This window comes from Achromobacter sp. 01N37, from assembly GCF_056399725.1.
On sequence record NZ_JBFTRX010000003.1, the window covers coordinates 1 to 52,396 of the forward strand.

The 52,396-nt window shown below is 60.0% G+C and carries 65 protein-coding genes, 1 tRNA gene, 1 pseudogene and 1 riboswitch (1 of these 68 cut by a window edge); of the genes and pseudogenes, 52 read left to right on the forward strand and 15 right to left on the reverse strand.

The annotated features are described in order from the left end of the window. From AC1DSJ_RS06045 to AC1DSJ_RS06055, 3 genes and pseudogenes are all read left to right on the forward strand, one after another. Positions 1–1,299, forward strand: a pseudogene (locus AC1DSJ_RS06045) (DNA cytosine methyltransferase); the annotation flags it as partial. After that, the gene (locus AC1DSJ_RS06050; RefSeq protein ID WP_441371083.1) at positions 1,296–1,643 is read left to right on the forward strand and encodes a hypothetical protein; all 348 of its coding nucleotides are present in this window, start codon (positions 1,296–1,298) and stop codon (positions 1,641–1,643) included. The pseudogene AC1DSJ_RS06045 and the gene AC1DSJ_RS06050, both read left to right, overlap by 4 nt. Next, on the forward strand, positions 1,640–2,248 hold the full coding sequence (locus AC1DSJ_RS06055) for a hypothetical protein (protein ID WP_441371084.1): 609 nt from the start codon (positions 1,640–1,642) through the stop codon (positions 2,246–2,248). The genes AC1DSJ_RS06050 and AC1DSJ_RS06055 overlap by 4 nt, the downstream gene beginning before the upstream one ends. Before the next feature lie 80 nt (positions 2,249–2,328). Here the strand turns inward: AC1DSJ_RS06055 and AC1DSJ_RS06060 are convergent, their stop codons facing one another. Continuing rightward, entirely contained in the window at positions 2,329–3,054 is a 726-nt protein-coding gene (locus tag AC1DSJ_RS06060; RefSeq protein WP_441371085.1) for a hypothetical protein, read from the reverse strand. Between the two features lie 97 nt (positions 3,055–3,151). Between AC1DSJ_RS06060 and AC1DSJ_RS06065 the strand changes: the two genes are divergently transcribed. The 8 genes from AC1DSJ_RS06065 to AC1DSJ_RS06100 all read left to right on the forward strand — a co-directional run bounded on the left by AC1DSJ_RS06065 (position 3,152) and on the right by AC1DSJ_RS06100 (position 10,038). After that, entirely contained in the window at positions 3,152–4,321 is a 1,170-nt protein-coding gene (locus AC1DSJ_RS06065; RefSeq protein ID WP_441371086.1) for a DUF1376 domain-containing protein, read from the forward strand. Further along, positions 4,318–4,551, forward strand: a complete 234-nt coding sequence (locus tag AC1DSJ_RS06070; protein ID WP_441371087.1) for a hypothetical protein — start codon at positions 4,318–4,320, stop codon at positions 4,549–4,551. The genes AC1DSJ_RS06065 and AC1DSJ_RS06070 overlap by 4 nt, the downstream gene beginning before the upstream one ends. Then, on the forward strand, positions 4,548–5,042 hold the full coding sequence (locus tag AC1DSJ_RS06075; RefSeq protein WP_441371088.1) for a RusA family crossover junction endodeoxyribonuclease: 495 nt from the start codon (positions 4,548–4,550) through the stop codon (positions 5,040–5,042). The genes AC1DSJ_RS06070 and AC1DSJ_RS06075 overlap by 4 nt, the downstream gene beginning before the upstream one ends. Next, positions 5,032–5,577 carry a hypothetical protein gene (locus AC1DSJ_RS06080; RefSeq protein ID WP_441371089.1) on the forward strand — a complete coding sequence of 182 codons (546 nt, stop codon included), beginning with the start codon at positions 5,032–5,034 and terminating at the stop codon, positions 5,575–5,577. Before AC1DSJ_RS06075 ends, AC1DSJ_RS06080 begins: the two co-directional genes overlap by 11 nt. A 117-nt stretch (positions 5,578–5,694) precedes the next feature. Continuing rightward, complete coding sequence (locus AC1DSJ_RS06085; RefSeq protein ID WP_441371090.1) at positions 5,695–7,212, forward strand: hypothetical protein; 1,518 nt, start codon at positions 5,695–5,697, stop codon at positions 7,210–7,212. Positions 7,213–7,345: 133 nt separating this feature from the next. Then, positions 7,346–8,041, forward strand: coding sequence for a hypothetical protein (locus AC1DSJ_RS06090; protein WP_441371091.1), 696 nt, complete (start codon positions 7,346–7,348; stop codon positions 8,039–8,041). A 961-nt stretch (positions 8,042–9,002) separates the two neighbouring features. Next, complete coding sequence (locus AC1DSJ_RS06095; protein ID WP_441371092.1) at positions 9,003–9,221, forward strand: Com family DNA-binding transcriptional regulator; 219 nt, start codon at positions 9,003–9,005, stop codon at positions 9,219–9,221. Beyond that, complete coding sequence (locus AC1DSJ_RS06100) at positions 9,184–10,038, forward strand: DNA cytosine methyltransferase (protein ID WP_441371093.1); 855 nt, start codon at positions 9,184–9,186, stop codon at positions 10,036–10,038. Before AC1DSJ_RS06095 ends, AC1DSJ_RS06100 begins: the two co-directional genes overlap by 38 nt. A gap of 256 nt (positions 10,039–10,294) precedes the next feature. On the opposite strand, the gene AC1DSJ_RS06105 is transcribed toward AC1DSJ_RS06100, so the two are convergent. Next, complete coding sequence (locus AC1DSJ_RS06105; protein WP_441371094.1) at positions 10,295–11,272, reverse strand: putative phage abortive infection protein; 978 nt, start codon at positions 11,270–11,272, stop codon at positions 10,295–10,297. 108 nt (positions 11,273–11,380) lie between these two features. Between AC1DSJ_RS06105 and AC1DSJ_RS06110 the strand changes: the two genes are divergently transcribed. From AC1DSJ_RS06110 to AC1DSJ_RS06240, 27 genes are all read left to right on the forward strand, one after another. Further along, positions 11,381–11,854, forward strand: coding sequence for a DUF2280 domain-containing protein (locus tag AC1DSJ_RS06110; protein ID WP_441371095.1), 474 nt, complete (start codon positions 11,381–11,383; stop codon positions 11,852–11,854). Continuing rightward, positions 11,808–13,136, forward strand: coding sequence for a phage terminase large subunit family protein (locus AC1DSJ_RS06115; RefSeq protein ID WP_441371096.1), 1,329 nt, complete (start codon positions 11,808–11,810; stop codon positions 13,134–13,136). Before AC1DSJ_RS06110 ends, AC1DSJ_RS06115 begins: the two co-directional genes overlap by 47 nt. Before the next feature lie 5 nt (positions 13,137–13,141). Further along, complete coding sequence (locus tag AC1DSJ_RS06120; RefSeq protein ID WP_441371097.1) at positions 13,142–14,512, forward strand: DUF4055 domain-containing protein; 1,371 nt, start codon at positions 13,142–13,144, stop codon at positions 14,510–14,512. 9 nt (positions 14,513–14,521) lie between these two features. Beyond that, on the forward strand, positions 14,522–15,532 hold the full coding sequence (locus AC1DSJ_RS06125) for a phage minor head protein (RefSeq protein WP_441371098.1): 1,011 nt from the start codon (positions 14,522–14,524) through the stop codon (positions 15,530–15,532). Between the two features lie 116 nt (positions 15,533–15,648). Continuing rightward, positions 15,649–16,398, forward strand: a complete 750-nt coding sequence (locus tag AC1DSJ_RS06130; protein WP_441371099.1) for a DUF6651 domain-containing protein — start codon at positions 15,649–15,651, stop codon at positions 16,396–16,398. Between the two features lie 11 nt (positions 16,399–16,409). Next, on the forward strand, positions 16,410–17,375 hold the full coding sequence (locus AC1DSJ_RS06135) for a major capsid protein (protein WP_441371100.1): 966 nt from the start codon (positions 16,410–16,412) through the stop codon (positions 17,373–17,375). Between the two features lie 49 nt (positions 17,376–17,424). After that, a complete protein-coding gene (locus AC1DSJ_RS06140; RefSeq protein ID WP_441371101.1) occupies positions 17,425–17,949 on the forward strand; it encodes a HeH/LEM domain-containing protein in 525 nt (174 codons plus the stop codon). A 52-nt stretch (positions 17,950–18,001) separates the two neighbouring features. After that, a complete protein-coding gene (locus tag AC1DSJ_RS06145; protein ID WP_441371102.1) occupies positions 18,002–18,382 on the forward strand; it encodes a DUF4054 domain-containing protein in 381 nt (126 codons plus the stop codon). Next, positions 18,379–18,828, forward strand: a complete 450-nt coding sequence (locus AC1DSJ_RS06150) for a hypothetical protein (protein WP_441371103.1) — start codon at positions 18,379–18,381, stop codon at positions 18,826–18,828. Before AC1DSJ_RS06145 ends, AC1DSJ_RS06150 begins: the two co-directional genes overlap by 4 nt. Further along, positions 18,825–19,193 (forward strand): hypothetical protein, encoded by a 369-nt coding sequence (locus tag AC1DSJ_RS06155; RefSeq protein ID WP_427965466.1) that lies wholly within the window; start codon positions 18,825–18,827, stop codon positions 19,191–19,193. Before AC1DSJ_RS06150 ends, AC1DSJ_RS06155 begins: the two co-directional genes overlap by 4 nt. 179 nt (positions 19,194–19,372) lie before the next feature. After that, positions 19,373–19,894, forward strand: a complete 522-nt coding sequence (locus AC1DSJ_RS06160) for a phage neck terminator protein (protein ID WP_441371308.1) — start codon at positions 19,373–19,375, stop codon at positions 19,892–19,894. Positions 19,895–20,073: 179 nt separating this feature from the next. Beyond that, entirely contained in the window at positions 20,074–20,577 is a 504-nt protein-coding gene (locus AC1DSJ_RS06165) for a Rha family transcriptional regulator (protein ID WP_441371104.1), read from the forward strand. Positions 20,578–20,655: 78 nt separating this feature from the next. Next, a complete protein-coding gene (locus AC1DSJ_RS06170; RefSeq protein ID WP_441371105.1) occupies positions 20,656–22,014 on the forward strand; it encodes a DUF3383 family protein in 1,359 nt (452 codons plus the stop codon). Positions 22,015–22,029: 15 nt separating this feature from the next. Further along, the gene (locus AC1DSJ_RS06175; RefSeq protein ID WP_427965475.1) at positions 22,030–22,458 is read left to right on the forward strand and encodes a phage structural protein; all 429 of its coding nucleotides are present in this window, start codon (positions 22,030–22,032) and stop codon (positions 22,456–22,458) included. After that, on the forward strand, positions 22,458–22,943 hold the full coding sequence (locus AC1DSJ_RS06180) for a phage tail assembly chaperone (RefSeq protein ID WP_441371106.1): 486 nt from the start codon (positions 22,458–22,460) through the stop codon (positions 22,941–22,943). The genes AC1DSJ_RS06175 and AC1DSJ_RS06180 overlap by 1 nt, the downstream gene beginning before the upstream one ends. Positions 22,944–23,093: 150 nt before the next feature. Then, positions 23,094–25,577: a tape measure protein gene (locus AC1DSJ_RS06185; protein ID WP_441371107.1), complete on the forward strand. Its 2,484-nt coding sequence runs from the start codon at positions 23,094–23,096 to the stop codon at positions 25,575–25,577. A gap of 17 nt (positions 25,578–25,594) precedes the next feature. Next, a complete protein-coding gene (locus AC1DSJ_RS06190) occupies positions 25,595–26,224 on the forward strand; it encodes a phage baseplate protein (RefSeq protein WP_441371108.1) in 630 nt (209 codons plus the stop codon). Further along, positions 26,221–26,553 (forward strand): phage baseplate plug family protein, encoded by a 333-nt coding sequence (locus tag AC1DSJ_RS06195; RefSeq protein WP_441371109.1) that lies wholly within the window; start codon positions 26,221–26,223, stop codon positions 26,551–26,553. Before AC1DSJ_RS06190 ends, AC1DSJ_RS06195 begins: the two co-directional genes overlap by 4 nt. Further along, positions 26,540–27,457, forward strand: coding sequence for a phage protein (locus tag AC1DSJ_RS06200; protein WP_441371110.1), 918 nt, complete (start codon positions 26,540–26,542; stop codon positions 27,455–27,457). The genes AC1DSJ_RS06195 and AC1DSJ_RS06200 overlap by 14 nt, the downstream gene beginning before the upstream one ends. Further along, positions 27,454–28,149 carry a Gp138 family membrane-puncturing spike protein gene (locus AC1DSJ_RS06205; protein ID WP_441371111.1) on the forward strand — a complete coding sequence of 232 codons (696 nt, stop codon included), beginning with the start codon at positions 27,454–27,456 and terminating at the stop codon, positions 28,147–28,149. Before AC1DSJ_RS06200 ends, AC1DSJ_RS06205 begins: the two co-directional genes overlap by 4 nt. Further along, positions 28,149–28,517 (forward strand): contractile injection system sheath initiator, encoded by a 369-nt coding sequence (locus AC1DSJ_RS06210; RefSeq protein ID WP_441371112.1) that lies wholly within the window; start codon positions 28,149–28,151, stop codon positions 28,515–28,517. The genes AC1DSJ_RS06205 and AC1DSJ_RS06210 overlap by 1 nt, the downstream gene beginning before the upstream one ends. 23 nt (positions 28,518–28,540) lie before the next feature. After that, positions 28,541–29,992 carry a hypothetical protein gene (locus AC1DSJ_RS06215; RefSeq protein WP_441371113.1) on the forward strand — a complete coding sequence of 484 codons (1,452 nt, stop codon included), beginning with the start codon at positions 28,541–28,543 and terminating at the stop codon, positions 29,990–29,992. Further along, a complete protein-coding gene (locus AC1DSJ_RS06220; protein WP_441371114.1) occupies positions 29,992–30,657 on the forward strand; it encodes a baseplate wedge 1 family protein in 666 nt (221 codons plus the stop codon). The genes AC1DSJ_RS06215 and AC1DSJ_RS06220 overlap by 1 nt, the downstream gene beginning before the upstream one ends. Position 30,658: 1 nt before the next feature. Further along, positions 30,659–32,590, forward strand: a complete 1,932-nt coding sequence (locus tag AC1DSJ_RS06225; protein ID WP_441371115.1) for a hypothetical protein — start codon at positions 30,659–30,661, stop codon at positions 32,588–32,590. 9 nt (positions 32,591–32,599) lie between these two features. Continuing rightward, positions 32,600–33,097, forward strand: a complete 498-nt coding sequence (locus AC1DSJ_RS06230; protein WP_441371116.1) for a tail fiber assembly protein — start codon at positions 32,600–32,602, stop codon at positions 33,095–33,097. Positions 33,098–33,170: 73 nt separating this feature from the next. After that, the gene (locus AC1DSJ_RS06235; protein ID WP_427965509.1) at positions 33,171–33,461 is read left to right on the forward strand and encodes a phage holin family protein; all 291 of its coding nucleotides are present in this window, start codon (positions 33,171–33,173) and stop codon (positions 33,459–33,461) included. Beyond that, positions 33,458–33,904 carry a M15 family metallopeptidase gene (locus AC1DSJ_RS06240; protein WP_441371117.1) on the forward strand — a complete coding sequence of 149 codons (447 nt, stop codon included), beginning with the start codon at positions 33,458–33,460 and terminating at the stop codon, positions 33,902–33,904. Before AC1DSJ_RS06235 ends, AC1DSJ_RS06240 begins: the two co-directional genes overlap by 4 nt. Here AC1DSJ_RS06240 and AC1DSJ_RS06245 read toward each other — a convergent pair. Then, positions 33,888–34,391, reverse strand: coding sequence for a hypothetical protein (locus AC1DSJ_RS06245; protein ID WP_441371118.1), 504 nt, complete (start codon positions 34,389–34,391; stop codon positions 33,888–33,890). The two genes, AC1DSJ_RS06240 and AC1DSJ_RS06245, sit on opposite strands and share 17 nt — an antisense overlap. 246 nt (positions 34,392–34,637) lie before the next feature. Between AC1DSJ_RS06245 and AC1DSJ_RS06250 the strand changes: the two genes are divergently transcribed. The 3 genes from AC1DSJ_RS06250 to AC1DSJ_RS06260 are packed head-to-tail and all read left to right on the forward strand — an operon-like array spanning position 34,638 to position 36,025. Then, complete coding sequence (locus tag AC1DSJ_RS06250) at positions 34,638–35,105, forward strand: hypothetical protein (RefSeq protein WP_441371119.1); 468 nt, start codon at positions 34,638–34,640, stop codon at positions 35,103–35,105. 25 nt (positions 35,106–35,130) lie between these two features. Then, positions 35,131–35,715 (forward strand): hypothetical protein, encoded by a 585-nt coding sequence (locus AC1DSJ_RS06255; protein ID WP_476760280.1) that lies wholly within the window; start codon positions 35,131–35,133, stop codon positions 35,713–35,715. A 46-nt stretch (positions 35,716–35,761) separates the two neighbouring features. After that, positions 35,762–36,025: a DUF2514 family protein gene (locus AC1DSJ_RS06260; protein ID WP_441371309.1), complete on the forward strand. Its 264-nt coding sequence runs from the start codon at positions 35,762–35,764 to the stop codon at positions 36,023–36,025. 9 nt (positions 36,026–36,034) lie between these two features. On the opposite strand, the gene AC1DSJ_RS06265 is transcribed toward AC1DSJ_RS06260, so the two are convergent. From AC1DSJ_RS06265 to AC1DSJ_RS06300, 8 genes are all read right to left on the reverse strand, one after another. Further along, positions 36,035–36,328 (reverse strand): addiction module antidote protein, encoded by a 294-nt coding sequence (locus AC1DSJ_RS06265; protein ID WP_441371121.1) that lies wholly within the window; start codon positions 36,326–36,328, stop codon positions 36,035–36,037. 85 nt (positions 36,329–36,413) lie between these two features. Next, positions 36,414–36,710, reverse strand: a complete 297-nt coding sequence (locus AC1DSJ_RS06270) for a type II toxin-antitoxin system RelE/ParE family toxin (RefSeq protein WP_441371122.1) — start codon at positions 36,708–36,710, stop codon at positions 36,414–36,416. 188 nt (positions 36,711–36,898) lie between these two features. After that, the gene (locus AC1DSJ_RS06275) at positions 36,899–37,261 is read right to left on the reverse strand and encodes a hypothetical protein (protein WP_441371123.1); all 363 of its coding nucleotides are present in this window, start codon (positions 37,259–37,261) and stop codon (positions 36,899–36,901) included. Next, on the reverse strand, positions 37,258–37,920 hold the full coding sequence (locus AC1DSJ_RS06280; RefSeq protein ID WP_441371124.1) for an SOS response-associated peptidase: 663 nt from the start codon (positions 37,918–37,920) through the stop codon (positions 37,258–37,260). Before AC1DSJ_RS06280 ends, AC1DSJ_RS06275 begins: the two co-directional genes overlap by 4 nt. A 189-nt stretch (positions 37,921–38,109) precedes the next feature. Further along, positions 38,110–38,547 carry a hypothetical protein gene (locus AC1DSJ_RS06285; RefSeq protein WP_441371125.1) on the reverse strand — a complete coding sequence of 146 codons (438 nt, stop codon included), beginning with the start codon at positions 38,545–38,547 and terminating at the stop codon, positions 38,110–38,112. A 7-nt stretch (positions 38,548–38,554) separates the two neighbouring features. Next, complete coding sequence (locus AC1DSJ_RS06290; protein ID WP_441371126.1) at positions 38,555–38,995, reverse strand: hypothetical protein; 441 nt, start codon at positions 38,993–38,995, stop codon at positions 38,555–38,557. 4 nt (positions 38,996–38,999) lie between these two features. Further along, the gene (locus AC1DSJ_RS06295) at positions 39,000–39,482 is read right to left on the reverse strand and encodes a hypothetical protein (protein ID WP_441371127.1); all 483 of its coding nucleotides are present in this window, start codon (positions 39,480–39,482) and stop codon (positions 39,000–39,002) included. A gap of 290 nt (positions 39,483–39,772) precedes the next feature. Then, a tRNA-Met gene (locus AC1DSJ_RS06300) sits at positions 39,773–39,849 on the reverse strand. A 348-nt stretch (positions 39,850–40,197) separates the two neighbouring features. On the opposite strand from AC1DSJ_RS06300, the gene AC1DSJ_RS06305 reads away from it, so the two are divergent. Continuing rightward, positions 40,198–40,860, forward strand: a complete 663-nt coding sequence (locus AC1DSJ_RS06305; protein WP_441371128.1) for a DUF4145 domain-containing protein — start codon at positions 40,198–40,200, stop codon at positions 40,858–40,860. Between the two features lie 352 nt (positions 40,861–41,212). Continuing rightward, positions 41,213–41,959 carry a PIG-L deacetylase family protein gene (locus AC1DSJ_RS06310; RefSeq protein WP_441371129.1) on the forward strand — a complete coding sequence of 249 codons (747 nt, stop codon included), beginning with the start codon at positions 41,213–41,215 and terminating at the stop codon, positions 41,957–41,959. Between the two features lie 192 nt (positions 41,960–42,151). Here the strand turns inward: AC1DSJ_RS06310 and AC1DSJ_RS06315 are convergent, their stop codons facing one another. Beyond that, the gene (locus AC1DSJ_RS06315; RefSeq protein ID WP_054422317.1) at positions 42,152–42,373 is read right to left on the reverse strand and encodes a hypothetical protein; all 222 of its coding nucleotides are present in this window, start codon (positions 42,371–42,373) and stop codon (positions 42,152–42,154) included. Positions 42,374–42,634: 261 nt separating this feature from the next. Between AC1DSJ_RS06315 and AC1DSJ_RS06320 the strand changes: the two genes are divergently transcribed. Further along, positions 42,635–43,387 carry a hypothetical protein gene (locus AC1DSJ_RS06320; RefSeq protein WP_441371130.1) on the forward strand — a complete coding sequence of 251 codons (753 nt, stop codon included), beginning with the start codon at positions 42,635–42,637 and terminating at the stop codon, positions 43,385–43,387. A 108-nt stretch (positions 43,388–43,495) separates the two neighbouring features. Next, positions 43,496–44,332 carry an alpha/beta fold hydrolase gene (locus tag AC1DSJ_RS06325; RefSeq protein ID WP_441371131.1) on the forward strand — a complete coding sequence of 279 codons (837 nt, stop codon included), beginning with the start codon at positions 43,496–43,498 and terminating at the stop codon, positions 44,330–44,332. Positions 44,333–44,491: 159 nt separating this feature from the next. Here the strand turns inward: AC1DSJ_RS06325 and AC1DSJ_RS06330 are convergent, their stop codons facing one another. Then, the gene (locus tag AC1DSJ_RS06330; protein ID WP_054422314.1) at positions 44,492–44,881 is read right to left on the reverse strand and encodes a hypothetical protein; all 390 of its coding nucleotides are present in this window, start codon (positions 44,879–44,881) and stop codon (positions 44,492–44,494) included. 98 nt (positions 44,882–44,979) lie between these two features. Then, a riboswitch (yybP-ykoY riboswitch) is annotated at positions 44,980–45,149 on the forward strand. Positions 45,150–45,158: 9 nt separating this feature from the next. Here AC1DSJ_RS06330 and mntP point away from each other — a divergent pair. The 4 genes from mntP to AC1DSJ_RS06350 all read left to right on the forward strand — a co-directional run bounded on the left by mntP (position 45,159) and on the right by AC1DSJ_RS06350 (position 48,727). After that, complete coding sequence (gene mntP / locus AC1DSJ_RS06335) at positions 45,159–45,722, forward strand: manganese efflux pump MntP (protein ID WP_054422313.1); 564 nt, start codon at positions 45,159–45,161, stop codon at positions 45,720–45,722. A 151-nt stretch (positions 45,723–45,873) separates the two neighbouring features. Continuing rightward, a complete protein-coding gene (locus AC1DSJ_RS06340; protein ID WP_346552694.1) occupies positions 45,874–46,788 on the forward strand; it encodes a PhzF family phenazine biosynthesis protein in 915 nt (304 codons plus the stop codon). Positions 46,789–47,106: 318 nt separating this feature from the next. After that, positions 47,107–47,541 carry a GNAT family acetyltransferase gene (locus tag AC1DSJ_RS06345; RefSeq protein ID WP_054422311.1) on the forward strand — a complete coding sequence of 145 codons (435 nt, stop codon included), beginning with the start codon at positions 47,107–47,109 and terminating at the stop codon, positions 47,539–47,541. A 166-nt stretch (positions 47,542–47,707) separates the two neighbouring features. After that, the gene (locus tag AC1DSJ_RS06350) at positions 47,708–48,727 is read left to right on the forward strand and encodes a TRAP transporter substrate-binding protein (RefSeq protein ID WP_175169852.1); all 1,020 of its coding nucleotides are present in this window, start codon (positions 47,708–47,710) and stop codon (positions 48,725–48,727) included. A 4-nt stretch (positions 48,728–48,731) separates the two neighbouring features. Here AC1DSJ_RS06350 and AC1DSJ_RS06355 read toward each other — a convergent pair whose 3' ends face one another. Together AC1DSJ_RS06355 and AC1DSJ_RS06360 are read right to left on the reverse strand one after the other, a co-directional pair. Continuing rightward, positions 48,732–49,685 carry a M14 family metallopeptidase gene (locus tag AC1DSJ_RS06355; RefSeq protein WP_346552697.1) on the reverse strand — a complete coding sequence of 318 codons (954 nt, stop codon included), beginning with the start codon at positions 49,683–49,685 and terminating at the stop codon, positions 48,732–48,734. A gap of 10 nt (positions 49,686–49,695) precedes the next feature. Then, positions 49,696–50,694 carry a Bug family tripartite tricarboxylate transporter substrate binding protein gene (locus AC1DSJ_RS06360; protein WP_054422308.1) on the reverse strand — a complete coding sequence of 333 codons (999 nt, stop codon included), beginning with the start codon at positions 50,692–50,694 and terminating at the stop codon, positions 49,696–49,698. A gap of 146 nt (positions 50,695–50,840) precedes the next feature. Here AC1DSJ_RS06360 and AC1DSJ_RS06365 point away from each other — a divergent pair, with 146 nt between their 5' ends. The 3 genes from AC1DSJ_RS06365 to AC1DSJ_RS06375 form a co-directional block, all read left to right on the forward strand. Continuing rightward, positions 50,841–51,716 (forward strand): MurR/RpiR family transcriptional regulator, encoded by an 876-nt coding sequence (locus AC1DSJ_RS06365; RefSeq protein WP_441371132.1) that lies wholly within the window; start codon positions 50,841–50,843, stop codon positions 51,714–51,716. 172 nt (positions 51,717–51,888) lie between these two features. Beyond that, positions 51,889–52,143: a hypothetical protein gene (locus tag AC1DSJ_RS06370; protein ID WP_054422307.1), complete on the forward strand. Its 255-nt coding sequence runs from the start codon at positions 51,889–51,891 to the stop codon at positions 52,141–52,143. A 227-nt stretch (positions 52,144–52,370) separates the two neighbouring features. Further along, a protein-coding gene (locus tag AC1DSJ_RS06375; RefSeq protein WP_054422306.1) for a BPSL1445 family SYLF domain-containing lipoprotein crosses the window boundary here: on the forward strand, positions 52,371–52,396 show its beginning. Its footprint extends 568 nt past the window's final position; only the first 26 of its 594 coding nucleotides appear in the window; it begins with the start codon at positions 52,371–52,373; the stop codon falls past the right edge of the window.

Sequence of the window (52,396 nt, forward strand, 5' to 3'; positions counted from 1 at the left end):
GGCCCGATGCATCGCATCCCGAATCTGAGCTGGAAAACCTGGGTGCGGTTGGCCTTCGTTGAGGCGGGCAGCGACTGGCGCAGCTTAAACCGGTTGGCGATCGAGGACGGCCATCTGCGGGACTACCTCATCGTGCCGGAAATGCACCGAGGTGCGCTGGGTGTGCACAGCATGACCGACACCGCGGGTGTCGTCGCCGGCCGGAGCTATCCGCTCAATGGCGCCTTTTCGGTGGCGGATCCGCGCTTTGACCCGTCGGCCGCGTGGAAAGATGGCCAGGCCTACGGCGTGCGCCGCTGGGATGCATCGACCGGCACAGTGGCTGGCCAGCAGGGGCCAGGCCAGGGCACATACAGCGTGGCCGATCCGCGGCACCATGGCCCCGCCAAGCACAGCAACGAATTCCGCATCGTGCCTTTCGATGTGGCCGCGCGCGCCATGACCAGCGCGCACGGTACCGGTCAATGCGTGGCCGACCCGCGCACGGGTTGGCCAGAAGCCGCCCACGGCATCAAGCTGGCCATCACCGGCTTTAATGACGCCGCCAAGACTGTGACAGGCGCGCGCTTCGGTAGCGGCGGGTTGTGCGTTGCAGATCCACGCGGCGGCCCGGACCCCACGCGGTTGCACGGCAAATACCACACGGCACGCTGGGGTGAGCATTCACACGCGGTTATCGCGGGGAACGCCAACGGCGCATTTTCCGTAGCAGACCCCCGGCCAGGATTGGCCCGCGAACACGGCGATCATTACCTGACGGCGGGGCACTACGGCGTAGCCAACTGGGATCGGAATATCGGCGCCGTGTCGGCGTCTGCTTGCCACGATAACGGCGCCTGGTCGGTGGCCGATCCCCGCTGTGTTCCAGACCATCTGGCACGGTTAGAGGCTGAATCATGCGGTGGAACACTTTTGGACCAGGTTGTTCCACTGGATGTTCCAGCGCTGCCGGCCGCCATCGACAAGCTGGTTTGCCGCATCCTGTCGCTTGATGGCACTTGGCATCGGCCGTTCACCACGTTAGAGCTGGCTGCCCTGCAGAGCCTCTACGACCCGGATGACTATGCCGAGGCCGAAGAGCGAGGCGAGGTGTTCCAGATGGCAGGCCGCTCGGACAGCGCGCACCGTGAACGCATCGGGAATGCGGTACCGCGCAAGGCGGCTAAGGCCATGGGCCAGGTTATTGGCCAAGCCATCCTGCTGGCGCGCGCCGGTGAATCCTTCCAGTTGTCCGCTTCGCCCATCTGGGTAAGGCCGATCGCCACGGCGTTGGCTGTGCACGGGGGAGAAGGGGCATGACAGCGCCACTCATCAGCAGCCAGCGTCACCTGGACCCGGATAAGGTACGGCACAAGGCCGGGCACTTCCAGGTGTTCATCGTGCGCACAGTCGAAATGCAGCTGCGCGGCCGCTCGTACCGGATCCTGCTGGACGGGCATCACAATCTGGCAGCCGCCAAGCTGCGTCGCGTGGAGCCCACCTGGCGCGGCCCCTCGAGCAAGCTTGTTCGGATCATGCGCGAGATGGAGGCCCAGGCCTTTGCACGCATGCTCATCAACAACCTGACCGATTCGGAGTGGTATTTCGTCGAGTCGGGTGAGGTCGTGCAAGAGCTGCTCGGCTTCGAGCGGGAGGCGGCGTGACGTGGTCTGAAACTTCTATCGCCCGCGCGCTGGCACGGCAGACCTTCAATCGGAAGTATCTGGTCGTGGTGCCGAACTGCAATTGGACCGGCCATGAATGCGACCTTCTGGTCGTGACGGAGAACCTGCGCATCATCGACGTCGAAATCAAGATCAGCCGGGCGGATTTGATAGCCGACGCCAAGAAGGAAAAGTGGTGGCACCGAGAATATCTCGGGCAATGGCCGTCAGTGACGGAATTGCGCCACAGCCCATATTGGAACGACCTGATGGTCGAAAGGGTCGACCGGCGTGGCCGATACAAGAGCACGCCGAAGGACTGGCCCACCAAGGTCTGGAAGCACTACTACGCGCTGCCCAAGGAAATATGGCACCAGGATCTATTCGCGGCGCTGCCGAGCGCCCAGAGCGGCGTTCTCTTGCTGGACCGTAGCGGCTACCCCCGTCCGGTCGGCGACGCCATGCGCGTGGACTGCGTGCGCCGCGCCACGCCGAATCGTGACGCCCTGGCGATCAGTTCGGCTGCCGCGGTGGACATCGCGCGCTTGGCCAGCCTTCGCATGTGGGATGCCTTCGCACGCCTTGAAGAAAAGGAGGCGGGATGAATTGCTTTCGGTATGGCAGCTTAGGATCGGCGTTGCTGGAGGCTTGCTCAATGACCTTCGGCTATTCGTTTGATATGCCTCTACGCGGCCGGAATCGCTGCCTCAAAAATTCCGAGAAGGTCGCGGACTTTGTTCAGACACTCAAGAAGATCAGAGGTGGTAGCTGCCATCTTTACGAGCCCTTCGCTACGCCGCAGGAGCGCCTTTGCTTTGACCACTGCGAGACCAACTGCAGGGTCGAAAGCAGCCATTTTCACGTGAGAAAGCGTTGCCGCTTGAGCTTGAAGCGACTCCACGTAGCCGGCGAACTCATGCATAGCTCTGGTCGAATCTTCATCCTTCTTATGTTCCAGTGCTGGCCGCTGGCTCTCCGCCCTTACCAATTTATCGAACGACGAAGCCGCGTCCGACGGACTCATGACATGAGCCGATTGAGATTCATTGACTATCTGATCACATCGCGCAATCTGGCTATTGATGTCAGCCAACTGCGCTATGAAGCGTGTCAGGCGACGATGGAACACACTTGCTTGGCCTTTGATTTGTCGCATCACGTACTCCGCTGCGACGATTTCGAAGGCTCCTTCCATCATCGTGTCGATCTTGTTACGGCGATGAGACCAGAAGGCAATCGCGACGGCGGTCAAGGCTGCAGCAAGAGTTGCAAGCGCGCCAACCCATTCACCCTTTGTGCCAAGCGTGGCTGGCTCCGGCCACTTTTTCCACAAAAACACCGCGACGCACGCCACTACGCACGCGACAGCTGCTCCTCCAAAGAACACTTCAGGACGGGTGGGTTTGGCCATGTTGGCTCCGTGAGGGTCGAGCGCGAATCGTATTCGATCGGGAAGGAGGTGTCAGCATGAATTGGCCTCTCATCGTCCGAAGCGCGGAGGACGCGGAATGACAGATCTTGTCCAGCTTCCCGCGCCTTTCACTCCCAAGGAATGCGACCTTCGCGATTTCGCATTTATGCCGCTGGACGTCCTGCGGCTGCGTGATAGCGACCTGGCCGTGAAGGCTGACGGCGAGGCCTTCCGTTGCGCTGTGCTCCTGTGGTGCGCGTCGTGGCACCAGGTCCCGGCCGCCAGCCTGCCGGACGATGACGATGTCCTGGCGCAGATGGCTGGCTTCGGCCGCGTCACGAAGGAATGGATGCGACACCGTGCAGGTGCTCTACGCGGATGGGTCAAATGCTCAGATGGCCGCCTCTATCACTCGGTCGTAGCAGAGAAGGCCAATGAGGCGTGGCGCGCAAAGGTAGTGCAGCGATGGAAGACGGAGTGCGCCCGCGTCAAAAAGCACAATCAGCGCCACGAGACAAATCATGCTGTCCCCGACTTCGAGGAGTGGGTGTCCCTTGGTTGTCCCCAGGGACAACAGCTAGCCGTCCAAGGGACAACGGCCCAATTCAACGAAGACAAAGGTGGATATAAGCCGGGACACCCACCGGGTGTCCCTCGGGAAACGCACTCCAAGGGACAGGGAGAGGGACAGGGACAGTATTTAAAAGAAAAAGAAGCAGCGGCGGCGTCTCTCGCGGACACACCCGCGCGCGAGGACGACCCCGCGCCGCCGCCGCTCGACGACGACAAAACGCCCGAAGAAAAAGCCCTTGCCGTGGCCGTCTGGCTCAGGCGCAAGGAAAAGGCACGCGGCAAACAGCCTCGCGGCGTGCAGAGCAGCGACCCGCGCATCGCGATGTGGGTCGAAGCCGAGGCGACCGGGCTGCAACTGGTCGAGGCCTACGACCTGGCCGTGCTCGACCGCGAAGCCTCCGGCGATGCAGGCCCGATCACGCCGGGCTTCCTGGACGTCTTCGTGGCGAAGGTGCTGCACCCGCCTGATGCGGCAAGCAGCGTCTCCGCCAGGCGCACGGCGGCTGCAAAGGCTGGCGACCCGCTGGCCTGGGCCACAACTGCGTCCGGCCTCACCGCCAAGGGAGCCGACCTGGGAATCGTGCAGGGGGAGTCGGAACCGTTTCCGTACTTCAAGGCTCGGGTGATTGAGGCCGCGAACCTGTCCGACGAAGATCGAGCCAGGCTGCTTGCTGACTTCGGGGTGCACGTATGACCGGCACCACCAGCACAGTCCAGTGCGTCAGCTGCGTGCTCTTCACGCTTCGCGACCACGCCGGCATGGCCCAGCAGGGTTTGGGGCGGTGCGCTGCGATGGCCGACCGACCGGGCACGTTCGTCAGCCCTGAATACCCTCGGCAGTGCTCGGACCACTCACCAACCACCGCGGCCAAGACGGCCGCTCGTATCGAATGGCTGCGCGATGTGCGCGGCGAGGGGGCATGATGCCGCAGCAAATTGTATTCACCGTGCCTGGCGTGCCGCGAGGGAAGGGGCGTGCCAGGTCGAGCTCGCGTATAGGTCGCGATGCCAAGACCGGCGCACCACGTGTGCTCACCCGGCACTACACGCCAGAGGCGACAGTGGCCTACGAAAGCTTGGTCAAGCTTGCCGCGGCCCTGGCTATGAAAGGGCGCCCAACCTATACCGGGCCTATACGGATCGACCTGGAAATCGTCATGCCGATCCCGGCGTCTTGGTCAAAGGTGCGCCAGGTCAGGGCTGCGGCGGGCGAGATCGCGCCGACTACGAAGCCAGATGCCGATAACGTGGAGAAGGCCGTCAAGGACGGCTTGAACGGTGTGGTCTACCGTGATGACGTTCAGGTCGTGGCGGACAGCAAGCGCAAGGTATACGGGCTCGTACCTGGCGTCACGGTGGTGGTGACGGTGTTGCGGGGCATTGAACCCGCGCAAGGGGTGAAGCATGCCCCGTGAAGCTGGAACCTTTGCGTGCGCGGAACACGCGATCGCGGTTGCCTACTTGATGCTGGCCATGCCCATCGAACCCAAGAACCCGACGCAGATGGTGTGTGAGGCGCTACGGGAGCGTTTCGACGCGACCTACGACCGCAAGGCGCTATCGGGGCTTTCGCCGCATGAGTGGCACGCGCAGGCGGTGTTCATCGTCAAGCTGACGGAGCGTACGCTGGGCAACAGCATCGGCTTCCACCTGCTGCGTGCGCAGCATGCGACCGGCCTTGAGGGCGCGGAGAGTGCGCGCAAGGTGTCTGAGTGGCTAAACCCGGTGGGTGAGGGCAGGGAGCGCCTGGTGACCGATATGCTGGTCTGCCGGATGCTGCGAGGGCGGCCGAGAATTCGCGATCTGTCGGATCGGTTCGATGTGCCGAAATCAACGTTGCATGACGTTTTGCAGGCATACCGGCGGCTAGTGCGGCCGGAGCGAGAAGGAGCCTTGTTGAGTTTGGCGCGCGCGATGAGCCGCGCGGGCGTTGTTACCGGAGTTGGGTAGCACGGCGATTCGAGGGCGCTTTTGCTGCTGGCTGGAACCAGGACCGCCGCAGCGTTACGGATACTGCCATTGGCGAGGTGCTGCTAGACTTCGGCAAAAAACCGTTAGGAAGAATGTATGAACTTTCCAGACAGTAAACGAACAGGCACGCTTGGCGAACTTGATATCGAAAGGCTCTTCGTTTCCTGGTCGTGGAATGTAGGAACGGATCGGATTGACACCGGATACGATCTATTTGTTGCGCCAGATTCAAAAAAATATTGTGGGGCGCGGTTTCTGATTCAGGCAAAGGGCACGGCTCGAACTAGCAGGAATGGCTGCATCACCGCCAAAGTTTCGAAGTCGAGATTGCGCGAGTACGCGGTGAATGTGCATCCAGTTTTTGTGGTCAGGGTAACCGGAGATGGCAAGTTGTTTTGGATCCATGCGCAGAAATGGGCGTCGGAAAATCCCGGGCATCTATGCGGTGATGGCTACAGCCAAATCAGATTTGAACTGAAAAATGATCTATCGGACCGAAGTGCGTTCGAAGCGTATCTAGATGCATTGTTGAAAGACCGATCTATATTTCCAATCGTGCATGAGTCGGACGACTTTCGTGCCCTCAACTCCTTGGATCCGAATGTCGGTGTAAAGATAAGTCAGGGGCCTCACGGTCTGCAGCATGAAATTTACGCTAAATCGGAACCTGTCCGCGCAACCTTCAATTTTAGGGCGCAGGGAAGTCGTGAAAATGTAGAGCGTGCTACTGAGGCTTTCGGGTTTGGTCTTCCTCGGACTTTCGACGTGGAAGAATTATCGGTCGTGGGTTCACCCGTCTTTTCAGCTATTGCAGGAAAAAAAATATCAAATGCGAAAATCTCTGTTCAACATATTCCGTCTGGTTATTCTACGATCCGCCTTTATCCTGGTAAAAAGTTCTCGATAAACTCCCCCGGTCTTAATATAAGGGCCAGAATGTTCCAAGGAACTCTTGGGCTGGCGATTTCAACGGAGAGCCTGGATTCCGTATTTAACGTAAAGCTGCTTCTTCCGCTACCCGGGGGTCCGCAGAAGCCAGAGTTTTCCTTTGGGATGAACACCGCAGCGATGACCGGGAAGGCGATTAGAGAATTCGACGAACTGGCGCCCGTTGCGAATTGGGTGGAAAAGGTCAATGTCGAGCGTGCACTGTATATAGAAGCTAGTCATAAAGATAAGACTGGAAGATTAAATCCCGATGAGGACGCATTTTTATCCTATGGGCCGTTGTTGCGTTGGTTTCTTCTAGTTGGAAGGCTGCACCTGGTAGCTAAGGCGCTCGATTCAGATTTTTCGCTGCCGCCAGATCCTATTTTCTCTCATCAAGATATTTCAGATATAGATCTTGCGTATTATATATTAAAGGGAGATGCCACGAAGATTAATCTGAAGCGATTGGTTTTTACGCCTGAGGAGGGGGCGGTGGTTCCGTCTGGGGAGCATGATGCGCACTTGAATACGAGCCTGAGATTTAGCCTGTTCGGTCAAGATGTTGGGGAAATTCCAGTGGCAATTCGACTAAACAAGTTCTGCGTGGAAATTGATCCGAATACTGGCGAAGTTTCGATGAGCAAAGCTGCGGATGGCAATGCTGAAATTTCACACGCCCCTTAATTTTAGTGTTTACATCTGCGCTGCCGGGAGCAAATAGTTGGTCATAGACCAATCGCCGCGCCCTCCCTTTGTTGCGCCTGTGGCTTGGATCTGGCCGGGCCTGCGTTGATGCATCCCTCTCGCATGAAAAAATATGACACTTAGTGAAGCGCTATCGCTACTCAGAGATATTCTAACTTTCGTCGCTGCACTTCTTGCTGTGATCGGAGTACGAGCGTGGCACCGGGATTTTCTCGGGAAGCGCGAGATTGAACTTGCGGAAGAAACTCTTCGTCTTTTCTACCAAGCACGAGATTCGATTAGGCGAATGCGTAGTCCCTTCGCCGTGGGGGCAGAGTCCAGTGAAGTCACTCAGGAGCCCGGCGAGAGCGACGAGCGATTTCACTGGCGGCGGACAGTCGCGCCTTTGTGGAAGCGATATTCGAATGATATGTCGCTTTTCGCTGAACTAGAATCCACGAAATATACCTTTATGGCCAGATTTGGGGTGGATACCAGAGAGTCGTTTGATGCAATGCGCATGTTAACGAACAAGCTTTTCACTGCAGCTAATATGCTGGTTCTCACCGCTAACATTAACGATGACTTTGATATCGCAGACCCCAATGACAATGCCAGAATGGCTAAGTCGCGTGCCCAACGCAGAAATTGGGAGGAGCAGATTTGGGAGATGGGCGAAGGCGATCTAGTCAATGAAGAGCTTAATCGTATTATCGAGAGTATGGAGCTCCGCTGTAGGACGGTGCTGGATCGTAGATCCTGGTTTCAGCGACGTTGGAGGCAACTAAAGGACTGGTGGGTTGCGCCAGTTGGAAAGACTGACTCATAAAATTCACCTGTCTGCGCCGTTCCGGGCAGATAACAGTAGGGTGGGTCGACCGGTCCCCTGCTTAGAGTGTTAGATCTGTCGCGTGGTGGAGATGCAGCAAGCTGCTTGACCTTTCCGGACAAAAAGATCAGAATTCGCCCAGACTCGTAGCAAGTACGACCTGAATAAACGCCCCGGCCAAAAACCGGGGCGTTTTGCATTTCGGCCGCCGGATCTATAAGACCGGGATTGTCTGAGATTGCTTCGCAGTCGACGGGGCCTCGCAGGGGGGATCGCTGTTCTGCAGGCCGCCCGCAACTTGGCGTGCGCAGAATGTCAGCGATTCACCATAGGGTAGATCCAGACGCCGCTCCTCGCCGTACTTCAACGTGGCTCGCCTCACGTACACACGGTGCATTGAGTCAGCTTGCGGCACTGAAATAGTGGTCTTCGAATAACTGGCGCCATTAGCGATGTCGCTGGTCTGTTCCGCCTCAACGGAGTAATCCACGTTGGCTTCGAAAGAGACCGTAGTCGGCGAACTGGTCGTTATCCGAATCTGTACCTGGGGCTTTGCAACGCCGATGGAGCATCGTCCAGTTTGATCGCACCGTTGGACTGGATAGATCGTGCTGTACGTGCGGCCAGGAAGCTCGCCCGCGAGGGTGTCAATCGGCAGAATTGGCCGCGGGTCTGGGCCAGGCCAGGGATCAAGCAGATACGCTCGAATGGCAGCAGCGGGCTGTGGGGTTAAAACTGGTGCTGCGCAGCCCGATGCCAAGGCGGCGAAAGCACCCACGATGAGGATGCGGGCCGGTTTCACTTATCGCAGTTCACGAAATCTTATTTGAAAAAAGACGGCGACGGCGGCGCAGCTGTAACTGCGCGACCGACAGCCGACCCACGGAACCAGCCGTGAGCGACCCAAGGCCGTCCCACCTGTACAGGTGCAGAGACGGTAACACAAATTACAAGTTGACTCATGGAAGAATTGCGTTGTGCCAATTGCGGGCGCAAGCTCGCTGAATCTGCCGGTTATCTCCGGCTCAGCATTAAATGTTCACGGTGCAAGACCGTGAACTCATTTTCGATGGCCTTGAGCGTCCAGAGCGCCGCGAGCCACTTCCGCGCATGCCTTGGAGCATCCACACAAGAGGATGCTCATGTATGCAGCAGGACAATCGCAACCGACCGTCGGTAGCCTCTTCGCAGGCATTGGCGGTTTCGATATTGGATTTGAACGCGCCGGATTCCGAACGGCCTGGCAAGTCGAAATCAACCCAATCGCCCGCGCAGTCCTGGCGGACCGATTCCCTCACGCAAAGCAATTCGAAGATGTGTGCGCCATTGGCGCTGCCCAGCTCGACCGCGTCGACGTCGTTGTCGGCGGATTTCCCTGCCAGGACGTCAGCTCGATGGGAAAGCGGCGGGGTCTCGCGGGGGAACGCACCGGATTATTCTTTGAAGCCGTCCGAATCCTCAACGAGCTTCGGCCCGAGTGGGTGGTGCTTGAGAATGTCACGGGGCTCCTCTCTAGCCATGATGGCCGCGACTTTCAAACAGTCGTCCAGACCCTTGCCGAGTGCGGGTATGTGGGATGCTGGAGGGTGCTTAATGCTCAATATTTCGGAGTCCCCACAAAACGCCGTCGCGTTTTCTTGGTCGGACGTCTGGGACAGCACCCCCCCATTGGGCTGCTGGCTGACGCCGCGCCAGTGGGAACTATTTCTGGCGCGACGCGCCCGGACGAAGGGAGCTGTGGCTTGGATGGATGGGCTTACCCTACCTTACTTGCCGGTAAATCTGGGTCTCAGATCTCCCTCGCTGGCTCAGGCCTGGTCTTTGCCGAAGGAAGCGGGCGTTCGATGGTTGAGCGGCGGCGAGCGTCTGAAGATCATGGGCTTTGCCTCGGATTGGATGCGGCCAACTTTGCGGAAGCTCATGGTGCCGGAAACGCCGTTGCCCCGCCGGTCGCGGAGTGGATTGCTCATCAGATTCGGAAGTCACTTCTTGCCTGAGTTCGTTGATTTCTGAGCAAGATGGGGGTTCCTGTCATTGAGCTATATCCCTGAGTGTCATCGGTTTCGCGGAAGGGTGATTTGTTGAGGGACGCCTGACGGTCTTTCGGACGAAGTGATGCGACGAACACGTCAGGTTAACGATAAAGTGAGGGCACTTTCGTACCAAATGCCGAGGGGCATTGCTTTCTGCAAATTAGCTAACACGTTAGGTTTTGGATGGCAAGCCCCGGGGAGAACTCAGCGGAGTGCTTAATCAAAATTCCAGTTCATACTGTCGTCGTTTGTCGGCGTAAAACTCCCTTAGCTTCGGAATGTTATCTTTTAAATCCTTCAGAACTTTTGGGTGAAAGCAGGATTGGGGAAGTTTGTGAGCATCATAGCGAAGAAGAGCTGCAATGAGCGGGCTGTATTCCCCGGTCGTGTATAGAAAGCGAAAAAGTTCATATTTTGCTGCCGCATCTCTCAGTGTCCCTTTCTCTTCGTTATGGCAAATTGTTCGGAAAAGCTGGTGGGCTTGCGCCTTGCTAATGCTTGCGCGAAGTACCTTCATATATCGCTCTTTTTCTTTCTCCAATAATACGGGGTGCGTTGTTACAAAGCGGATGAGTTCAACCAATAGCCGCGTTGGCGTAACTGCAGCGATCTCGAAGTCTTGCCCTCGATCATTCCAGTTTTTTGCTTCAAAGTCGCTTAGACGCTTTAGCTCGCTAGCTCGGGTGGTTTCGTCGCTGTTTAGAATGGCCGATTCAATTTCGTCGAGCTCGTGCTGATCTGCATCATCCCATCGGGTCTTGTGATCAAGTACTTTGTGGCCAAGATATTCGGTGATGCGGTGTCGCCCGTGCACTATTACGTGCATGTTTTTTATTGCCTCATTTATTGCATTAAGCCATGTAAAAAAGGTTTGCTCGGCGGATTGTTTTTCTAGCTGAGTCCGTTGTTCACGCAATTCCCTTTGTTGCGATCGAAGAGTCCAAACTAACAAGAAGATCGTCACGAGGCCGACGCTTGGATTGACTATTCCCCCGATGAAGTCTCCAAATTGTCCCCACTCTTCGTGTTCGACAGATAGTGTATCTACGTCAAAAATCAGCCAATAGTGGTGGAGACCAATCCAAACAATGCCTAGTGGAATGGCAGCTGCTATTGCATAAATGGATGCTGCCTTTAAATGGTTTGTCCAGTTCAAATTTGGAGAGGGCATTTCAATATATTTATCGGTTAGTAACATTTCATTGTATTAAATATTTGTGCTGAGCATTGCAGAGTTTGAACGTTATCCTCAGCTCCGCAATGAAAATTGCTTTATCGGCCAACGTTCCGCGGCATAGGTGCAGTTATGGCTAAGCTCACCGAAGTGCAGCAGCGCTTCATTGTCCAAGAGCTGGCCTGCTACGACTCACCCCAGCAGGTGTCCAATTCCCTGCACGAAGAATTTGGAATCGAGGTTCCAAGGACCCAGGTCGCACGGTACGACCCGACGAAGGTGGCGGGTAGGGATCTGGCAAAGCGTTGGCGCGAGCTATTTTTCGCCACTCGCGAAAACTTCAAGCGGGAAGCCGGTGAGATCGCAATTGCTCAGCGTTCATACCGTCTCCGGACGATGCAGCGCATCGCCGTCAAAGCTGAGGACAAGCTGAACTTGGCCATCGTGTTGCAGGTGCTTGAACAAGCAGCAAAAGAAGTCGGCGACGCTTATGTGAACCGGCGCATGGAACCGGTGAAGCCGGTGCCTGGCAGCAGCCAGATCCCGGAGCACGCCGAATATGTCCTTGCCCCTGACGAGCCGACGCCAGACAAGCCTGTTCTTTGAGGAGCCCGCCGCGCTCACGCCCAAGCAGGCGAACATTTACGTCTGGGGTTGGCAGCCAAACGCACGCTTTCGGGATGCTGTTTGCGGTCGCCGCTTTGGCAAGACTTTCCTCGGCAAAGCCGAGATGCGCCGGGCTGCGCGCCTCGCGGTGAAGTGGGGCGTGAGCATCGAAGACGAGATCTGGTACGCCGCCCCGACGCAGAAGCAAGCCCGCCGAGTGTTTTGGCGCCGGTTGAAGCAAGCGATCCCGGCCGGCTGGCGGGCGTCCAAGCCCAACGAAACGGACATGCTCATCTCGCTCACGACAGGGCACCTTATCCGCTGCGTGGGCTTGGAGAACTACGACGATCTGCGCGGCTCAGGCCTGTTCTTTGTCTTGGTCGATGAGTGGGCAGACTGCAAGTACGCCGCCTGGGAAGAAGTCCTGCGCCCGATGCTGTCGACCTGCAGGTACGTCGTTGACGGCGTGCCCTATGTTGGTGGGCACGCGCTACGCATCGGCACACCAAAGGGCTTCAATCACTGCTACGACACATATCTGGACGGCCAAGAGCAACGCCAGCCGGATCACAAGAGTTGGCTATACACGTCTCTCGAAGGCGGCAACGTGCCGCGGGACGAAATCGAAGCAGCGCGGCGCAAGATGGACCCGCGCACGTTCCGCCAGGAATACGAGGCCAGCTTCGAAAACTATGCAGGGGTCGTTTACTACTGCTTCGACCGACGCGCGAGCCACACCGACGCGGTTATCCGTGCCGGCGAGGTTCTGCACGTTGGCATGGACTTCAACGTCGGCAAGATGGCGGCTGTGACCTTCGTGGTGCGCGACGGCTTGCCGCTGGCAGTGGACGAGACGATGAAGGTCTTCGACACACCCGCCATGATCGAGAAGCTGCAAGATAAGTACCCGGGCTTCAGCATCGTGGTCTATCCGGACGCCTCCGGCGACAACCGCAAGACAAGCAAGGCCAGCGAATCCGATATCTCGCTACTGCGCAAGGCGGGCTTCACTGTCCGCGTGAACGCCGCGAACCCGGCTGTCCGGGACCGGGTGAACAGTGTGAATGCAATGCTCCACAACACCGTCGGCGAGCGCCGGCTGTTGGTCAACACCGACCGCTGCCCGCTCTTCACACAGGCGCTTGAGCGGCAGATATATGGCGATGATGGCGCACCCGATAAGAAGGCCGGGTATGACCATCCCAATGATGCCGGCGGCTATTTCATCGTGTCGCGGTATCCGATCCAGAGCCGTGTGGCGACCCAATCCGTTATGAGATGAGTGCTATGAGAGACGTTTCGACGCCGCTGTCTGCGTACAACGCCATGACGGATGATTGGGACCTGGTCGACGCGCTTCTGGGCGGGACCGTGGCAATGCGGGAGGCTGGTGCTACCTACATGCCGCGGTTCCCGCTGGAGTGTGATGCCAGCTACAAGGAGCGCTTGGCCACCGCCACGCTGTTTCCGGCGTTCTCCGAGACCGTAAGCAATCTCTCCGGACACGTCTTCGTTCGACCGGTTGTGGTGGGCGAGGACGTGCCAGCAGCGATTCAGGCACAAGCTCAGAACATCGACTTGCAGGGAAGCAACCTGACGGTCTTTGCCGCCACTTGGTTCCACCGCGCGTTGGCGTTTGGCATGGCCCATGTGCTGGTGGACTTTCCGAGAGTCGTGGGCGCGCGCACGGCAGCGGCCGAGAAGGCAATAGGTGCCAGGCCGTACTGCACCGTCTACGCCGCTCGGCAGTTGATTGGATGGCGCTTCGAGACGATCGGCGGCGTGCCGAGGCTGACGATGGCGCGCCTGGTCGAGTTTGTGGAGGAAGAGGACGGCGAATTCGGCACCAAGGAGGTCAAGCAGATCCGGGTGCTACGGCGGGGCAGCTACCAAGTCTGGCGCTGCTCCGGCAAGGACGGCGCCTGTTACGTGCATGACGAGGGCCCGATGTCGGTGGCCGAGATCCCGCTGGTGACGCTTTACACGGGTCGGACCGGGCTGTTGACCGCAAAGCCGCCGCTGCGCGAGGTTGCGCACTTGAACGTCAAACACTGGCAGGAGCAATCGGACCAGGACACGTCGGTGCGCTTCGCGCGGGTGCGGTTGCTTTGGACGGCGGGCGCCGACGTCGAGACAGGGCCTGATGGCAAGCCCAAACCGCTGCAGGCGTCGGCGGATTCCATTATCGGGCTACCCAATGGGGCACAGATGGGCGTGGTGCAGGGCTCGGCTGAGAGCGTCAAGGTTGGCCGCGATTCCTTGGACGCGCTGGAACGCCAGATGTCCGAGGCAGGTGCGAAGCTGCGCCGCAAGGATGCTCAGTTCACTAAGACCGTGCAGCAGGCGGCCGACGACTCGGTCACGGAGAAAAGCGCGTTGGGCAACATGGCGCAGGGGCTGGAAGATGCCATTGACCAGGTCCTGCAATTCATGGCCGATTGGCAGAAGCTGGGCGACGGTGGATCAGTCGAGATCAACAAGGATTTCGATTTGGATTCGACGCCTGACCAGTCCATGACCACGCTGATCACCATGAACGGCGCCGGCAACCTTTCCGACCAGACACTGTTCGAAGAGGCCAAGCGCCGCAGCCTGGTGGCGGATGGCGTGAATTGGGAAACGGAGCAGGAGCGCTTGCGATCCCAGCCACGGCTTTAGAGGTGAACGATGGCTGATAAGCGCGACAGGCTGGACGACGCGGCAACCGAATTAATGTTGGACGCGCTGCGAGTAGCGGCAGGCCTGGACGCCGAAGCGCAAGCGGAGCTGCGAAAGCTGGCGCTCGAACTCCGAGGCATCTTGGGCGCCGTGGATATCGCACGCGTCAGCCCTTTGGCGCTTGACCGGTTGCTAGGGGCCGTTGACTCGGCGGCCAGCGACGCGCACGCCGCGATCGCGGAACAGCAACTGGCGATGCTGGCTACATTCGCCGATGTCATCCAGCGCGCGACGGCGGATACCGTTGGCATGCGCCGACGAACGGCTGCGTTCGAGATCGCCGACGCGGTGTTTGCGGGCTCCACGCCGAAGGAAGTGTGGAAGAACCAAGGCGCTGCACTTCATCGTGCGATTACGCGCGAGGTGCGCATCGCTTCGCTCGACCCTAAAGCAACGACTCAGGCGCTGGTGACCCGAATCGTGGGCGATGCCGAGACGCCGGGGTTGATGCGGCGGGCAGCCAAAACGGCAAAGACGCTCACCGAGGGCGTGACGCTAGCCGTCGCCGGCCAAGCACAGCAGGCACTGCTGCGCAGCGCAGATGACGTGCTGTCCGGCTACCGTTGGTCGGCGCGGTTCGATAGCAAGACCTGCATGGTGTGTGGCGGCCTCGACGGGAAGCTTTTCACTTTGACCGGCGAGCCGGTGGGGCATCAGACGCCACTTCAGGGCGGACCACCTCGCCATCCTGGTTGCCGCTGCATCCTGGTACCGGAACCCTTGCAGACCGGCGTAGGCGCGGCGCTGCCCGGCGCTGATGGAGCACTCAGCCGCGGACCGACCTTCGAACAATGGTTGTCCCGCAAGTCGGACAAATTCAAACGGCAGTACTTCGGGCCCGGGCGCCTGGAACTTTGGAAAGACGGAAAGCTCACGCTGACAGATCTGCTGGATATGCAAGGCAATCCGCTGACGCTGGAGCAGTTGCGGGCGAAATACGAGGTTTCTGCACCTCGGTAATTCATAGAGGTGTGGGGTAGGGCCGTGGCGCGTAATTGCGCCGCGGCCTTTTTTTGTGGCCGCGGCGCGGATGCAAGGCGGTGTTTCGGGCCGGATGGCCCACCGGACAAGGTTGGATGACCATGAAATTGAAGCTCGATGAGAACGGCCATGTGGTGCTGCAGGACGGAAAGCCTGTCTACGTGCAGGACGACGGCAAAGAAGTTGCGTTCGACGCGGCCAGCACCATTCAGACGATCAGTCGTCTGAATGGAGAGGCGAAATCGCACCGCGAGCGCGCGGAAGCTGCGGAAGGTCGGCTGGATGGGTTCAAGGGCATCGAAGATCCGGCCGCCGCAGCAAAGGCGCTGGAAACGGTSAARAACCTGGACGACAAGAAGCTGGTGGATGCCGGCGAAGTCGAAAAGGTGAAGTCCGAAGTCAGCAAAGGCTATCAGGTGCAGATCGATGAGGCCCGCGCGCAGCTGGCCCAGGCAAATCAGAACCTGGCCAGCCACATGATCGGCGGCAACTTCGCACGATCAAAGTTGATCGCTGAGAAGCTGGCCGTGCCGGCGGACTTGGTGCAGGCGCGCTTCGGGTCGGCGTTCAAGGTCGAGGACGGCAAGGTCGTGGCCTACGGACAAGACGGCAACAAGATCTTTAGCCGTTCGCGCCCGGGCGAGTTCGCTGACTTCGACGAGGCCCTGGACCATCTCATTGAGCAGTACCCCCACAAGGACCACATTTTGAAGGGCTCTGGCGCTTCCGGTGGGAGCAGTGGGGGCAATGGCGCTGGCGGCGGGCGCCACGGTGCAGCGTCTCTTGCGGACTGCAAGACCGACGCCGAGCGCGTGGCGTACCTGGACAAGGTTGGTAATCAATAGGGAGCGAAAGCATGTCTTTCGATTTGGTGGTATTCAACAAGCAGGTCGCTACGACCATCACCGAGCTTGTTGATCAAGAGGTCAACAAATTCAACGAGGCATCGGGCGGCGTGCTGGTGCTGGCCTCCGCGCAGAACAAGGGCGATTTCAGTATTGAATCAATGTTCAAGCAGATCGGCGGCCTGGTGCGGCGCCGCGACGCCTACGGCAGCGGTTCCGTGCCTCCCAAGCGTCTGGAACAAATGGCCAACACGGCTGTGAAGGTCGCGGCCGGTACCCCGCCGATCGAATTTGAACCCCAGCAATATCTTTGGATTTATGAGAATCCGACTTTGGCCGCGCTGAAGATCGGCGAACAGCTGGCGAAGGCAAAGCTGCAGGACATGCTGAATGCTGTGATTCGTGCGCTGGTGGCTGCGTTGAAGGGGAACGTGGGCGTAGTGCATGAAGTCATGGACGTCGCCCCAACCTGGCGCGTACTCAACCAGGGAGCGGGCAAGTTTGGCGACCGGTCGGGCGCGCTAGCCGCGTGGATTTTGCATTCGACGGTGTTGACCAATCTGTACGACAACGCGCTTTCGAACGCAGAACGTCTCTTTACCTATGGAACCGTGAACGTTATGCGGGACCCCTTTGGCCGCATTTTTGTTGTGACGGATGCCGACCCGCTGGTCAATCCCGGTGCTTGGGGCGACTCGCCGCTGACCTACGACACGTTGGGGCTGGTTCCTGGCGCCGGCCTGGTGCAGGACAACGGAGATTTCAATGCCGTGATGGTGGACAAGACCGGTGGCGAGAACATTTCTCGCGTCTATCAAGCCGAGTGGACCTACAACGTAGGCATATCCGGATACAGCTGGGACCAAAGCAACGGCGGAAAGTCCCCCAACGATATGGCCCTGGGCTCGTCGGCAAACTGGGACAAGACGGCGTCCTCCAACAAGGATACGGCCGGCATCCTCATCGTCACCAAGTAAGGCATTCGGGGCGGGAAGGTCCGCCCCAGTGTCGATCAGGAGAGCATTCATGAAAGCGAAGACTCAGCCGCGGCGGGTTCTATTGTTCGTGGCGGCCTCGCCATCCGCCGAGGATAAGGCGATGGCCCGTGGCGCTGGCGTTCTCATCCGAGACCCGCGCGCGTATCGACCCGGCGATTTCATCGAGCGATGCAATGCGGTGGCCGGAGATGTGCCGCCTGCATATCGCGAACGTTATCTGGTGCTGTCGCAGGATGACCTGGGCGAGATCCTCCGGCCATTTGCGCCGGTCAAGCTCGGGAACCTGAGCGCCCCAGAGGAACAAGCGGACGGCCAGGAAAATCAGAGCGATGGCCACGCGACCACTGGCGACTCGTCGGGGCAGCCGCCAATACCCCCTCTGGAACCGCCACCGGCACCGCCGCCAGAATCCCATTCGGGTGAGGGCGTTGCGGTGGATGACTCCAAGGCAACTATCGACGGCCTGAAGGCCGCGCTGGACGCCAAGCAAATTGCGTATCCCAAGACTGCCAAGAAGGCAGACCTGCAAGCCCTGTTGGCGGCTGGGGCATAAGGACGAGCCATGCAGTGCTACGTCAACCGCAACGCGGATCAAAGGGGCGACTATGGCGGCGACGGTTGAGCTTCTCGATTTCTTGGCGCCTGGCGTGTCCGGCAGACCGACCGAAGATAAAGAGCAAGCTCTTGCCGTCGCAAAGAATCACCGGCCCGGCTGCCTGACGCCGGGCGAGCAGGACGAGGCCCAAGCCTTGTATGCGGCGTGGCTGCTCGCGATGAGGATGCAGCAAGACGTTGCCATCGTTGTGCCGGCCGGTGTCACGATGGAGAAGGAAGGCGATCTCCAGCGGTCGTTTGGAAACAGCGCAGGCACCATCGACCCCATGGGCTTTCGAGCTCGGTATGACCTGCTGAAGGACAAGTGCGTACGCACTGTGCGGGTGGGGGGCTTGGTGCGCGGATCTCGTTGCTTTGGAGGTGAAGATTGAAGGTCATCGACAAGGGGTTGCGACGCTATGCGGCCGAAATGCGCCAACTGGGCACCGTGGCGGTGAAGGTGGGTATCCAGGCGGAAGACGCCAATACCCCGGGCAGCAACGGCACGGCGCTGATCGACTACGTGGAGTTCAACGAGTACGGCACGGAAAAGATCCCATCCAGGCCGCTGCATCGGGACGCTGCCCGAGTCTACGAAAAGCAGCTCGCCGACGTGCAGGAGCAACAGGTGGCGGCAATCGTGTCGGGGAAGAAGACGGCAACCGAGGCAGTGCACGCGGTTGGTGCCTGGTACCAAGGGATCGTCCAGCACCATCTCATCAATGGCCCCTGGGAGCCCAACGCCACGTCCACGGTGAAGAGGAAGGGTCTTAAACAACCTCTGATAGACGAGAAGCTGCACTTCAACTCCATCAAATACAAGGTGGTCAAAGCATGAGCAGCTTTCGTCGTCCACAAACGATCCGTACCCGGCAGGCCGGCTATCGACAGCGCGGTCATTGGGTCGAAGGCGAGCCGGGCCCGGACCGAACGATCCAAGCGTCCGTGCAGCCGGCGAAGGCGGCCGACTATGACCAGTTGGAAGCAAACCCCGAGGGCCGGCGTATCAGCGCCGCCGTCCGGATCTACTCGTCCGAGGTGCTGAACGTCGCGGGTCAGGATTGGACCAACGGCGACCGCTTGGTTTGGGGCGCTGGCCCCACGGCTGGCGAATATCTGGTGGTGGGCGTGGCGCCCTGGCAGTCAGGCGTGATTTCCCATTTTCGCTATCTGGCGGTGTTGCTGGCCGACACCGAGACATAGGATGCCCAGGATACCCGGCCGCCTGGACCGGGCCGGACGGGGCAAAACGTCCGGAAGTTCTTTCCCAGGCCCGGCTGGGCAATCCAGGCCACCGGGTAGGGCGGCATCGAGTCGGCGCGCGCTTGAGCGTGGGGTTGCCGATAGTCCCATCGATGCACCACCACACACACGAGGTCACCGTGGCGCCAGAAAACGCAATTTACGAACTGCTGCTGGCCGCGGCCGGCGACATCCCGATCATCTTTGCGGAGGAGAACGGGGACAGGCCTCCGCGCCCGTTCATCACGATGGTGCTGCGATGGGCTCAGGCAAGCCCAAGCGAAGTTGGGGCAGTCGACTGTGAGGGCATGCAGACCGTGCATGGCCATCGGGACGCGACAGTCGAATTACAGAGCTTCGGCAACGCCGCGTACGACGCGCTGGACCAGCTCGTACTTACGCTCCAGCACACGGTGCACGAAGAGCGGGCCGAGATTCTGGGGCTGGCGTTGTATGACGTCGGCCGCCTTCAAAACATCCCGATCAATCGCGACGGCGTGCGCTACGAGCGCCGGGGTGTGCTGGAGTTGGGCATTCGTTATACCCGGCAGTACGCCGAATTCGTCGGCGTTATCGAGCATGTGACTGGCACTGGCAACACACAGGGTGAGCTGGTGCCAGGCATCGAATCGCCGTTTTCCATAAAGGTCGTGACGCCGTAGCGGGCGCGACCGTTTCGTCTCCATTCGGCCGCCTTCAGGCGGCCATTTCTTTTTCTGCTTTGCCGGGAGATGGCTCTTAGCAGCCTTGAATCGGTAGCTACCGAGTCCATGCGGTGGATGCGCTTTGACGAGAGTTTTGCTGGCCTTGGAACCAATCGTTCTATTTTCTAGGATGAAAGATGAACAGTATTGAATTGCTTGTTTCCGTTGTAAATGGGCAGCCATTGGCATGCAGCCTTGTGATTGCTCGCGGCATGAGGGCTAACCACAAGAGCGTGATTCAGCTGATTCGCCAACGCATGGATGCTCTTGAAGAGTTTGGAAGGGTGGCATTTGAAATGCGAACCTTCGGGACCGCGGGGGGCTCACAGCGCCGAGAGGTGGCGATGCTAAATGAACAGCAGGCAGCCCTATTGATCTCTCTTATGCGCAATAGCGACGAAGTCGTTGCGTTCAAGGTGCGTTTGATACGCGAGTTCTATCGCATGCGCGATGCCTTGACCAAGCAAACGCAAACTATATATCAGCAGCTTCAGGCCCTAGTAGCCGAAGAAGTTTCCACGCAGGTACGAGCATCATTTGGCTCCCGTCTCATGCTGGAGCGCAAGCGCGCTATCCCTGAATTCAAGCGCAGGCGGGAACGGCTGGAAGACGAAATCCAGCCCTCTCTTCAACTTCACTGACCCGGCTTAGCGCCGGGTCTTTCACATTCCGCGCCGCACACTCCGGTGTGCGGCAGCTTTCTGTTTTTGGAGCCGTACATGGCAAGAATCGACCGAATCGTCAACGTGGCGATCTCCTTGAACACCACGGCGATCAAGGAGCAGAGCTTTTCTGATCTTCTCGTCTTGGGCGCTCACGCGCTGGGCGTCAATCGCATCATGGTGGTGACTGAACCCGGCGAGCTGCTGGACATGGGTATCGCTCACGATGACCCGCTGTACATCGCCGTCCGGGATGCATACAAGCAGATCCCCACCGTGACCCGCGTTTTCGTGGGCCGGCGGCAGGTGGATACCTCCCGCTTCACCGTGACCGCGGCGTCAGCGTCAAAGTATGCAGTGGGCTTGACCTGGCGCGACGGCACGGGCGAGACGCAGAGCGTCGACGCGGTAGCGATCGGGCAAACGGGCAGCACGCCCGAATCGATCGCGACGGATCTGGTTGCCGCGATCGCGGACACCAGCGCGCCGGTCACTGCGGTGGCCGTGGGGGCCGAAGTCTCGGTCACCGCTGATCTGTCTGGCCAGGCCGTGGCCATCGCGATAGACGGCAACCTTCGGCTCGCCGCGCCGACCAGTACCGAACCGCCATCGGTGGCGCTGAATGCGTGCCTGCGCGAAAGCGGCGACTGGTACGGCGTGGCGCTGGCCAGTCGCGTTGAATCGGATGTACTGGACGCCGCAGAGTGGGTTGAGTCGAATGAGCGCCTGTTCGGGGTGTCCAGCGACCAGGCCGGCATTATCGATGCAGCCGTGTCCACCGATATCGCGTCCCGTTGCCAGCAGAAACAGTACTTTCGCACGCACGTCTGGTATCACGGCCGGGCCGCCAGTGAATCGCTGGAATCCGCCGTGTGTGCCAACCGCTTCACCTTTTACCCCGGTGGCGAAACCTGGGCCAACGCGCGCTTGTCTGGCGTGACCTATGACAACCTGGCCGAGGGCCAAGCGCTGGCGGCGCACGCCAAGAACGCCAACACGTTTGAGCAGATGCGCAACTTCGCCATCACGCAGAACGGGAAAGTGGCAGCGGGCGAATGGATCGATGTCATCCGTGGCCGTGATTGGCTGGCCGAGCAGGTCAAGATCAACGTGGCGACGCAACTGGTCAACGCCAACGGCAAGGTGCCTTATACGGACGCCGGGATCTTGGTCATTGTGAATGGCGTTCGTCAGGCGTTGATGCTGGGGCAGGCCAGAGGGCTGATCGCACCCGACGAAATCGACGACGCCGGCCGCAAGATTCCGGGGTTCGTCATCAACGCGCCGCGGGCCGCCAGCATCTCACCCAACGATAAGGCGAACCGAATCCTGCGCGACTTGAAGTTCAGCGCGCGGTTGGCGGGCGCCATCCACGTTGCCGAAATCAAGGGCAACCTGACCTACCAACAACTGTAAACGGGGTGCGAGAGCATGTCAGTCAAAACCTATGCACCTAACCAGGTAAAGATTGTGATGGGCGCCTTGCCCATCTCCGGCGTGGCCGAGGATTCCTTCGTGTCGGTTGCGGAAATCGGCGAGGGAATCTCGTCGATTGCTGGCGCCGACGGCGAGGTGGCCCGTTCGATGTCCCGGGACTCGCGTCTGCGCATCACGGTGACGCTGATGCAAACCAGTCTGAGCAATGCGGCGCTCACGGCGCTACACCAGGCCGATAAGACGACCGACGGCAACGGCGTGGTGCCGGTGGCCATTACCGACCTGCGCGGCACTTCGCTGCATGCGTCCGATTCGGCTTGGGTCGTCAAAACGCCGGACGCCAGCTACGGCGCCAAGGTCGGCAACCGTGAGTGGGTAATTGAAACGGGCCCATCCATCAACGTCATTGGGGGTAACCGCTGATGAGCAGCATCAAGGAAGTGACGATCGGCACCACGGTATTTCGTATTTCGCGGTTCGACCCATTCCGCCAACTGAAGCTGCTTGGAGACCTGCAGAAGGAAGTGCTGCCGGCGGCGGGCTCGATGCTGACCGCGATCTTCGGCGCAGAAGGACAGGCCCAGGACCGCGACGAGCAAGCGATGCTGGAGGCATTTCGGGAACTGTCGATCAAGCTGGGCGGGGATGCGTTGGCCGGGTGGGCAGATCGTCTGGTTGATGCCGAGCTGGTCACGTTCGAGCTTGTCAATCGGGAACCGCAAAAGCTGACGGCCGCGCACCGAGGAATGGCCTTTTCGGATTTCTCGGAGATCCTGGAGTTGCTGTTTCACATCCTGGAGCACAACTTCGCCGGCCCTTTGGTGCGCTGGGCCGGCCGCTTTGGACCGGCCCGCGAGAAGCTGGCGAGCCTGTCGGGCGGTTTGACGCCGCCTTCGAAGGAGAGCTGATTATCTGGCGGCCAATCCTGGCCCGCCATGTCAGCCTAGATGCCGTCAGGCGCGGCGATGTGGATCTGCTGGATATCTTGAAGCTAAACGCGCTGATGGACGCTCAAGAGGCGGCCGCAGCCGCGGCGGAGAAAAGGGCGAGGTGAGGACATGGCAACAGTACGCGAGCTGGTGACGCTGCTGCGGTACCAGGTGGACGACAGCGGCCTGCGGCAGTACCAAGATGCCTATCAGGCGGTCCAGGCCAAGATGGCTGCGATCAGCAGCAAGACGGTTCAGGCTATGCGCCAGGTGATCGTCGGCACTAGTTCGCCTCAGAGCGAGTGGGCAACGCGGCATCCACCCATGGGACAGACGCCCGTTCCGATGCGGGTTCCAGGCATCGCACTGCAAGCTCCGTCATTGCCCACCAGCCCAGCCGTGCCGGCAGGCCTGGCCAGCCTCGGGCGACCTGCCGCGTTTCCCGTAGATGTGGGTGCGGCCCGCGGCAAGATGGCGCAGATCCAGGGCGCGTACAGCGGCCTTTTGGGCCGCATGCGCGGCGGGCTGCACAATATCCGCGAAGCAGGTATCGGCGCCTGGGAAGGGGTGCAGCTGGGCATCCAAGACGCACGCCGTGCGCAGCAACGGTTGACGCGGGCACAGTGGCAGGGCGTGCGCGTTATTAAGGAACAGCAGAGCGCATTCTCTGGCCTGCGCGGCATCGTTGGCGCAGTGCTGGGCGTTTCCCTGGTCAAGCGCATCTTTGGCGATATCGACGCCTGGGGCCAGATGGAGGCGCGCATGCGCCAGGCCACCAGTTCGGCAAAGGAATACGGGGAGGTGGATAAAGACCTGGCGCGGATCTCGCGCTTGACCTACAAATCCTATGCTTCGAACGCCGGCCTGTTCGTGCGCACGCGCCGCTCCATGGCAGACCTCGGGAAATCCACTCAAGATACGTTGGACGTGACTGAGGCCTTGTCGCTGGGCATGGTGCTGTCGAGCACCAAAGCCCAAGATCAGGAGGCGGTCATTTCGTCTCTGACAGCAGGCATCATGCAAGGCAAGCTGGCGATGCTGCAATACGGCACGCTCATGCGCGCGGCGCCGCGGCTGCAGGCCGCCTTGGCCGACGGGCTGCGCATTACGACCGACGAGTTGCTGGCGCAGGTGAAGGCGGGGACGGTCACGACCGACCGCTTTCTGCCTGCGTTGCAGACGCAGTTAGCCAAGATGCGGATCGAGGCCGAAAGCATGCCCGTTACGGTCGCCGACGCCATGACGGTGTGGAACGACGCTTTTGAGCGCTTTTTTGGGAAGACGTTGACTGCTGGCCGCACGGTGGTGCTTGGAGTAACCAAGTCGATCGAATTCATGGCTGACCACATCGCTACGTTGGTCAAGCTGCTCGCGCTTACGGGCGCGACCTGGGGCCTGGTCAAGCTGCGTGGCTGGCTGCGGCTGGCGACCTTTCAATCGGGCGGGTTGACGCGATCGCTGATCGGCGCCGCCCGGGCAGCGGTGGGGCTGGATAGCGCTATGGCCTTGCGTCGCGGGCCGGCCGGCGCGCTGCGCATGCTCTCGATCTGGAAACGGACCCTGGCGCCGCTGCTTCGCATGGCTGCGATTCTCACCACCATATATTTGATTGGCGACGACATCGCCGGTTGGCTGCGTGGTGATATTTCCGTGACCGGTGAACTGATCGGCCGCGTGGAAGAATGGCGCGAGGAGATCGACGCGGTCAAGACCGCTCTGGTCTATGTCAAAGACCTGCTTGGTGGCGCTGGCCAAGAGCTGGGGCCGTGGATCAAGAAGTGGGGAACGGTGGCCGTGCTCGCCTACGGCCTGTGGAAGATCCTGTCGCCCGTTCGTGGGTTGATCATGTTCCTCGCCCGTACGGCGGTGCCGCTCCTGTGGCGGGCTTTTGCGATGACGCCGATCGGCCGGATCATTACGGGCGTTGTCTTGCTCGCGACTACGCTCTGGGAAATCTGGAAGAACTGGGATCAGATCAAGGCCCGCATCGCGGCGTCGTGGGAGGCATTGAAGGCCAAGGTGAAGGGGACGTTCCTTGAGCCCGTCTTGCAGTATTTCGAAGAGCTTTGGGCCTTCTGGTCGAAGATCTTTAAAGGTGTCATCGCGGCGTTCAAAGGCGATTGGGACGGCGCGATAAAGCACTGGCGCGAGGCGTTTAGCGGTGTCTGGACCTATTTTGAAGACATCGGCGGAAAGATGATCGCCAAAATCAAGGAAATCGGCGGGGCGATCCAGACCTGGATTAACGACAAGGTCGAGGCCGCCAAGAACTGGTTCAAGGGGCTGCTGCCCCCGGACGCTGACGAAGAAACCCGGGCGATCATGACCGGGGGGCGGCGCGGGCCCTCTTTGGCCGACCGACCGGCGATGAGCGCACTGATCAATGGCGGCACAGTGCCATTTATCTCCGGCGGTACGGTTGCTCAAGCTGGCGCGTTTCCCGGACGGGGCGCGGTCACGGTGGAGAACCGCACGGACATCACTATCAACGCGCCGAACTCCAATCCGGACAGCGTGGCGAGTGCAACCCAGCGCGGTATGAACGTGGGCCGCCAACGCACGATCGACGCCATGACGCGATTTTTCGTCACCGGTGTTGAAGAAGGCCGCTAAAAAAGGGGAGGCGCGGCATGAGCTTTGTAGCGATGGTTTTCGGCTGGAACGGCGGCACGAGTATTGGCGCCGTGCCACTAGACGCGCTGTTGAGTGAAAAGACTTCGCTTAACAGCCGGGCCACCGAGTACGCGGTGGAGGATGGACCGCCCGTAACGGACCACGTGGTGCAGGAGTCAGAACAGTTGACGCTTGATGGCTGGGTGACCGCCGCCGAGGTGGCTTTGCTCGGCGGCCTGGCCGCAGGCGTTTCGAGCGCGTTTCCGCGTGGGGGTTCGTTTGGCAACCTGTCGGCGCGGGCTGGGCGGTCTAAGTTGATCAGCGCCAAGGACGCGCTGCGCAAGATTCACGCGGACCGCCTGCCCATCACCGTTACAACCGGGCTGGACGTCTATGTGAATTTCGTCATGGAGCGGTGCGAGATCGGTCGGACCAATGAAGGCGGCGACCGATTCGAGATCTCCGCTGACTTCAAGAAGATCCGAAAAGTGGCGCTGCGCCAAACCGATATCCCGCCCGATCGAACCAACGGCAAGGCCACGGGGAAGGCTGGGCAGACGAAGACGAACGCGGGTAAAGCGAATGGCGCGGAGGCTTCTCCGAAGCAGAAGACCGACCTGAGCAAGATTCTGGGAAAGGGCAAATGATTCAAATCCCCGTCCTTAACGCAAACGACAGCCTTACCGAAGTGGAGCTGGACGGTCTGACCTATTTCCTGCGTTTGTCCTGGAATAGCGAGGCCGAGCTGTGGGTGCTGTCGATCGAGAACGCCTATAACGAGATCATCGTGGCGGGCATCGCGGTGATGCCAGATACCCCGCTGCTTGGGGCATACAGGCACCTGGAGGTGCCCGCGGGCGAGCTGGTGGCGCTTGTGCCAGACCGGCGCAATACAGTGGGCCGCGACGCGCTGGCTGCGGGCGATGTGGTCCTGATCTACGTGGAAGCGGAGGAAATGGCCAATGTCGCGCTTTGACAGGGTCTATCGGCTCCAGGTTGGCAAGGCAGGCACCAAGGGCTTGGAGGTGGTGCCGCCTATCCGCGTCACTTTCGACATATCGAAAGATTCGAGCGAGGAGCCGAACGACCACACGATCCGCATCTACAACCTGGCAGCCGACACGCGCAAGGCGTTGGAAGAGCCAGATTTGCGATGCGTCTTGTATGCGGGCTATGCCGAAGAAGGCGGGCCCCTGTTGATGGCGTCGGGCACCTTGGTGTTCGCGTACACGCGGTTCGAGCAGCCCGATATCGTGACTGAGCTGATCGTGAAGGATGGGTTCACCGAGATCCGCGATACCGCCGTGTCGATCGGCCTTGGACCTGGCGCGCAGGCCAGCACGATCATTCGGGATATCGCCCGCCAGATGGGGCTGCCTTTGGTGATGGCGGATGAATTACCTGACCGGCGCTGGCAACAAGGTTTTTCTTTCTATGGGGCGGCGCGCACGGCCTTGCACAAGGTGGCGCAGGGCGCTGGCTTGGAGTGGTCGATTCAGAACCAGCAGCTGCAGGTTGTGCAGCGCCGCGGCACCACCAGGCGTCAGGCGGTGGTGTTGGCCGCTGATACGGGATTGCTGGGCTATCCGGAACGTACACGCGAGGCCGCGCGCGAGAAGGCGCGGGTCAAGGACAAGCGGACGGGAGACGACGTGAACCTGGTCAGCGCGCAGCAGCAGCGCGACGGCTGGCGGGTGACGTCTTTGCTGCTGCCCACAATCAACCCTGGTAATTTGGTCAAGCTGGAAAGCCGGTCCGTCGAGTCGTTCCAGCGCGTGGAGGCGGTGCGGCACACGGGCGATAGCGAGGGCGGGGACTGGCAGAGCGAGCTGGAGCTGGTGGACCGATCGGCGCCATCGAAGAACAAGGGCAAGAAATGAGCAAAATGATCAAGGCGATGCGGGCAGTGTTCGCGTCTGAGCTGGCCGACGTGTACACCACTCTGCCGGGCGAGGTCTTGGCCTATGACGGCACGTTCGTGACCGCGCGGCCGGCGCTAGCCAAGCGGCTGGCAAACGGAGAAGTGCTCCCGGCGCCGCAGATCGTCAGGGTGCCAGTGTGCTGGCCCGTGGGCGATGTGAACGGCGCACAGGCGTTGATTTCCGTGCCGCTTAGGCCTGGTGACGCCGTAAAGCTGTCTTTCTCAGCCCGCGCTTTGGAGAACTGGCTTGCGGGCGACAACGGCCCGCCCGACGATCCCCGGCAGTTTGATCTGTCGGATGCCTTCGCTTCGCCACTGGTGCGGCCTGGCAAGCTGGCCGCTGACACGGAAAACGTCAGCATCCAGTACGGGCCCGGGACGCTGAAGCTGTCACCCGCTGGTGAGCTGACCTTTCAAGTGAAGCGCTGGACCGTTCAGGCGGAGCAGGCCACGTTCAATACGCCGGTCACCATCAATGGCCCGCTCATCTACACGCAGGGCATGGCGGGCGAGGGCGGCACGGGCGGCGCATCAATGCGCATCCGCGGCGGGGTGGCGTACGAGGGCGGGTCGATTACCCACAACGGCAAGGACATCGGGGACTCGCACCGCCACCGCTATGTCGGCGGCACGACGGAGAAACCTGGCTGATGGCTTATGACCTTGTGCTTTCTGATGACCATGATCTGGATCTCGACCTGTTGGGCCGCGCCTCGCTGAAGGACGGCGCCGAGCGAATTGGCCAACAGATCAAAATCACGCTGCTGGCGTTTCTGGGCGAATGGTTCCTAGATACAAGCTTCGGCGTGCCGTACATCGAGTCCGTTCAGATTAAATCTCCCGACCGCGCCAGTATTGAATCCATCTTCCGGGCTCGAATCTTGGATGTGCCAGGCGTGCAGCGGGTGCGCCGTCTGGAGCTTCAGATTGAGCGCCAGTTGCGCATTCTGCGCGTCGTCTTCGACGCCGACACGGACGCAGGACGTCTCGACCAGGTCGTGGATCTGCGCCAACCCTAACCCCTTCAGCTTTCGAGGTACTTATGGCCTACGGTGTAACGCCGGACGGGTTCGTACGCCCGCGTCTTCCGGAAATTCGCCAGGAAATCGTGGCGGACCTGCGCGCGCGCATGCGTGCGGCTGGCTTTAGCGGCACGGTGGAGACCCGGCCGGATAGCGTGATCGGCCTATTGATTGACACCTTCGCCGAGCGCGAGGCGGCGCTTTGGGAGCAGGCCGAGGGCGTCTACTACGCCATGTACCCGGGGTCGGCGACCGGATTGTCGCTGGGCCGTGCTGTCTCGTTTACTGGTGTGTCTCGCAACAGCGACCAGCAATCGAGGGCGTATGTGGTGCTGTACGGGATACCGGGGACGACCGTGCCGGCCGGCGCGCAGATCCGGCACCGTGTCAGTCAGAGCCTGTGGTCCCTGGCCGTTGACACGAAGATCCTTGCGGGGGCCGCAGCCGACATTCTTCTGCGACCTGCCGTTGTAGGCAACACCGAGTATCGCGTGACGATAGACGGGCGGCCGTACTCGTACGCGACGGCGGTCACGACGAACTTGCAGCAGATTCTATCTGGGCTAGTGGTCGCCCTAGGCAGGAGCGGACTTACGGTTTCCAGCGATGGGGCTGCTGTCCGGATCCAGACCGATGGCCGTGTGGCGGCGGCCTTCGGGTGGTCAACGAGCCTTTCGCTGGTGCGTCTGGGATCGCCCGGGTTGGCCAAGTCAGTGGACCCTTCGACAGAAGACGCTGCAGTAGGGGACCTGGATGGGATGGTCACTCAGGTGGACGGGTGGAATTCCGTCAACAACCTACAGCCTGGCGTCGCCGGCCTGCTGGCCGAGAACGATGCCGAATTGCGCGCTCGATACCCGACGGGGCTGTTTCGGCTGGGCGCGGCCACGCTACCCACTATTGCGCCCAATATTCGTGATCGCGTCGCGGGCGTGCGCACTGTGAAGGTGTTCATGAATAACTCGGATGGCCCTGATCAACTGGGCCGGCCACCGCATAGCGTGCATGTGGTTGCCGACGGAGGGCTGGATGACGAGGTGGCCGCGGCCATTTTTCAGGTGGTGGCGGCCGGCATTGATACGCACGGCAAGCGCACCGTGGTGCTCAAGGATGATGACGACGCGGACCAGTTGATCCGATTCGATCGACCCGAGCGAGTCTATGTGTGGGTTCAATGCGCCATTGACCTGCTACCGCATTCTGAGCAGGTGTTTCCGCCAGACGGCTTTGACTCGATCGCGGCGAACGTGGTCGCTGCAGGCAGTGCCTACGGGATTGGCGATGACGTCATTCTCCAGCGCTTATTCGGCGCAATCTATCAAACACGTGGCCTTGCGTCRGTCCAACTGACCCTGGCGTCTTCCACTGATCCCTCATTCGTTCCAGCCCCATCCGCGTACCGTGCGGCGAACGTGGCAATCCAGGACTTCCAGGTCGCGGTATTCGACCTGTCACGCATCAAGGTGGCCTGATGGACATGCATCAAGACCATGGCTCGGCGGCCTGGAGCAATTGGCTGGGCCAGTTCCGAGGCAAACCGCGGCTGGAAGCGCTGGTCAGGGCGCTACTCAAGCCGGTGGAAGGCCTGCAGGGAGCGTTGCGGGCGCTCTACGAAGAGCGTTGGCTCGATACGGCGGTGGGCAAGCAGCTCGACGGTATTGGGGAAATCGTCGGCATCCCGCGGGTGATTGATCAGGCGATTTACATACGTTTCTTCGGGTTCCAGGGCCAGCCCGCAGTGGGCGGCTTCGGCGAGTTCCGATTTCGCCGAGGCCAGGAGCGGGCAATTGCCGGTTACGCAAGACTGTTCGACGCAGAGTACCGAAAGCTGCTGTATTGGAAGATCGCGCTGAACAACGGCCACGGCACCGCGCCGGAAATTGCCCGTGCATTGAAGCCGATCTTCGACGTCGAACGGGTGATCGTCCAGAACGCTGGGAACGCAAAGATCTGGATATGGGTTAGCCGGTTGCCTGGCCCGAATGACCCGCTCATGGCAAATCCCTATCGATGGGTGCCGCAAGCTGCGGGCGTGGGCGTGCAATTGGTGACTGGCTCGACAGAGAAGCCATTCGGCTTTCGCGGGCAGCGATTCTATGGCTTTGGCGTTGGCGTAATGGCGCGAGGTATCTACTGAAATGGCAACTCCGAATTTCTTCGAATTGTTCAAGGTAACGTGGGCCCAAAGCGGCCTGACCGAGGGGATTACCGACCTCCAGTACAAGACCGGCTGGGCCTATATCGGCTCCGTCCCGCCGTCCGTTGAGCAGTTCAACAAGGTCCAGCAGGTCACAGACGAGCGGATGGCATGGCTATACAAACACCTGGACGGTTTGGCAGTCGTCACGGGTAGACCGCTGGCCGCGAATCGGTACGACGCGCTCAGTTATGCATTTCAGAACCTAAACGCGACGAACCTGAAGACCGGGACGGTGCCGGTCGCGCGATTGTCTGGCGTAGCCAGCGCACTGACGGCCGGGGCGGCGCTCAAGCTGACGACCGCGCGCACGATTTCAGTGACGGGCGATGCGACAGCCGCGGGCAGTTTCGACGGATCGGCAAATTTGGCTTTGGCCTTGACGCTCAGCGCGAGCGGGGTCAAAGCGGGTGGCTACGGCAACGCCAACGCTGTGCCAACGTTCACGGTCGACGGCAAAGGGCGAATCTCGGCGGCTGGCCAGGTCGCCATCGGCAACGCCGCCACCGCTACCAAGCTGGCTGCGGCACGCCTGTTCTCCATCACAGGCGGCGCAACGGCAGGCGGTGTCAGCTTTGATGGCACCGGCAACGTCGCGCTCAACGTGACCGCGCTGGATGTGTCGAAAGCCACTGCCGGCACCTTGCCGGTGGCGCGCGGCGGCACGGGGGTGGCGACGGTGGCGCCTGGGGCGTATCTGACCGGGGCGGGCACGGGCGCGTTGGCCTCGCGCACGCCTGCGCAGGTGCTGGCGGATATCCAGGCGCTTCCCAAGGCAGGGGGAGAACTAAGCGGTCCGATAGTGCTGGGTGCGCGGGCGACGATCGGGGCGCAATACGGCCTTAATAGTTCGTCCGCCCGCACGGCGCACGTCCTACTGCCTGACGGAGGGAGCTACTCGACGCACATCGGCTCTGTCGTCGGCGCAATGAAAATTACGCTGCCGGCGGCGGCGCTTGGTGTGAACACGATGGTCCGCATGCGCGTGGATATCTTCGAGTACTCCAGCGATTTGCCGCCGGTGTCGATCTTGCTGCACGGCTACTCACAGACGACAAAGGCGTGGACACGTTGCAGTGCAACGATATTGGCGGGTGCGGTCGCGTCCGACATTCCGATCCGATACGGGTCTGATGCGTCGGGCAATCTGTGCATTTGGCTGGGCGACCTTACCAAGACGTGGACGTATCCGACTGTGTGTGTGTCGGAAGTGCTGGCCAAGTACAACTCGTCCGGCGCCACGGTTTCCGCTTGGGGCGTGGGTTGGAAAATTGAACCCGTTACTGCGTTTGAAACCATTTCGGCCACGCTGTCGCGGAGCTCTTTCCCGTTCGCTCGAACGGATGCGGTCCATGTGGCGGGTCTGCAGGATGTCCTGGTGCAGAAGGCTAACACCCGGCTGATCCTGACCGCTGGCAACGGATTGACGGGTGGCGGTACGTTGGAGGCGAATCGCACACTGGCATTGGGAATTCCGTCAACGTTGAGCACGGCGACCACGAACGCGGTATCCGGGACGACTCACACGCACGCACTCAGTCTACCTAGCGCGAATCAAAGCGCTGCGGGTATAGCGCGTTTTGCAACGTTGGCAGAAGGCCGCGCGGGTGCGAGCCAGGCTTTGATCATGTCGCCATACACGGTGGCGCAGGTCGTGGCTGCCGCAAAGCCCCCGCCGCCGCCCGCCCCAGCGCTGACCGATTTTCGGCTCGGAGCCCAAGTGCAGGTGAATGCGGGTGGACAGGTGGTGCCGGCCGGTTGCGTCTCGACTGGTGCTCACACGTTGAACGACAACCGAATTAACCGGCAGTGGTACCGCCCACTCCAGAAGCTCTGGAATGGAAGCTGGGTCACTGTATCAGTTGAACGATAGGAGACATCGATGAGAGTGTTTCGAAAGTACGTGCCGGAAGATGCGGTGCCCAGCGTGCAGTACCTGAAGGATGACGACGGCGTTGATTGGTACGCGGCACAAGGCGATTTCGAAGCGGATAGCTTGATCGTATGCACGGACGAGACGGGGCGGGTTTGCGCCTTCAGCCGAGATGCGTCCGCACTGTATCCCATTGATCAAGCGGTGTGGAGCGTTCCGGCTTCGTCGGTTCCTGAAGGATTCGACGCCGGAGGGGAATGGATGGTGGTCGAAGGCAAGATCGCTCCACGAGTTCCGACCGTAGAAGACGCCAGAGCCAAGATGCACGCGTTGTTGGCCCCGGCCTTGCTGGACTATCAGGCATTGCAGGTCATCGTAGATGATGGTGGCGCATCCGAAGCCGAGAAGCAACGTCACGAGGCGTTCCGTGCCTACTGCCAAGCGCTGTATCGGGTGGAAAGCCAAGACGGCTATCCGGCTGATGTAGTTTGGCCGGAACGACCGTAGGGATGGCGCTCACCTTGAATCTGCCCACCCGGCCCGCTTACGCGGGCTTTTTTTCGCTTTTGCGGAGCGTGCGATGAATGATTGGGAAAGAACACTTGCGTGGCTAGCCGGGATGGGCGCTCTCATCGCGGTAGGCAGAGCGCTCACCAGCAAGGAAAAGCTGTCTTGGAAAGTGGCGGTAGGCCGGACGATCTTGGGCAGTGCTCTGAGCACGGCGGCGGCGCTCATTTATATCCCGTTTCCGAATGCGCCGCAGGTTGTGATGATTGGTGCTGGTGCGGCGGTTGGGATTTTGGGCGAACAGGTGCTTGAATTCGCCGCGCGCCGGCTGCTTGATTTTAAGTTTGGGGGTGATCCGAAATGAGTCGATTCCGCCTTTCTCAACGTAGTTTGACGCGCCTGATTGGCGTGCATCCCGATCTAGTCGAAGTCGTCAAACTGGCGATACAGCGAACGGCCGTGGATTTCATGGTGGTGGAGGGCGTCCGGACGCTGGCGCAGCAGCGCGAGTACGTGACCAAGGGTGCCAGTCAAACGATGAACAGCCTACATCTCAAGCAGCAGGATGGCTTTGGGCACGCCGTTGACCTGGCGCCGTTGGTGGGCCGCACGATACCTTGGGAGAACTGGGAGGCGTTCATTGCTGTGGCAGATGCCATGAGATCGGCGTCGCTCGAAGTCGGTGTCTCTATCCGTTGGGGCGGTTCATGGACGCTTTTGTTAGAGCTTCCGAAAACGATCACTCGCTCCATTCTCCACAAGACATTTCCGGATGGCCCGCACTACGAGATCAAAGGGCTTCGTTGATCCGCTCAATTGTGTGCCCCATACATTTCCAGCCATATTTCAATGCCTTGTAGATGCGATCCTGACTTGTTTCCAGCATGTCAGCAGCTTCGGCCAGTGACTCTAGGCGGAAGCGACCGTCAACCAAGACGGCGACGTTTGCGCGCGTATTTCGGGCTTGGCCTGTCCTCGTTATCCATCGGCAATTTTCAGGGCTGTATCCCAGATCGTTGTCGATACGGTCGAGCGTAAGTATCGGCGAAAAGCCACTGGATTCCGCCCACGCAATGAACGCGCGGGGATCCTGCCATTCCTTGCAAACCGTAATGCCTCGTTCCTTGTAATACGGCTTCTTTTGCTCATCGTCGCTTTGACAGCGCGACATCATCGTCTTCCAGCGCGTGTAGGCGGGGTGAGCAGAAAGAGCGGAATTGAGCAACGGCCGGGTTTGCGCCGCACAAGATTGGCATAGTCCTTGTGTTCTCTTGGCCGTGTCGGCTCGAACCAATCGCAGCATTCCGCAGGACGGGCACGCTTGCATAACTTGCGTACGTACTCGATTTTTGGCTAGGCAAGCACGGCAAGTTCTTCTGCGCCCAACAGTCACAGTTCCGCTTGGTAGCTTATTGCGGAATTGCTCAAACGACTCAGGAGATTTGGTCTCATGACACGCTTTGCACTCGATCATCGGTTCAGTATAGCAACGGGGTTCAGTTCCCACTTTCAGATCCCGCGCGATTGGACGGGGGGGGGCATGAACCTGCTGCTGCGCGCCGCGCTGCCCTACCTGATCGGCGCTGCGCTGGTTGTGGCTGCCGTGCTGGGTGTGCGCTGGTACGGCGCAAGCCAATACCAGGCCGGCGCAGGCGCCAAGCAAGCCGAGATTGAAAAACGCCAAGCCGTCATTGAGCGTGTGTGGCAGGAGGAAAGGGATCGTGCTGACGCCAAACACCGCGGCGCCGTACTGGCGCGAGAAGCTGCTGAAACGACTGTTGCTGCTCAGCGTGGCCGGATTGATGGGCTGCTCCGCCAGCTTGCCCAGCGGCGCGCCGAGGATGCCGCAGCAGGCGGCAGACTTGATGCAGCCGGCCCCGACTGGATTGGAATTATTGGATCGTGTGTCGGGCGATATGAGCAGCTGGGAAAAGATGCTGCTCGATGGGCTGACCAGGTGAACGGCCTACAGGGGTACATCAGGGGACTTCAAGCGGTTCCGGAGTAAAGTGCGCCAATCTGGAGGATGACTCGTGAATGAATTTTTCGTCACTTTCGCGTATGTCGCGATTGGCATGCTTGCTGGATGGGTGGTTCGTCCCTTCTACGAAGGTTATGCGAAACGTCGTGGCGAACTTCTTGCCGAACGTGGATACGCTGCTGAACTCGAGCTGGAAAAGGTGAGGGCACGACAACCTATTGACCTGCAGAACGCGAGGCACAAAGCTGAGCTAGACATCAAAAATCAGCTTAGGACGGCAGCAATCGAGCGGCGCCTGGTTGCCCACCAGCAGGCTTTTGCGCTATGGCGAAGGCTGTACTCCAGCCAGTCTACAGATCAGGCTTCGAGCGTCGTTTTGGAATGCCAACAGTGGTGGAACGAAAACTGCCTTTTTTTGGAGCCCGAAGCCCGAGATAAATTCTCGCTAGCGTACCYGACTGTCGCTGGCCACAAGAGTATGTTGGAGGCAACGGAACGAGAGAAAACTCTTGAGTACTTGCAGAAATACACTCGGACGATGGATGCTGCTGGTGAGGCACTTCTCAATGCAGTGTCACTTCCAAAGATCGTGCAGGATGATATTCGAGGCGTGCACGAACCCTCATCGAAGCCATGATCTTGCGGGCCTTTGCTACTAACGCGGCGCCATCCCTTTGCGCAACTTGTTCGGCGCTTCCAGCGTCTCGTGGACGCCATCGTCGCGCTCAATCACGCAGGGCGGACGCGCTGGCTCGCACCGCGCAATCGCCCGAGATCCCGCGGCTGCGGACGGAAGCCCGCCAGGGGCGGACGCCGTCGATCTGCTTGCCTACATGCTCGGCCGCATTAGCGGCCGAGCTGCAGACCTTGCATATCTTTCAGATCGTGCCCGAATCTCCGGGTTGATGTGTGAGCGATCTTATGACGCGCTCAGGGCTGATGGCTAACGCCGCCGCTTAGGCGGGCGTTGCGTGTAATCGCAAGCCAAGGGCGCGCGACACCTTCAAAATGGTGGAGAAATCGGGTTCGCGGTCTCCAGAAAGGGCCTTGTACAGGCTCTCGCGCGACAGGCCTGCATCTTTCGCTACCTGTGTCATTCCTTTGGCGCGCGCGATGTCCCCTAATGCCTTAGCAATGAAGGCCGCATCTCCTTCGCTTTCGTCGATGCATGCGTCAAGGTAGAGGGCCATTTCTTCGGGCGTTCTTAGACGCTCCGCAATGTCATATTCCCGTGTTGCTAGTTTGCTCATATACGGCTCCTTTTGGAGCTTGATTTGAAGACGCGACAAGCCCGACACGCAGTGTCGGGCTGAAAATCGTCTTGCCGCAGAATTTTCATTCTAGTTCGTCGACCAAGCGATACGCCGTCTTGATGTCGGCATCCTGTGTCGATTTGTCGCCTCCGGCCAGTAAGATAACTATTGTTCCTGCCACTCGTTCGGTGAAGTACACCCGATAGCCTGGCCCGAAATCAATTTTTAGCTCAGAGACCCCTTTTTCCAGATTCCGGCATTTGCCGGGGTTTCCAAGAGCCAAGCGCTGTATGCGGGCTTGAATCCTTGCTCTTCCAGCCTTGTCCTTCAAGCCGGATTCGAAGTCATTAAAAACTTCGGTACTGCGGATTTGTTTCATGGGGTCGACGCCTATATTGATAATTTTTAATTAGTTTCATCTGCCATGCTCCCTTATGTCTGTGGTGCGTAGCCATGTGGCTACAAAATCAATCGTATCCTACTGGCTACAAATTGGCAAGCAACTTCTGTAGCCTACAGGCGACAGTCCTCTGCCGGTCAACGTGAACGCCGACGCGCAGCGCTCCCTCATTTTTCATGCATCCACCATCCTTGGTAGGAGCGCCGGCCTTCGGCCTTTTCGAAGCCGCAGGCCATGCTGCCGTGGTCGGACGAGAATGTGGGAAATTCGGGCTGTCTCACTTCCGGGATCTCTGCCTTCTGCATTGTGCCAAAGGCTTTCCTGTCATCCATCGTCATGGCCCGGATGTACCGCTTCATGTCTGCGCGCATGATCGAGTACATGCGAACGGTGCCTGTGACAGTGGGCCCGGGGTCGCGATCGGGGCGCTTTTCGCCCATGTAATGGGTGCGTGTAACGGTGCAGAGCATGATTTTTCTGTCAAATTCACTGGATAAAAAAACAGTATATTGCAGCAGAAACGGGGTCATGTCATCGGCGTGGCGACAACCTTGTCGGAGGGGAAGGGCATAAGGAATTCGCGGCTCTGCTCCGTGCTCGCCGTCAGCCAGTCGCCGTAGGCGCCCTCCGGCAGGATTATGACCATGCGCTTTTCCTTGCCCGCCTGATGGTAGTCGCGGAACACGGGATGATCGTCCGCGTTGATGGTCAGCATGGTGTAGCTCTCTCGGAGCTGGCCTGCGCTGTCGCGCCAGCGGTCCCATAATCCGGCGATGCCCAGCGGCGCTCCATCCGCTCGAGTGAAGCGTGTGGGCACTGCGGCGCCGGATCGCCAGTCGGGTTCAAAGATAGCATCTGCGGGAATGATGCAGTGCTGTGCGCGGCGCCAGGCGTTTCCGAAGGTGAAGGACTTGGGCGCCGTCTCGCTGCGAGCGTTGAAGGTGGAGAGCTTGGAGGCCTTGTTCAGGCCGTCTGCATTCGTCATGGTGCTGATCAGGCCCCAGCGGCCCACGACTACCTCGCGCTCCGGCACCGCCTCGTCGCCGGCGTCATGCTCGACCGGCCGCCGGATAAAAATACCCTGGTAGCGCGGCCAGATGTCGTACTTGCCGATGGCTGAAGGCTTGGGCGCGCCGAACTTCTTCAGCAGTAGGTCGGCGTCCTTAATGGTCTGGTAATGACTACACATTGCCCCCTCCAAAGAGGGTTTCTGCATCGGGGAGTGTTCGCGAACATAGGCCGACTCAGCACTGGGAATTCAAGCCCAACACGACGTCATCCATTAAAGGCTTTGTACATTGAACCCCGGGTAGTGCTGGGGGTCGTCGTGACGCCAGCCCCAAAACCGTGCGTCGACCAGCATAGAGTGAGCAAAGTACTAGGAAGTTGCGATTTCGGGAGATAGCACTACAGGGAAATCCCACTCATATTTTTCCTCATCAATGGTGGCACGGATTTTGTACTGGCCCAGTTGTATGGGGAATGGCGTGAAGTTAAGCATCACGACCATTGCTGCGCGTAGGAGCGGTGACACTGGCTTGAGCACGTCGCCCCTCTGTGTGGCGTTTCCCGCCACTTCGCCATCAGGCAGAACCACTTCGATACGGCATTCGTACGAACCTGGCTCCAAGTTGGGAAATTGAAGGAAAAAAGATAACGACTTCATTGCCGCGTTCTCTGACGGTTGGGCTTTAAGTAACAACCCGCCACCAGTGTACGTTCCAACGAAGGTGTGCTGCCCGCCAGCTTCGATCCTGATATCCTCGCACGCCAAAAAAACTACTTCTTCTTTCCTGGGAAAACTATTGGTCGGCATAACTAGGTCACATCGCGAGGGAGTGGGCGCGCATTAAGGGAAAGCTGATTCTCAGTGGAGCGAAGTCTTGGTCCAAAACTTGAGATTCCACTTCGTCTGGCGCCGGACCCAAGGATAGTTGGAATCCGACAGCCTTCTTCTGGCGGACCACCTGAAAGGTGGTTATCGCATTCGTTGCGGCATAGATCGCAGCATAGTGACCGTAGCTGATCAGGGTGTCTCCGGCATTTGCGTTCCGCACACTCGTTAATCCCGGGAGCTCGACCATGTTGGGCTGTGCGGGCATTTCAGCGGCCAATGCCTGCCCCGGGGGATCGGGCGCAAATTGCATGTAAAGCGCGTAAGCCAGGCCCGAACGAACAACGATCAAGTAGAGTGCGCCAAGAACTATCGCTGTTCCGACGACGCTCTGAACGAGATAGATCATTACTTGATAGACCGAGAGCATTTCATCACTTCCCAATTGTGTATGCCAGGATGTGTATGCTCGTTGCCACGAGCGGCAGCGCAAGTGACAACAGATACATGCTGATGACTCCTACGAAGGCTAGGGCACGTTCGTGCTTACGCGCTCCCTCGGGTAGGTGCAGCTGGCGCTCCACCGCTTTGACTATTCTAGGCTCAATCACCTTCAGACTAAAGGCGTGAGTGGCGTAGCCGCCGGCGAGTAGAAGGAGGATCCACGGCCCAAAATTGGCGGGGGAGTGCACCAGCTTTGCACCTTTATCGGCCAAAAGCATTGCTACGGTGGCGAAATCAATGCCGACAAGTAAGAGTATCCAGTCCGACGAAGCGGACGCGGTGCCGGGGTTGAGAAGTCCGCGTTGCACCAAATTGAAGCTCAGTACCAACAACGGGATGCCTAGATTCACGGACCAATACGTGACATCCATCTGAGCGAGAATTCTTTGCGCTTCGGTAAGTGCAGCGTCCACAGGATATTTTCCGCTTGTCACATCGTATTGCAAGATCCTACCATATGCCAACTCGGCTGCTTTGTGCCGCGCTACCTCGATGGGGTTTGAGGGCGAAGCTGAGACCCGTACGAGCTCCCCGTATCTGCATAACCAGCTCGCGCAGCGGATGCCTTTGTGTGGAATGGCCGTGTTGTGCCATCGGGATGGTTTCGACTTCCAACCTCGCAAGGGCTGCGCTTTTGCGGAGCGGGTGCATAATTGCGGAGCATAGCAAAAGGCCCTCACCGAAGTGAGGGCCTTTATAATTCTGGTGGCGCATCTCTGATTCGAACAGGAGACCTGCGGATTATGATTCCGTGCCTCTAACCGGCTGAGCTATTGCGCCTTCCCGACGCCAGCCGGGCCCCGTTTGACCTCGCTTGCTAGACTATAAATGCTCAGTGGCCGTGTGCCGGCGAGACCCTGTACCGCGGGTCCGAGGATTCGTCAAACACGCGGTGTGGGTTGGGAAAGATACGCTCGACGTAATCCATAGGCCCGGACTTCTGGACGATTCTGCCGCACACGAATGTCTCCCTTGTGGGGAAAAGCGTGGTCAGCCGGCCCGACGGACCATTCACTGCGGCCATCCATCCCTTTGTTACAGCATCACTCACAGGTAACATTATGCGTTAATCCTGGAGCTGCCATGCCTCTATTACAGATAGATTGTCCGCGTTGCGGAGCTAAGTCAATGACTGCCGACGTACCAGTATCGGTTGGGATAGGGAATAGCGTACGGCCCACGCATTGGGAAGTTTTCGCCGTATGCCGAAAATGTAAAAAGGGATCAATTCAGAAGGTGCGGGCGGCCAGCAACTCGTTGTCTGGAATTGCGGCATCTATGGGCAATTTTGTACCCCATACGGTTAATGGCAATTTAGACCATCTCGTCGATATCATTGGTGGCCTCGATAGTTCCGACTTTTCCCCGGCCGATGTGCCGGAATACATGTCGCCTACGGTGCGGAATGCCTACGTGGAGGCGGTCTCCAATATTCGGATGGGTTGTCCTAACGCTGCCGCGGCGATGTTCCGCTTGGCGCTTGACCTTGCCACTAAAGAGAAGGTACAGGCGATTCCGGCCGCCGATCCGCAGCCCAATTCCGACGAGAAACGGGTGCTGGCGAAGCGCGTGGACTGGCTGTTTGAGCAGAAACTACTGCCGGCTACCTTGAAGCCCCTAGCCACAGCTCTACGAGAGAACGCCAACGATGGGGCTCACGATGGTGTCCTAACAATGCAGGATGCGAATGACCTCTATGATTTTGCCGAAGCGCTGATGTACGAAATCTATACTGTGCCCGGTCAAATCAATGCCATCAATAAGCGACGCGTTGCTCGGCGCGCCTCATAGCTGATGGCCTGTGGGGACTTTCGTGGGGACATTGCTGCTCCCACATGGTCACTGTTGAGCACCATTGCAAGCGAGCGCCGCGCTAAGTGATTGAAAGATAAGGTTTTCGAAAGAGCCCCTATGCATGGGGTGCAAGGGGTCGCGAGTTCGAATCCCGCCGTCCCGACCAGCAATACCCTAAGGGGGTTAGTGATGAAAATCACTAACCCCCTTTCTCATTGTGGGCTGTTTATTTTTCTGATTCTGTGCGAATGCGCTTGCCGTTCGCGCACGGTGGCCAGAGAGATCGAAAGGCGGGAATGCGGCTTGCTATTGCTTGAGCACCACGTCGATGCCTCTATCCCGCAATCGAATGCCCTACGATCTGAATCTATCCAACGCGGCCTTTAGCCCCATGGTCCCGAATGGGCCGCTCGTCATCATTTCGCCTCACCTCGATGACGCGGTGTTCAGCTGTGGCAGCTTGCTTTCTCACAGTGCCGGCAGCACTGTTGTGACGGTCTTTACCGGGGTGCCGCACGAAGGGGGAATCCTTACTGAGTGGGATCGAGAATGTGGCTTTCTTAGTGCGGCAGAAGCCATGCGTGCGCGTGAAGCCGAAGATTGCCGCGCGCTGGAGGCCATACGCTGTTGCGGGCGTTCGTTGGGGTTCATTGACTGCCAGTATCAGGAGCATCCTGATCACGCCATGCCGGCGCTGATGGAGTCTCTGCTGAGCACCGTGATCGACTTGGCGCCGGGCAGGGTGGGCATTCCGCTTGGGCTCTTCCATGGAGATCATCTTCGGGTCAGCGAGGCCGCGCTACGCGTCAGGCAGCTCCTTCCTGACATTGCCTGGTTCTTCTACGAAGACGCGCCGTACCGGGCGCATAGCGGCGTTGTGCAAGCGCGTCTGGTGCAGCTGTATGGCCGGGGCATGGTGTTGACGCCTGCGTGCGGCCAGGCCGATTTAGGCAGCAAGGAAGTGGCCATTGCGGCCTACGTGTCGCAACTGAAGGCGTTCAACGGAGTGCCGGACGACCTGCGCAGGCCAGAGCGTTACTGGCATATCGAGGCGGATGTCCAAGTCCCCAGCCACGCTTTGCCTGAAGGCTGCTGACTGGAAGGTCGGTATCAAGCCGGACATGTCGCCAACCCGCTCATCAAAAAAACGCCCCGCTAAAAAAAACTGAACTGACCCCAAAGGTTGGACGGGTGGCCAACTTTTGGGGTGCAGTTCAAACTCGGGGGCGTTTTGTATGCCTGCACGTGCAACGTGGGCGATGGCCCCGGACGTGTCCAATGATGCGGTTCACTCGCTGATGTGATTGACCTTGATGGAGTTCGGGTCAATGCCACCCAGGCGGAGTCGTGCATCGATGTCTTCGTCTTGACCCGCCGATGCGGCAATGTCAGGAAGATCCAGCTTGTTGGCCAGTTCCCGCTTGGCCTGAAGCGTGCTGGACGCATCGCCGTCAAGCAGTGCAACACCGTCGGAACCATCGGTCTTTTTGAAGCTGATCTGGGTTTTCATCTCGCCTCCTGTTGTGCGGGTGATCCGCAGATAAACCGTAGCACATCGATGAAAGCCGGCGGGGAGGGTGCAATTAAGCCTTAGGTCTTAGCCCTTAGTGCTGGTCCGATTCAACGCCAATCGCTAGCAGCCGTTCTTCTTCTCGCCCATTGCGGCGCTGGTGGACCGGTAAGGTATATTCTTCGCGGATCATGTTGGGAGCAGGCAAGTCGGCCCCCGGTGTGTCAGCCCACGAACCTATCCACCACACCAAGGAATACCGTGTCGAAGCCACTTGCGGCGGGTCGCTTTTTTGCTGAGGCGTTCGGTGTCATCCGGCAGCAAGGCCGACGCATGGTGGCCGCTGCGCCATGGTCGTTCGGCCTCTTTGTGTTGAGCTTGCCGTTTGCCTTGCTGGTGTCACGGTCGTTCGGGTCAATTCAATACGCGTTTCTTGTGCTGGCGCTGGTCAACATGATCGCGTTGGCGCGCATGACCTTTGCCTGGCACCGCGTGATTGTGTTGGGCGATGCCGTGGATACGGGGGGCGGAGGCAACGCCGAGGCAAAGCATCTGGCGTTACTGATGCTGTTCATCATTGTGGCGGCGGCAGTGCTGCGAGCGACGGCCGACATGCCGATCATGATTTATTTTGCGATGGGCGGGGTGGGCGACACCCGCTTCTTCGTCACGCTGTTCGCCATTCTGGCGGTGCTGTGGGTGCCGATGCTGTATGCGGGCTCGGTATACGCGCTGAGCCTTCCGCGCGCCGCGGTGGCGGGCGAGTATGGCTTCCGGGAAGCGCGCGCGGCGATGCCGTTCAAGCGTTGGCCGCTGGCCGCCGCGTTGTTCGCGCTGATCCTGTCAGCGGGCCTGGCCAAAGTCATGATGCTCAATGTGGCGAACCGCTTGAAGGTATCGGACATTGCGTATGGTGTGTTGTTTCTGGCATGCACCATCATCATGACCCTCGTCGTGACCGCGATGTGCGCCGTTGCGTATCGGGAATCTGCACGTGGCGTGAAGGCGGCGTAGCGGTTCTGTTCATTCGCCACGTTTGTCGTCGTCCGCGTGCGATTGCTGCGCCGGATTGTCTGCGCGAAGGGTATATTTTCGACTTCGCCATTCCTTTCACCTTGCCCCATGAACACGCTTCGTCATCAGATTCCATCTGGCCGTGCGATGTTGGCGGCCGAGACTGCCGGTAGCGGAGACCCCGTCGTTTTTCTGCATGCCGCCATTTGTGATCGCCGCATGTGGCAGGCGCAGATGCGCGCGCTCAGTTCGAGCAACAAGGTGATTGCTTATGATCGGCGCGGTTTTGGGCAGACGCATAGCGCGCCGGAAGATCATTCCGCCGTGGCGGACCTGATGGCGGTGATGGATGCCTTGGCGGATGGCAAGCCTGTGATTCTGGTGGGTTGCTCGCAAGGCGGGCGCGTCGCGCTCGACGCCGCGCTGCTGCACTCGGATCGTGTGCGCGGGCTGGTGTTGATTGCGCCGACGGTGCCGGGCGCGCCTGACTTGGCCCAACCCGCCGCCATTCAAGAGGCGATGGCTACGTTGAAGCAAGCCGAATCCGCTCGCGATCTGGATCGCGTGAACGCGTTGAAGGCGCGTCTGTTCCTGGATGGTCCGCTGGAACCCGAGGGGCGAGTCGAAGGCGCTGCGCGCCAGCTTTTTCTTGAGATGCACGCGGGCGTACTGCGGTCGCCACCGACCGGGCCGAGCGTCGACCACTTGCCGACGTATCAACGTTTGAATGAGATCCGGGCGCCGTCCCTGGTGATGTGGGGACGCAGTGACTTTCCCAACATTCAGGCGCGCAGCCAGCGGGTGGCGTCGATGCTGGCGAACGGCAGTGGCCATGAGCTCACGGACACCGCCCATTTGCCGAGCCTGGACCGGCCGGACGAAGTGACGGATTTGCTCGTCACGTTCATCCGGCGTAGGGCTGGCAACGTTGCGGGCGCAGCGTAGCCGCTGCGCTGCACATCAACGCTGGGTAACAGGGCTGCGCATCAAGCCTTCGCATCAACGCCGGGTATCTGAGCTGCGCATCAAGCCATCGCATCAACGCCGGGTATCTGAGCTGCGCATCAAGCCTTCGCATCAACGCAGCGTTTCACTGCTCGACGATCAACGCTTCCGGCCCGGTCGTTTAGGTGCTGGCGTCAGCGGGTCGCCCACATGCGTGGCGAGCCAGTGTTCGATCTTGTCGTCGCGCCGGGCGGCCCAATCCTTGCCCAGTTCCAGCACCAGCATGTTGCGCGTGTCGCCGTAATCCTGGCCGGGTTCCTTTTGGAACATTTCCTTCCAGATCTCTGAGGCAACCAGATCCGTCGTGAGCAGCACGCCGATGCCTTTGGCGTCGATCCACAAGGGCGCAGCACGTTCGTCGACGTGCTTCTTCAGGTTTTCAAGCAGCTTTTGGGCGAGTGAGGCGTTGTCTTTCGATGCCGCGATCAGGACCAGATATTGACGGTGGTCGATGGCGGGTTCGTCGGAGTCGCCAAAAGGGTTTTCCATGGTGCATTCCTTCCGGGTAAGTCTGCTTCGGGCCGCGAGGGCGGCGCCGTGGTACAGGGTACTCGACCCGCGCGCTGGCAAGCGCGTTTTGGTACACTTCGCCCATCTTTGGGGAGTAGCCTGCTGTCAGCCGCGCTGACAGGGTTTGCGTCAACATTCTTGACCTTTCGGTCATGGCGCAACGGCCGATTCGGCTTGGCGAGACCACGGACTATTCCATAGCTTTGTCCGGGCGATATGGAAAGTCTGTGTGTATCGCCCGGACGGAGCCACCCCCGTGAACCCCCTTTCCACCCTTATCCTGGCTTTTGCCATGTCGACCGACGCGTTTGCCGCTGCGGTCGGCAAGGGCGCAGCGCTGCACAAGCCGCGCCTGTCTGAAGCCCTGCGCACCGGTGTCATCTTTGGCGTCATCGAAGCGATTACACCGGTGATCGGCTGGGCGCTCGGTTCCGTCGCGGCGACGTTCGTTGCCGATTGGGACCACTGGATTGCGTTCTGTATGCTCTGCGTGCTCGGTGCGATGATGATCCGCAACGGCTACAAGGACGATCCCGAAGAGGCCGCGCCGGTTGTGCGCCATTCGTTCTGGCTGCTGGCGGCCACAGGCTTTGCCACCAGCATCGATGCGATGGCGGTGGGCGTCAGCCTGGCCTTCATCGAAAACAACATCTGGATCACGGCGGCGGCGATTGGTCTTGCGACCATGCTGATGGTGACGATCGGTGTGATGGTCGGCCGCTTGGTTGGCAGCGTGGCGGGCAAACGTGCAGAGATATTGGGCGGCATTGCGCTGATCGGTATCGGGGCCACGATCCTGTACGAGCATCTGTCGGCTTGATGCGGGTGACGTGACGGCAAGGCGCCCGCAAGCGCCTTGCTGGGTCAGCCCGGCGGGCTGTTATGGGAAAAGTCCTTCCGTTCTGTGTCTGTTGGCTGCGCCATGGTGTCCGCATACTCGTCTCATTCAACCAGAAAGAGAGACGCTTCTTATGCGCTACCGTTATGTCACCGCCGATGTGTTCACCAGCCAGACCTATTGCGGCAACCCCTTGGCAGTTGTGCTGGATGCCCAAGGTCTGGATACCGCGCAGATGCAACGCATTGCCCGTGAATTCAATTACTCGGAAACCAGCTTCGTGTTGCCGCCGAAAGACCCGGCGCACACGGCCTGGGTGCGGATCTTCACCCCGGATCGCGAAGTGCCGTTTGCGGGGCATCCCAACGTTGGCACTGCTGTGGTGCTGGCGCGCGAAATGATCACCGCTGGCCATCCGGCCCCGGACGCCTTTGTGTTTGAAGAGGCCGCAGGCCTGGTGCGGATTGCACTGAAGTCGGGCGCCAAGGGCGTCGACAGCGTCGAGCTGCTTGCGCCCCAACCGTTGTCGCGCGCAAGCGAGGTGTCGGCGGCGGCGTTGGCGCGGGCGCTGAAGCTGGAGGCGTCTGACATTGATACGTCAGAGCACGCGCCGCAAGTGGTGTCGGTGGGGCTGATATTCCTGGTTGCGCAACTGGCCAGCCGCGATGCCTTGCGCCGCGCGTCGCCAGATTCGCAGGGCTATGCGGCGCTGCTGCCGTTGGACGGGGCAAAGTCCATCTACGTCTACACGACGGACACGGCCTCGGATACGGTGGATGCGCCCACCGACATTCAGGCGCGCATGTTCACCGGCCGCATGACGGAAGACCCGGCAACGGGCAGCGCAACCGCGGCGGTGACGGCGTTGCGCGCGGCGTTGCGTGGCGAAGGCATGCTGCGGCTGCGCGTGGGCCAGGGCGTGGACATGGGCCGCGCCAGCTTGTTGCTGGCTCACGCCGAACCGCGCGCCGATGGCGTGTGGGCGGGTGTGGCGGGGCAAGCCGTTGTGGTCATGGAAGGAACCTTGCCGGCGCCGTCTTTGACCTGATTTCCATCTTGCCGGCACGGTCTTTGACCTGATCGCATTCTTGCCGGCGGCGCGGGCCCTCGTGTATGCTTGCCCGCATGAACGAACTGCAATCCGCACCGAAATTCGCGCCGGCATGCCGCGCGGACAACCGACGAGTCACTCGACGTCTACGTTGAGTGGCAAGTCACGTTCAGGCGCTGAAACTTCGGCGCTTCCTCTTGAAGGCCACGATACCCCTCGTGGCCTTTTTGTTTTCACGTCCGTTGGCGCTTCATCCTTCGGCGGCTATTGAGGGGAATCTTCCGGCCTTCGTTTTCCTACGTTAAGGAACGAAGCATGACCCAACAAGCACTGGCCGTCCGGCCCTACCATCCCTCAGACGAGGCCGCCCTCATTCAGTTGTGGCGCGACTGCGGCCTGACTCGCCCGTGGAACGACCCGGTGAAGGATGTCGCGCGCAAGCTCACGGTGCAGCCCGATTTGTTTCTGGTGGGCGAGGCGGATGGCATCATCGTGGGCACGCTGATGGGCGGCTACGACGGCCATCGGGGATGGATCAATTATCTGGCCGTGTCGCCCGCACACCAGCGGCGCGGCTACGCGACGGTGCTGATGCGTGCCGTCGAACGAAAGCTGCTTGAGATGGGCTGCCCGAAGATCAATTTGCTGATCCGCTCGGGCAATGCCGCCGTGCAGGGCTTCTACGAAAGCCTGGGCTTCTCGCAGGACGAGGTGATCAGCCTGGGCAAGCGCTTGATCCCCGATCTTTGATTGCCATGCGGGCGTCGGATGCAGGTGATTCCGTCCGACACTCTTGCATGAGATCGCGGCTTGGTCCTACAAACGGGCTTGCCGTCTGGTGAGGCCGTTTGATCCTGAGCACACTCCGTTGAATTGACCTGGGCAGGGGTCCGGGAATGACACGGGGTTGATGATCATGCGGGGTTCGATTCAAGGCTGGCGCTGGGGCGCTTTCATCCTGCTGGCGCTTGCCGGGATGTCAGTGCAGGCGGATACCGTCCGGCTCAAGATGTCTCACTTTCTTGGGGCCAACAGTTTTTTCCAAGTGGACCTGGTGGAGCCCTGGGCGCGCGAGCTGGAACGCAAGACGGGTGGCAAGGTGCAGGTAGAGGTGCTGAACGCCAGTTCGCCGTTGGGTAACGTGCGCAAGCAGGCCAGTCAGGTGCAAAGCGGGGAAGTGGATATTGCGCTTGGGTTGCGCGGCGCTGAAGGCGACCGCTTTCCACGCAGCGCCATCGTCGAATTGCCGTTCGTGGTGGCGGACGCGGGCAGCGGTTCCAAGGCGCTGTGGCGGCTGTATCAAGAGGGCGTGCTTGCCGAGGAATACCAGGGCTTCAAAGTGCTGGCGCTATTTGTGCACAACCCGGGGCTGGTTCACACCAAGGCCACGCTTGTGACTGAGCCTGCCGACTTGAAGGGCTTGCGCCTGCGTGCGCCCAACGCCACGGTCGCAATGATGCTTGAGCACGTGGGCGCCGTTCCGAAGTTGCTGCAACCCGACGAGATCATTCCCGCGCTACGCGCCCATCAATTGGACGGCATCGTCACGAACTGGGGCACGCCCATTGCGGGCTTCAACGACGAAATGACGCGGCATACGGCGGTGCCGTTCTATGCCTCTGCCTTCTTCATTGTGATGAAGCAGTCGCGCTTTGACGCGTTGCCTGCGGATGTGAGGCAAGCGATCGACAGCCTGTCTGGCGATGGGCTGGTGGCGCGTTTCGGGCCGCTATGGAATCAATGGGACCAGCCCTTTCACGATGGCGCACAGGCGCCGGGCAAAGTGATTTTGCGTCCGGACGCAGCGTTGCTTCAACGGTGGAAGGTGGCGCTGCATCCGGTGTCGGATGCGTATGTCAGCCGGCTCCAGGCCCAGGGCTTTGCGAACGCACGAGAAGTGTACGAACGCTTGCTGGCGGAACCGGCTGGACGCTGACGGCTTAGATAGCCACGGTCAGGTAGACGGCTTCGCGGCCCACGATCGGCATGCGCGTGGGCATGAAGATCGTGCAGTTGTCGCACGGCGAACGAATTTCTTCGGTGCCGTTCATGGCGATCAGCTCGTCTTTGTTGAAAGTTTCGAAACCGATGACAGGGCGCGTGAAGCGGAAGTCTTCGGACTTCACCATGTGCACTTCCAGCAGGCGGTAGCGCTGCGGAGCGGGCGGCGGTACGGCATCGGCGGGCGTGTCGATCAGGCCCGTGTGAGCCAGGAAGCGCAGGGTGACGTCGGTGGCAAGGTCGGCCGCAGACTTCGCGAAGTGCTGGCCGCATTCCACCACCAGCGCGCCGCCGCTGTCGGAGTCGGGATCACCGTGGTGACCGTAGCCCATGACGCCCGTGCCAGGGAACTTGTGCTGTGGCATGACCAGGTGCACCAGCGGTGCGCCGACGGCTGCGGCAAGCGCTGTGTTGCGGTCCATCTCGTTATAGACCCAGAAGGGCTGCACCGGCGCACGGGTAGAGTGAATGTCCAGCACGAAATCGGCGGCGTCCAGCACCGGGCGCAATTCACGCGCGCGACGCAGCTCGGGGCTGTCTTCGGCCCCGTCCAGCATGGCGGCGGACCAGATGCGGTTCAGGTTGTGAACCAGTTGGCGGTTTTCATAAGGCTGGTTGATGTCGAAGGCCTCGTAGGCTTCAACGTGCGCAAAGCTGACAGTCAGTGTGCCGATCTTCGGCCGCACGCCCGTGTCCAGCAGGTGCGTGGCGGCGACCATGCCACAGATCTCATTGCCATGCGTGATGGCGTTGATCAGCACGTGGGGGCCTGGCACGCCGGACTCGAAGCGGTGCACGTACGGAATGCCGGTGTTGCCTTCGCGGTAGGCGGAGAGGTCGCGCGGCAAGACTTCAAGCGGCGCGGTGTCGGGTTCAAAAGCAGGGTTTTGCATGGGATGGGGCCTATTCTGGGCGGATGCCGGCGCGGTCGATCAGGTCTTTATACAAGGCCAACCGTTCGGACATCATGGAGGTGAACTGTTGCGGGGTCTGGTCTTCGGGGGGCAGGGCGCCAGCCTTTTCCAACGCTTGCGGCATGCCGTCCTGGCGGGCCACCGAGCGCACGGCGGCCAGCAGTTTTTGGATGATGTCGTCGGGTGTGCCGGCGGGCGCGGCCAGGCCAATCCACGACATGGAGTTCAGCACCGGATAGCCCAGTTCTGCGAAGGTGGGCACATCGGGCAGCGCGTCCAGGCGTTTGGGTGCAGCCACCGCCAGTGCCCGCATCTTGCCTACCTGGATATGCGGCAGGAACGGCGCCAGGTTGTCCAGCGCAAATTGCGCCTGGTTGGACAGCAGGGCATTGATCAGCGGCGCGCCGCCGCGGTACGGCACGTGCATGGCCTGCACCTGCACGGTGTTTTTCATCAGCTCGGCGTTGAGCTGCCCCATGCTGCCGATGCCGGCGGTGGCAAAGTGCAGTTCGTCGGGGCGCGCTTTCAGCAAGGCGACGAATTCCGCGAACGTCTTGGCTGGAACGTCGATGTTGGTGACCAGCACATTGGGCGTGCGGGACAACTGCGAAATCGATGTGAAGTCTTTGATCGGGTCGTAGCCCAAATCGTTGCGCATCAGCGGGTTGGCCAGGTGCGAGCTTTGCGACGACGCAACCAGCGTGTAGCCGTCGGGTTTGGCGCGGGCGACGCGTTGGCTGCCGATGGCGCCGCCTGCGCCGTCGCGGTTTTCAATGATGATGGTGGTGCCCAGCGCCTTGCCCAATGCCTCGGCGTAGATGCGGCCGATCAGGTCCACCGAACCGCCGGCAGGAAACGGCACAACCAGCGTAATGGGACGCGATGGGTAGGCATTGGCGCGCGCGGCCAGGGGCAGCAGGGCGGCGCCCAGGCCGGCAAGGACGAGGCTACGGCGAGCCAGCGAGGGCGCCGCGATGGGGTGCTTCATGAAACTCTCTTGTGATGGCAATCTGTTTGGACTATCTTGCAATGCGCATTGCAGAATGAAATATAAGATGCAATGAATTTTGTGGAATTTAGGGTTATCACCTAGGTTCGCCTTTTGTCCTGTTGCAGCGCTATGTTGCCGCCACCATGAATCTGAACCAACGCATCGCCAGCTACGGCAAGAAACTCAGCAAGACGGAGTGCCTGCTGGTCGAGGAAATGCAGGCCCGCTATCCGCAAAGCCTGCTGGAATCCGCCACGGCATTGGCCAAGCGGGTGGGCACGAGTGCGTCAACGGTGGTGCGCTTGCTGGCCAAGCTGGGGTATGACAGCTATCCGCAGGCGCAGATGGAGGCGCGCTCTGAAGTCACGGCACGTCTGGCCTCGCCGGGCGAACGCGCGGATGCGGTGGGCGCAGACAACTTGTCGGCCAGGGCCTGCCTGCACAACGCATTGCTGCATGACCAGCACAATCTGCAAGAGACGTTCGCATCGATTGACGTAGCGGCGTTTGAGGCGGCGGTGCGTGTGTTGACCCAGCGCAAGGCGCGCGTCCACGTCCTGGGTCTGCGGCAAGCGGCGCCGCTGGCGAGCCACGCGGCGCTATACCTGAACCTGTGCTTGCCGGCCGTGCGGCACATGGGGGGCGCAAGCCCGATGTTTTTGGAAGACGAGTTGCTTTGGGTGGACGACAACGATGTATTGTTGGCGTTCACGTTCAGGCGCTATTCAATCGCCACTGCCAACGCGGTGAAGGTGTTCCGCGAGCGGGGCGGCAAGGTGCTGTTGGTGACCGATGCGCCGTCGGCGCCAGCCGCTGCGTCGGCGCATCATGTGTTGATCGCGCGATGTTCCAGCGCGTCGCCGTTTGATTCCTACACCGCGGCGTTTTCGGTCTGCAACGCGCTGCTTGCTGCGGTTGCCCAGCGACGCAAAAAAGAACTGGGTGCGGCGCTGGAAAGAGGCGAAGGCTTGTGGGAGTCGAAGTGGATTCGGCCGATGGGAGATGCGCAGGGTTTTTGACCGCGATTGAAAAATCGGCCAAAAGTGCCTGAATTCAGGCCGATTTTGATGTCTGCAAGATGCATGTGTACTAGACGAGTTAGTGCCTGATTACCCGCTAAAAGCATTGCTTTTCAAGCGGTTTTTTTTTTGGCATATTGCGCCCGGATACTCAGATTTCAGGAGCGCAAGCATGAACGCGTGCCCGCAACGCCATATCGATGGATTTCAAGTGGGATGCGAAATCGTCAGCTTGGATGCTGGCGTGTTGGCCATCGTCGTCACGGTGAGCCGTACGGGCAATGGCGATTTTCAACAACGCTGGTCCTTGCCCAGATTCGTGACGTTTGCAGATGCTGCCGTCGCCCGGCGCCATGCCGACCTGGTCTTGTCTGGCATCGTCTCCGTAGACGCTGCAACGGGCGAGCCGCGGTACGGCATTCTGTAGCTACGCCATGATTGGCGCCCGAGGCTGGCCCAGGTAATTGCCCTACCAAATGTTGCTGAGCCGCCACCGCTGTTTTTCCCCCCTCAGGCGCATGGGTTCTGGAGATGGCTCACTTTAATGGGGGCGACATCAGGTAGGTTTTGTTTCGTTTATCACATTCGTGTGCCATGCGCGGTAGAGTTTGGCCGGTACATTGGTACCGGATGACAACAATAAAGGAGAGTTCCATGTTTGATACTTTTCCTGTCCTGCG

What these genes read in the sequence shown, in the direction of transcription:
- AC1DSJ_RS06050 (WP_441371083.1), top strand. Translation starts at nt 1,296, where the DNA reads ATGACAGCGCCACTCATCAGCAGCCAGCGTCACCTGGACCCGGATAAG.
- AC1DSJ_RS06060 (WP_441371085.1), bottom strand. Translation starts at nt 3,054, where the DNA reads ATGGCCAAACCCACCCGTCCTGAAGTGTTCTTTGGAGGAGCAGCTGTC.
- AC1DSJ_RS06065 (WP_441371086.1), top strand. Translation starts at nt 3,152, where the DNA reads ATGACAGATCTTGTCCAGCTTCCCGCGCCTTTCACTCCCAAGGAATGC.
- AC1DSJ_RS06070 (WP_441371087.1), top strand. Translation starts at nt 4,318, where the DNA reads ATGACCGGCACCACCAGCACAGTCCAGTGCGTCAGCTGCGTGCTCTTC.
- AC1DSJ_RS06075 (WP_441371088.1), top strand. Translation starts at nt 4,548, where the DNA reads ATGATGCCGCAGCAAATTGTATTCACCGTGCCTGGCGTGCCGCGAGGG.
- AC1DSJ_RS06080 (WP_441371089.1), top strand. Translation starts at nt 5,032, where the DNA reads ATGCCCCGTGAAGCTGGAACCTTTGCGTGCGCGGAACACGCGATCGCG.
- AC1DSJ_RS06085 (WP_441371090.1), top strand. Translation starts at nt 5,695, where the DNA reads ATGAACTTTCCAGACAGTAAACGAACAGGCACGCTTGGCGAACTTGAT.
- AC1DSJ_RS06090 (WP_441371091.1), top strand. Translation starts at nt 7,346, where the DNA reads ATGACACTTAGTGAAGCGCTATCGCTACTCAGAGATATTCTAACTTTC.
- AC1DSJ_RS06095 (WP_441371092.1), top strand. Translation starts at nt 9,003, where the DNA reads ATGGAAGAATTGCGTTGTGCCAATTGCGGGCGCAAGCTCGCTGAATCT.
- AC1DSJ_RS06100 (WP_441371093.1), top strand. Translation starts at nt 9,184, where the DNA reads ATGTATGCAGCAGGACAATCGCAACCGACCGTCGGTAGCCTCTTCGCA.
- AC1DSJ_RS06105 (WP_441371094.1), bottom strand. Translation starts at nt 11,272, where the DNA reads ATGTTACTAACCGATAAATATATTGAAATGCCCTCTCCAAATTTGAAC.
- AC1DSJ_RS06110 (WP_441371095.1), top strand. Translation starts at nt 11,381, where the DNA reads ATGGCTAAGCTCACCGAAGTGCAGCAGCGCTTCATTGTCCAAGAGCTG.
- AC1DSJ_RS06115 (WP_441371096.1), top strand. Translation starts at nt 11,808, where the DNA reads ATGTCCTTGCCCCTGACGAGCCGACGCCAGACAAGCCTGTTCTTTGAG.
- AC1DSJ_RS06120 (WP_441371097.1), top strand. Translation starts at nt 13,142, where the DNA reads ATGAGAGACGTTTCGACGCCGCTGTCTGCGTACAACGCCATGACGGAT.
- AC1DSJ_RS06125 (WP_441371098.1), top strand. Translation starts at nt 14,522, where the DNA reads ATGGCTGATAAGCGCGACAGGCTGGACGACGCGGCAACCGAATTAATG.
- AC1DSJ_RS06135 (WP_441371100.1), top strand. Translation starts at nt 16,410, where the DNA reads ATGTCTTTCGATTTGGTGGTATTCAACAAGCAGGTCGCTACGACCATC.
- AC1DSJ_RS06140 (WP_441371101.1), top strand. Translation starts at nt 17,425, where the DNA reads ATGAAAGCGAAGACTCAGCCGCGGCGGGTTCTATTGTTCGTGGCGGCC.
- AC1DSJ_RS06145 (WP_441371102.1), top strand. Translation starts at nt 18,002, where the DNA reads ATGGCGGCGACGGTTGAGCTTCTCGATTTCTTGGCGCCTGGCGTGTCC.
- AC1DSJ_RS06155 (WP_427965466.1), top strand. Translation starts at nt 18,825, where the DNA reads ATGAGCAGCTTTCGTCGTCCACAAACGATCCGTACCCGGCAGGCCGGC.
- AC1DSJ_RS06165 (WP_441371104.1), top strand. Translation starts at nt 20,074, where the DNA reads ATGAACAGTATTGAATTGCTTGTTTCCGTTGTAAATGGGCAGCCATTG.
- AC1DSJ_RS06170 (WP_441371105.1), top strand. Translation starts at nt 20,656, where the DNA reads ATGGCAAGAATCGACCGAATCGTCAACGTGGCGATCTCCTTGAACACC.
- AC1DSJ_RS06175 (WP_427965475.1), top strand. Translation starts at nt 22,030, where the DNA reads ATGTCAGTCAAAACCTATGCACCTAACCAGGTAAAGATTGTGATGGGC.
- AC1DSJ_RS06180 (WP_441371106.1), top strand. Translation starts at nt 22,458, where the DNA reads ATGAGCAGCATCAAGGAAGTGACGATCGGCACCACGGTATTTCGTATT.
- AC1DSJ_RS06185 (WP_441371107.1), top strand. Translation starts at nt 23,094, where the DNA reads ATGGCAACAGTACGCGAGCTGGTGACGCTGCTGCGGTACCAGGTGGAC.
- AC1DSJ_RS06190 (WP_441371108.1), top strand. Translation starts at nt 25,595, where the DNA reads ATGAGCTTTGTAGCGATGGTTTTCGGCTGGAACGGCGGCACGAGTATT.
- AC1DSJ_RS06195 (WP_441371109.1), top strand. Translation starts at nt 26,221, where the DNA reads ATGATTCAAATCCCCGTCCTTAACGCAAACGACAGCCTTACCGAAGTG.
- AC1DSJ_RS06200 (WP_441371110.1), top strand. Translation starts at nt 26,540, where the DNA reads ATGTCGCGCTTTGACAGGGTCTATCGGCTCCAGGTTGGCAAGGCAGGC.
- AC1DSJ_RS06205 (WP_441371111.1), top strand. Translation starts at nt 27,454, where the DNA reads ATGAGCAAAATGATCAAGGCGATGCGGGCAGTGTTCGCGTCTGAGCTG.
- AC1DSJ_RS06210 (WP_441371112.1), top strand. Translation starts at nt 28,149, where the DNA reads ATGGCTTATGACCTTGTGCTTTCTGATGACCATGATCTGGATCTCGAC.
- AC1DSJ_RS06220 (WP_441371114.1), top strand. Translation starts at nt 29,992, where the DNA reads ATGGACATGCATCAAGACCATGGCTCGGCGGCCTGGAGCAATTGGCTG.
- AC1DSJ_RS06225 (WP_441371115.1), top strand. Translation starts at nt 30,659, where the DNA reads ATGGCAACTCCGAATTTCTTCGAATTGTTCAAGGTAACGTGGGCCCAA.
- AC1DSJ_RS06230 (WP_441371116.1), top strand. Translation starts at nt 32,600, where the DNA reads ATGAGAGTGTTTCGAAAGTACGTGCCGGAAGATGCGGTGCCCAGCGTG.
- AC1DSJ_RS06235 (WP_427965509.1), top strand. Translation starts at nt 33,171, where the DNA reads ATGAATGATTGGGAAAGAACACTTGCGTGGCTAGCCGGGATGGGCGCT.
- AC1DSJ_RS06240 (WP_441371117.1), top strand. Translation starts at nt 33,458, where the DNA reads ATGAGTCGATTCCGCCTTTCTCAACGTAGTTTGACGCGCCTGATTGGC.
- AC1DSJ_RS06250 (WP_441371119.1), top strand. Translation starts at nt 34,638, where the DNA reads ATGAACCTGCTGCTGCGCGCCGCGCTGCCCTACCTGATCGGCGCTGCG.
- AC1DSJ_RS06265 (WP_441371121.1), bottom strand. Translation starts at nt 36,328, where the DNA reads ATGAGCAAACTAGCAACACGGGAATATGACATTGCGGAGCGTCTAAGA.
- AC1DSJ_RS06270 (WP_441371122.1), bottom strand. Translation starts at nt 36,710, where the DNA reads ATGAAACAAATCCGCAGTACCGAAGTTTTTAATGACTTCGAATCCGGC.
- AC1DSJ_RS06275 (WP_441371123.1), bottom strand. Translation starts at nt 37,261, where the DNA reads ATGACCCCGTTTCTGCTGCAATATACTGTTTTTTTATCCAGTGAATTT.
- AC1DSJ_RS06280 (WP_441371124.1), bottom strand. Translation starts at nt 37,920, where the DNA reads ATGTGTAGTCATTACCAGACCATTAAGGACGCCGACCTACTGCTGAAG.
- AC1DSJ_RS06285 (WP_441371125.1), bottom strand. Translation starts at nt 38,547, where the DNA reads ATGCCGACCAATAGTTTTCCCAGGAAAGAAGAAGTAGTTTTTTTGGCG.
- AC1DSJ_RS06290 (WP_441371126.1), bottom strand. Translation starts at nt 38,995, where the DNA reads ATGCTCTCGGTCTATCAAGTAATGATCTATCTCGTTCAGAGCGTCGTC.
- AC1DSJ_RS06305 (WP_441371128.1), top strand. Translation starts at nt 40,198, where the DNA reads ATGACTGCCGACGTACCAGTATCGGTTGGGATAGGGAATAGCGTACGG.
- AC1DSJ_RS06310 (WP_441371129.1), top strand. Translation starts at nt 41,213, where the DNA reads ATGCCCTACGATCTGAATCTATCCAACGCGGCCTTTAGCCCCATGGTC.
- AC1DSJ_RS06315 (WP_054422317.1), bottom strand. Translation starts at nt 42,373, where the DNA reads ATGAAAACCCAGATCAGCTTCAAAAAGACCGATGGTTCCGACGGTGTT.
- AC1DSJ_RS06325 (WP_441371131.1), top strand. Translation starts at nt 43,496, where the DNA reads ATGAACACGCTTCGTCATCAGATTCCATCTGGCCGTGCGATGTTGGCG.
- AC1DSJ_RS06330 (WP_054422314.1), bottom strand. Translation starts at nt 44,881, where the DNA reads ATGGAAAACCCTTTTGGCGACTCCGACGAACCCGCCATCGACCACCGT.
- AC1DSJ_RS06340 (WP_346552694.1), top strand. Translation starts at nt 45,874, where the DNA reads ATGCGCTACCGTTATGTCACCGCCGATGTGTTCACCAGCCAGACCTAT.
- AC1DSJ_RS06345 (WP_054422311.1), top strand. Translation starts at nt 47,107, where the DNA reads ATGACCCAACAAGCACTGGCCGTCCGGCCCTACCATCCCTCAGACGAG.
- AC1DSJ_RS06350 (WP_175169852.1), top strand. Translation starts at nt 47,708, where the DNA reads ATGCGGGGTTCGATTCAAGGCTGGCGCTGGGGCGCTTTCATCCTGCTG.
- AC1DSJ_RS06355 (WP_346552697.1), bottom strand. Translation starts at nt 49,685, where the DNA reads ATGCAAAACCCTGCTTTTGAACCCGACACCGCGCCGCTTGAAGTCTTG.
- AC1DSJ_RS06360 (WP_054422308.1), bottom strand. Translation starts at nt 50,694, where the DNA reads ATGAAGCACCCCATCGCGGCGCCCTCGCTGGCTCGCCGTAGCCTCGTC.
- AC1DSJ_RS06365 (WP_441371132.1), top strand. Translation starts at nt 50,841, where the DNA reads ATGAATCTGAACCAACGCATCGCCAGCTACGGCAAGAAACTCAGCAAG.
- AC1DSJ_RS06370 (WP_054422307.1), top strand. Translation starts at nt 51,889, where the DNA reads ATGAACGCGTGCCCGCAACGCCATATCGATGGATTTCAAGTGGGATGC.